Origin of the sequence: Cognatiyoonia koreensis, assembly GCF_900109295.1 — a bacterium.
Taxonomy (GTDB): Bacteria; Pseudomonadota; Alphaproteobacteria; order Rhodobacterales; family Rhodobacteraceae; genus Cognatiyoonia; species Cognatiyoonia koreensis.
Window position 1 is genome coordinate 169833 of sequence record NZ_FOIZ01000002.1, and the last position, 54497, is coordinate 224329.

Consider the following 54497-nt stretch of genomic DNA (forward strand, 5'->3'; position numbering starts at 1 on the left):
CAGGAAATACCAGCACCAGAAGCGCTTGCGTTCTATCGGTCTGCCGGGATGGACCCCGACATTCTGCAGAAACGCAGCACGGAGCGCCCCTTTAACTTCGCGGATTGTGTGGATCCGATCCCGCTGGGGTATCAACGGTTGAAGGATGGCGATTCTATCCAGTTCGGTCAGCGCACATGGGATATCCGCATGGGTGATGGCCATGCCCCTGAACACGCGACTTTCTGGAGCCGCGACGACAACCTTGTCATTGGTGGCGACCAGTTGCTGCTGTCCATCAGCCCCAACCTTGGTGTCTATCCGACAGAACCTGACGCTGATCCGGTGCAGGACTGGATATCGTCATGCGAACACTTCCAGCAGTTCGCCACGTCTGAACAGTTGATACTGGCGGGACATAAACTGCCCTACACCGGGCTGCCGAAACGGTTACACCAAATGATCAGCAATCATCATGAGGCCCTTTCGCGTCTGCTGGCGCATCTTGATACCCCCCGCACTGCCGGGCAGTGTTTTGAGCCGCTTTTCAAGCGCAAGATCGACAACGGAACCTATGGGCTGGCGCTGGTCGAGGCCGTGGCACATCTGAACCACCTTTATCAGGCGGGCCAAGTCAGCCGCGAAACGAACGACAGCGGCGCCTACGCATATCGCGCATTATAGGCCGCCATTGACGGCAAGGCGGTGAGCGCAAGCTGTGTTCGTCAGTGGCGCGTCATGATCCTGTTGTGCAGGCGCGTGAGGATACGGCTTGCCGTTGTTTCGCAAAGGGCAGGAATGAGCGCATGAATGAATGCCGCGCATGCTGCAACGAACAGCCAGAATGCGAAGGCAAAGGCAAAGCGCATATGACCGAAATAGCTTTCATTCACGGTCGCTGGATGATCCAGAAAGACTTTTGCGAACAAGGCGGTAGGCGGTGTGGTGGTCGAGTCTGACATGGAATCCTCCTGATTGCGACATATCTATCCACCCTGGACCGTTCCGTTATCCCAAAAATACTTTCCATCCTGCGATTCTTTGGGATAATTTCCCAATATGAACGACGAAATTGACAAACTCATCCTTACCCTACTGCAGAACGACTGCACGCTGTCCGTTGATGACATCAGTGAACGTGTCCATCTTTCCCGCAACGCGTGCTGGCGGCGCATCAAGGCCATGGAAGCCGCAAAGATCATCACGCGGCGGGTCGCGTTGGTTGATCCCGCGAAAGTTGGCTGTCCCCTGACAGCGATCGTACTTCTGCGTACCAGTCAGCACGACGCGGCGTGGATCACGAAATTTCATCAGGTCCTCGCGTCAATGCCGGAAGTGGTCAGCGCGTCGCGCATGTCAGGTGATCTGGACTACGTTCTGCGGGTGCGGCTGAAGGACGTTCCCGCCTATGATCGGTTTTACAAGGACCTCACATCACGGATTTCTGTTTTAGACATCTCTGCCAGTTTCGTTATGGAGGAGATCAAGGAAACAACAGCGGTGCCCCTATGACCGACGAAATCGCCACATCTGCCGAAGCCATTGAAAACGCGCACCTTCCAAGTATCCGTGAAGTGCATACAAATCCTGACGCGAAATGCGCGTCCGAAGGGGGCATTCCGAAAGCACTGAAAGAACCGACCGGCCGCAAAAGCCCGGCGCAATGGGCGTACGAGCGCATTATTCTTTATATCCAGAACTTCGAAAAGCAGTTGGACAATGATGAAGAGGTGGGCATGGGCTTTGTCGGCGGCGATGCTGGCGTCATCAAGATCGAAGGTCTGGGCTATTATGATCCGGACCTCATCACATTCTACGGCAGCGATGGAACGGGTGCAAAAACCCAACTGATCCAACATGTCAGCCAGTTGAACGTCATGCTGCGCGCCGCACCGAAGCAAGTCGATCAGGCCGAACCCAACCGGATCGGTTTCCGGCTTGCCAAGGAACTGGAACGTGAGGACGATGCGACGGCTTGACCCGTGACATGGTCGATTGAATCAGCTAGAGCGTGCGCAACAGTTAAGAGGACAAGACACATGGCAAAGCATAAGCACGGCGAAATGGACATTTCCGTTCACGAAAAGACATTTGACGGCTTTATCAAAATGGTCACGCGCGGCGCAATCGCTTGCATTGTGCTGCTGATCTTCATCGGCCTCGTCAACGGCTAATCCATTGTATCGTCGCACATTCATTCTGTCCGCGCCGCTGGCCGGTCTGGCAGCCTGTTCTGCCGAACCTGTCTGGGCACCGGATCAGAAGGTTGCGCTTGCCACCGTACCCCAAGTCGGCCCTGCGTCCCTGACCCTTTACACCATGAAGAACAACGGGTCTGGCAACGGCGCGCACACTGGCTTGATGATCAACGCCAGCCAGCGTGTGCTTTGGGATCCGGCGGGAACTTTCAAAGCTGACGCGCTGCCTGAACGCAACGATGTGATCTACGGCGTGACACCCTATGTCGAAGAGCTTTACGCCAGCTTTCATGCGCGAACGACCTATCACGTGATCGGCCAGAAGATCGTGGTGCCTCAGGCGACCGCGGAAATGGCACTTCAAGCTGTAAAGACTTACGGTGCAGTCCCTAAAGCGAACTGCACGCGTGCAACCTCTGCCATTCTGCAAGGACTTCCCGGCTTTGGAAGCATCGGCAGAACCTATTTCCCGAATAATCTGTTTGATGATTTCGCTGAATTGCCCGGCGTCCAGACCTTTGAAATCCGCGAAAATGACGCCGATGACAAATCCGGTGCGGGTGCTGCAATCAACGAGCTGTTGAGCGAAACCTAAATCTGACCGGTCAGGAAAAGCCCGACATAGAGGGTGAGAACGCCTGCCCCGACGGCCCAGATTACGTTTTTTCGCCAAACCCCGACAATCAGCGTGGCAAGCGTTGCCAGCAATCTTATGGCATCCGGCTCTCCTCCGGTGGCCGTCGGCCAAAGGGCAAGTGGCGCGACCATTCCGGGGAGTACAGCCACCGGCGTAAACCGAAGCAGCCGCAACAGAAACGGATGCAGCGGGCGGTCACCTATCAGCCCAAGGAATGAAAAGCGGATCAAATAAGTGCCGATCCCCATCAATGCGATGATGAGCCAGATTTCAGCTTGGGTATAGTTCACGTCCGTTGCTCCAACCATGTCTCGACCAAGGCCCCTGTCAGCATGGCAGCGCCTGCTGCAATCAGCAGGCCGACACCAGACGGCAGCCCGATAAGCAGCAGGGCAACGGTCGCGGACACGAGTGCCGCCAGCACGTGCGCCAAGGATTTCAGCATCGGCGCGACCATGGCGAGGAACATGATCGGAACGATGAAATCCAATGCGTATTCAGGTGGAATTTGCGCCCCGACAAGGGCCCCGACCGCCGTGCTGCACATCCATGCCGGTGCAATCGGGGTCGCCACGCCAAGGAAAAAGAGTGCTTTGTCGCGCACGGACCAGTCCGGCGCTTTTTCGTATTGTGCGATGCTTACGATATAGGATTGGTCAAAGTTCACGTACGCCACCAATGCCCGCTGCCAAAGCGGTGCCGCCCCCAGATGCGGCACGAGCGACGCCGAGTACATCGCCATACGCAGGTTCACTGCCAACGCAGCCATCAGGACCAGCACGATTGCCGCGTTTTCAACCATCAGCTGCAACGCTGCGTACTGCGATGCCCCCGCTATCACCAGAACCGAGAAACCAAGCGTCTGGCCAAGGGTCAAGCCTGCCTCGGTCGCCACGACGCCGAATACCAGTGCAAACGGTATCGCCATCACCAGGAAAGGGCTGCCGTCTCGTATGCCTTTGAGATAAGCAGATTTGGCGGTGGAGGGATGCATGGGAATAACCTAACTTCTGTGGTGATACTGCTATCGCCGCAACGCTGGAATGACAATTGGCCCAACTCGACGATCTTTCGGATTACATCATCACCCCGGATCCGACCGCGCCGCGGCTTACCCGGTCTGTTGTCGGCACCGATCAGACCGGTGCGCCCGTCACCGCGCAAGTGGTCGAAGAACGGCCCCTGACGATCTTTCTGAACCGGCAGGAAATCGTCACCGCCATGACGATCGGTGACTATCCGGCCTATCTTGCGCTTGGATTCTTGAAAAATCAGGGGATGCTTGCCGATAACGAGACGATCACCGGCATCGACTATGATGAGGAACTCGAGACTGTCGTCGTGCGCACGCTTTCGCAAACAACCTATGAAGAGAAGTTGCAGAAAAAGACACGGACGAGTGGCTGCGCCGTCGGGACTGTGTTCGGTGACATGATGGAAGGGCTTTCCGACGTCACGCTGCCCGATACGCCAATCAAGACGTCGCACCTTTATGCACTGGCCGCAAAGATCAATCGCACGCCGTCGCTTTATCTTGAGGCTGGTGCGATACACGGGACGGTTCTGTGCCAAGGGTCGCGCCCGCTTGTCTATATGGAGGACGTCGGCCGGCATAACGCCGTGGACAAGGTGGCAGGCTGGATGCTGTCCGAAAACGTCACAGCGGCAGACAAGATGCTTTATACGACGGGGCGACTGACCTCTGAAATGGTCATCAAGACGGCGTTGATGGGCATCCCCGTGCTTGCGTCGCGGTCCGGCTTTACCGCTTGGGGCGTGGAAATCGCACAGCAAGTCGGGTTGACCTTGATTGGTCGCATGAAGGGCCAACGTTTTACGTGTCTCGCCGGCGAACATCGCTTGATTCGCGATGCTGATCCGGAGCAGATACAGGACGAACCTGAAAAAGCAGCGCGCAAGGGGGCGACATGGCCGACAGGATAACCATTCGCTTTCGCGCGGATTATCCAAGTGCAAGGTCGGCTATGGCTGCGGCAGACCCGATCATGGAAACGTCCGGGATCTGGCTGCTGCGCAAGGTTCAGTTCTGGACACTTTTCGGCCTTGCAGCATTTGGGGCCATGGCCGCACTCAACATGGTTTTTGGTCCGGTGGACGGTATCGGATATCTCTATGTCACTGTTTTGGGCATTCTTGCGGTCGCCGGATTATTCGCAGTGACAGTGCTGATCGAACGGAAAGCCTACGACGCTTTCGTCAAGACCAGTTTTGCCATGACGGGACAGGCCGAAATTGATGCCGATAGCTTTTCATTCGTCACCGCGCACAGCCGCTGGAGAACAGGCTGGGAAGATGTGATCGAAACCTTCAAAACAACAAATGCGGTCGGCATCATCAATCCGACAGGACCCATTTATATCCCCGCGGCAGCCATGGACGATCCTGAAACAGTTTTTCGCCAGATGCGAAAATGGCATCAAACAGCGCGTGGTAAGACGATATGACGACGTACATCGCAGAATTTGAAGGAGACCACAAAGCAGTCCTTCAATCCATGTTCGCGTCCGGCAACGCCATCACGTCGTGGCGCGTCAAGATCGCGGGTTTCATCCAGTATCTTGCAATGGGCTTTATCGCGCCGATCGGTCTTTTGGGTCTCGCCATGTTTTTCTTTCGCGACTTTGTCCGGGACAATACTTTGCTCGTCTCTCTTGTCGCATTTGCCATCGGCTGGGGCATTGCGAGCCTCACCCGCCTGATCTACGCCGAATTGGCCAAGAGCTGCGCATCCAGCCCATTCGGTGCCCACCAACGCGTCGAAATCAGCGAAAACGGGTTCGTTCTGCGCAGTCGCAACAGCCATTGGCAGACGGGCTGGGCCGATATCAGCGCAGTATTGGAAACCAAACGCGCCTTGTGCGTTGTCGCTTCGGGCGTCGCCCTTTACGTGCCAAAAGCGGAACTAGACGACCCGACGCAAACGTTCAGCGATATGCAACGCTGGCACAAGGCATCGGTGTTCGCATGAAACAGCCAGTGGGTGTCATTCTCGCAGGTGGTCAGGCCACGCGCATGGGCGGTGGTGACAAGGGAATGCTGCAACTTGACGATCGGTCGATCCTAGACCATGTCCTCGCGCGTCTGGAACCACAGGTTGCAGCCGTTGCACTGAACGCCAATGGTGATCCAGCGCGGTTTGCGGACCTGAACCTTCCGATCATCCCGGACAGCATCGCAGGCTTTGCGGGTCCGCTTTCCGGTGTCCTTGCCGGACTTGACTGGGCGGCAGAACAGGACGCCACACATATCGTGACAGCGGCAGCGGATAGTCCGTTCCTGCCCTGCGATCTTGTTCCGCAATTGCTGCTGAATGAAAGCAATGGTCTATGTCTTGCCGCGTCACCGTCCGGGCGGCAACCGACCTTCGGACTTTGGCCGGTTGCGTTGCGCAACGACCTGCGCGCCAGCCTGAATGACGGTCTACGCAAGGTCGTTCAATGGACAAGCAAACACGGTGCAGGTACGGCAGAATTTCCCGACGATGCGGCGTTCTTCAACATCAATACACCTGATGATCTTGCGACAGCAAAGGCCATGTTATGAACATCTATGGCGTTGTCGGGTTCAAGAATGCCGGTAAGACGGGATTGATGGAGCGTCTTGTGGCAGAGATCACCGGACGTGGCCTGACCGTTTCCACAATCAAACACGCCCATCACAGTTTCGACGTCGACCAGCCGGGAAAGGACAGTTACCGACATCGAGAAGCCGGGGCAACGCAAACACTGTTGGCATCCAAGACCCGCTGGGCGCTGATGACAGAGCTTCGCGGTGCCGATGAACCACCGCTTGCGATGTTGCTTTCGCATATTGCGCCTGTCGATCTTGTCCTGATTGAAGGTTACAAGCGCGACCGCCATCCCAAAGTTGAAGCGTTTCGCGCGGAAACCGGCAACCCGTTGCTGGCCCTTTCCGATCCGACAGTCAAAGCCGTGGCCACGGACACGCCACAAGAGCTGACACAGCCGCAATTCGACCTGAACGACACGCAAGCCATCGCTGACTTCATTCTGGGTGAACTTGGCCTATGATGTTTGATGCGGTTCTTACTGTTGATTGGTCGGGTGGAAACGATCGTGGCAAATCACCCAAAAGGGACGCGATCTGGACGTGCATTGGGCGCAATGGCGTAGCCGAAAAACCAATCTACCACCGCAACCGGCAGGATGCAGAAATCTACATACTTGATACGCTCAAGAACGAGCGGCACGCCGGGCGGCGCATACTTGCAGCGTTTGACCTTTGCTTTGCTTTTCCGCACGGCTTTGCAGAAAAACTGACAGGTAATCCTGACCCGCTCGCGCTGTGGGACTGGTTTGAAGAACGTGTGGAAGACAGCCCGACCAAAAACAACCGTTTCGATCTTGCCGCCCGCATCAACGCGCAATTTCCGGGTGTCGGTCCATTCTGGGGCAATGGGTTGCAACGCGATATTCCCGACCTGCCTCGCAAGGGCACAAATCGCGCCGATCATGGGTTTCCTGAAAAAAGAAAGACGGATGTTGTCGCAAAGGGCGCGTTTTCGCCTTGGCAGCTTGCGGGCGCGGGTGCTGTGGGGAGCCAGGTCATCATGGGGTTTCCGACGCTCTCACGGATCAGGAATCGCCTTAGCCGGGACGTGACAGTCTGGCCATTCGAAACGCCGGACTCGGATATCGTACTTGCTGAAACGTACTTCTCGCTTTTGCCGCAGGCATTGGCCGGACACACGCATCCGATCAAGGATGCCGCACAGGTCTCACTTTACGCGGCCACTTTTTCCGGTTTGTCCAATGCTGCTTGGGCCGAGCTTCTGGAACATGACGCTGATGACGAAGGCTGGGTTCTTGGTCTTGGCAAAGAACATTTGCTAACCTCAACACTGGCACCGCCGCCGCTGCGCAACGACTGTTTTGCTTTGCCACAAGGCGCGCATTGGACACCCGTTGACGAGGCGCTGGATCACCTGCGCGAAAACCTACAGCCTGTGACCGGAACAGAGACCGTTGCTGTCTACGATGCTGCCCAGCGCGTTCTGGCCGCAGACGCAATCGCGCAGCGATCCCATCCCCCAGCCCCGAATTCTGCTGTTGACGGATACGCCTTATTGGGGCCGTTGCCCCCGGGGTCGCACGCCATCCCGCTTGTCGCGGGACGCGCCGCGGCAGGATTTCCCTTTGAGGGAACTGTTCCAGATGGACATGCGGTCCGCATCCTGACCGGCGCAAACATGCCCGCAGGCACCGATACTGTCATCCTGCAGGAAGATGTCACGGCCACAGATACGCATATCGCACTGCATGGCCCGATCAAATCTGGTGCGAATTCCAGGCGCGCCGGCGAAGATATGCAAGCGGGCCGTGCGATCCTGAAAGCAGGACGCAAGTTGACCGCCGCCGATCTTGGAACCATGACCGCTGTGGGGATTTCCGAGGTCAGCGTGCGCAGCCGACTTCGGGTTGGTGTGTTGTCTACAGGTGATGAGTTGCGCAATCCGCAGGAAGGTGCAGACGCGGGCCAGATTTTTGACGCCAACCGCCCGATGCTATTGGCCAACCTCAAAGCGTGGGGGTTTGACGCTATCGATCTCGGGCGGGCACCGGACAACCGCGCAAAACTGCGCAAGATTCTGACGAAAGGTGCCGCGCGTTGCGATGCGATGCTGACGTCCGGGGGTGCTTCTGCCGGTGACGAAGACCATATGTCAGCGTTGCTGCAGGATACTGGAACGCTTGCACTGTGGCGGGTTGCGATGAAACCCGGGCGCCCACTTGCGCTTGGGATTTGGGACGGGGTGCCTGTTTTCGGACTTCCTGGCAATCCTGTCGCTGCACAGGTCTGCGCCCTTGTCTTTGCTTATCCGGCGCTGCACCTGATCGCCGGCGCGGGCTGGCGCACGCCAACCGGTTATCAACTGCCTGCCGCATTCAGCAAATCAAAGAAGGCGGGTCGTCGCGAATACCTCCGCGCCCGCATCCATGATGGACAGGTCGAAACCTTTGCGTCAGAAGGGTCCGGTCGTATTTCCGGGCTTTCCTGGGCGACGGGGCTTGTTGAATTGCCTGACGCCGCCATCACTGTCGCGCCCGGCGAACTTGTCCACTACATCCCTTTCGCAGGGTTCAACGTATGATCATCAGCTTCGGCATTCCGGAGCATGATCGCGACCGCGTCGCCGACCTATATTGGCAAGCATTCGAGCAGAAGCTTGGCCTTGTGATGGGACCAAGCGACAAGGGCCGGTCATTCGTGCGCCGTGTTCTGATGTCTGATCATGCGCTGTGCGCCCATACCGACGACGGTGCGCTTCTTGGTGTTGCCGGTTTCAAGACACATGCTGGCGCGCTTGTCAGCGGGACGTTCGCAGACCTGCGCCAGATTTACGGACTGTTCGGGGCCAGCTGGCGCGGTTTTCTTTTGAATATGCTTGAACGTGATACGGAAAACCGCCGCTTTCTGATGGACGGTATTTTCGTGGCACCCGAGGCGCGCGGCAGGGGTGTAGGCACTGCCTTGCTCGGTGCGATCACGGACACTGCGCGCGACCGTGGCTACGAAGAAGTTCGTTTGGACGTGATCGACTCCAACGACAGGGCGCGTGCGCTTTATGAACGGGAAGGATTCACCGCCATCAAGACCGCGCGGCTTGGCCCCCTTCGTCACATTTTCGGGTTTCGGTCGGCAACGACGATGGTTCGGGCCGTGCATCAACCTGATCCAATCAACGCCCCTGCCCCGAAGACCAACGCACCGCCCAGCACCACTTGAAAGACCGCCTTTACGAATGGCGTTTCCATATAGCGGTTCTGGATCCAGGCAATTGCCCAGAGTTCGACAAAAACGACGATCAGCGCGACGACAGTTGCGGTCCAGAAATCCGTGATCAGGTATGGTAATGCATGCCCCAAGCCCCCGATTGTGGTCATCACGCCTGCGGACAATCCACGCTTGTAGGGCGATCCGCGCCCTGAAATCTGGCCGTCATCTGAAGCTGCTTCGGTAAAGCCCATCGAAATTCCGGCACCGACGGACGCGGCGAGACCGACAAGAAAGGTGGTCCACGTGTCCTGAGTGGCGAACGCCGTGGCAAAAATGGGCGCAAGCGTCGAAACTGAACCGTCCATCAAGCCTGCAAGACCGGGTTGAACCCATGTCAGCACAAACTGGCGATGGGCGGCACGTGCCTCATCTTCGGCCTCATCGGAATCGGTCACGGCCTCGGTCAGCTTGTCTGCCCGCGTGACATGACCGGCTTCGGCGGCCGCCAGATCACCCAATAGCTTACGCGTCTCTGCGTCTGTCGTTTTTGCAGCTGCAGCGAGATAGAACCGCTCGGCATCGCGTTCCATCTGGGCCGCTTCTTCGCGCATCCGTTCCAAGCCAAGGTTTTCAACGAGCCAAACCGGGCGGCGGGCGAAGTAACCCGACACGTGCTCGCGTCGGATCAATGGGATCACCTCACCAAAGCGACGCTGGTGGAGCTCGATCAACTGGCGGCGATGGCCGTCCTCTTCCTCTGCCATACCTTCAAAGATGGTGGCCGAGGCGGGGAATTCCGCGCGCAAGCGGTCCGCATACATGCGATAAATCTGCGCGTCGTCTTCCTCGGCCGAAATGGCGAGGCCGAGGACTTCGCGCTCGGACAAGTCCTTGAAGCGGCGGCGGTGTGCAAAACGGGAAAGCATAACAAGACCCCAGAGGTTAGAATGATTCTAATCTATGCAATCTGCGCCAAAGGGCAAGCTCTGAGCGCTTGCCGAAACTGAACTGATCAGTTTATATTTGGATTCATCCCTTTGGAGAGCAGAATGCCGGACGGCACGAACGTCGAAATTAAGCGTGGCCGCAAGTTCGCACAGGTTCTTGCCGGTGCGCGCGAAATCTTTCTGCGCGACGGCTTTGAAGGGGCCAGCGTGGACGACATCGCGCGCGCAGCCGGGGTAAGCAAAGCGACGCTTTACAGCTATTTCCCGGACAAGCGGCTTTTGTTCATGGAAATGGCAAAAGTGGAATGTGCGCGGCAGGCCAATCATGTCATGGATACGATTGATCGCAGCGCACCCATGGCAGATATCCTCCGGTCTGTGTCACGCCAGATCATCGACTTGATCATGTCTGACTTTGCACGCAGCATATTTCGCATCTGCGTCGGTGAGAGCACACGATTTCCCGATCTGGGGCGCGAATTCTATACCAGTGGTCCGCAAATGGGTCGCAAGCGCCTGACTGAGCTACTGCGCATTGGCGTCAGCCGCGGCGATTTGAGAATTACCGATCTGGATCTGGCTGCCGAGCAATTTGCCCAACTTTGCAAAGCCGACCTTTTTGACCGCATGGTTTTTAATATGGCTGACACATTCACGGACGTCGAAAAGGAACGGGTCATCCATGGCGCCGTTGATATGTTCATGGCGCGTTACGGCACCTAGTTTTCTTTCTTGCGCACCTGCAAGCCGTTTCCGGACCCCTTTCGCACTTCAAACTGTCCTGTTCGGGTCAAGAGCTCGCTTAGCTTTGTGCTGCCATAGGTGCGCGGGTCGAAGGCGGGATTCTCTCTATTGATCTGCCTGCCAAGCGGGGACAGATTGTACCAATCCGCTTCGTCATCTAGGCTTTGCATGGCCCGCAGAACCATTGGGACGACTTTTGACGGCGGTTGCTTCTTGGGTGACCCCTGTTTTTCAACGTCCTTGTCACCTGTCGACGGAGCCGCGATGTTTTCGAGAAAGACAAAGCGGTTACAGACTTTGACAAGACTGTTCGGTGTCTTTTCTTCGCCGATGCCAATCACCTTCACGCCATTCTCGCGCAGCCGGTTGGCAAGCGCGGTAAAATCGCTGTCAGAACTGACAAGGACGAACCCGTCGAACCGGCCACTATGCAGGATATCCATGGCGCTGATCACCAAACCGATGTCAGTTGCGTTCTTGCCCGTCGTGTTCGCCGTTTCCTGTTTTGCGACCAGTCCCAGCTCTCGCGATGCCTTGCGCCAGCCATTCAGCGCATCGTTTGACCAGTCGCCATAGACCTGCCGCAAGGCCGGTTCGCCATAGCGTTTGACTTCTTCCAGGATCGCTTCGGCGTACTTTGCAGGGATATTGTCGGCGTCGATCAAAACGGCCAAGAGTTCCTGTTCACGCGGCATTCAATTCTCCAATTCTGGAAGTGCGATGGAAATGTATCGGTTTCGTCATCGAGTGGATCACCATTCAATGCGTATGCAAAGGCGATATCCTGTTCTGCATCATAACGAATCCGACCCTTTAACCGTCAGGCCTTAGTGAAACGACCGCCGCGCGATACTGTGACACCTGCAAATGCAAATGACCCGGCCAGCGACCGGGTCAGCGCATTCGGATTCTGCTGCATCAGAACTCGACGACGGCCCGAATGGATTTGCCTTCATGCATCAGATCAAAACCCTTATTGATGTCTTCAAGCGGCATGGTGTGCGTGATCATCGGGTCAATTTCGATTTTGCCGTCCATGTACCAATCTACGATTTTGGGCACATCTGTGCGTCCGCGTGCACCGCCAAAGGCCGTTCCGCGCCAGCTGCGCCCCGTCACCAGCTGGAATGGACGGGTCGAAATTTCAGCACCAGCAGGGGCAACACCGATGATGATGCTTTCACCCCACCCTTTATGCGCCGCCTCAAGTGCTGTGCGCATGACCTGAACATTGCCCGTAGCGTCAAATGTGTAGTCGGCACCGCCCTGCGTCAGTTCGACCAAATGCGCGACCATGTCGCCCTTTACGTCGTTGGGATTGACGAAATCGGTCATCCCGAAACGCTTGGCCATTTCGACCTTTCCAGGGTTGAGATCCACACCGACAATCTGATCGGCACCGGCCAGCCGCAGCCCCTGAATCACATTCAGACCGATGCCGCCCAGACCAAAGACGATCGCGCGGCTTCCGATTTCGACCTTGGCGGTATTGATGACCGCACCGATGCCCGTGGTGACGCCGCAACCGATGTAGCAAATTTTGTCAAACGGCGCGTCCTTTCGGACCTTGGCAAGCGCGATCTCGGGAAGGACGGTGTGATTGGAAAACGTGGAACAACCCATGTAATGCAGGATCGGTGTGCCATCGAGCATCGAAAAGCGCGACGTGCCATCTGGCATAACGCCGGCACCCTGCGTGCTGCGGATTTTCTGGCAAAGGTTGGTCTTTGGGTTCAGACAATATTCGCATTCGCGGCATTCAGGGGTGTAGAGTGGAATAACGTGGTCACCGACTTCCAGACTTGTGACGCCTTCACCAACTTCGACGACAACGCCCGCGCCTTCATGGCCCAGAATTGCTGGGAACATGCCTTCAGGATCCGCGCCTGACAGGGTAAATTCATCGGTGTGGCAAATACCAGTGGCCTTGATTTCGACCAGTACTTCGCCCGCTTTCGGGCCGTCCAGATTGACCTCCATGACTTCAAGCGGTTTTCCTGCCTCTAGGGCGACGGCGGCACGTGTTCGCATGGTGATCCTCCTTCATGGTGTTGCAACACTGTCCTTTGCCGCGCGCGAAGCGTCAAGACGCATCCTGCGACCCTTGCCAAAGGCACAGACGCGGCGGCATGGTGGCAAGAAAAGAGGTTTTTGATGCGGTATCTCATGCCGATTGCCCTTGCTGGACTGACAGCATGCGGTGCCACAGGTCCAACGGCACCAATATCATCCGGTGCACCGACGGGCCCAGTGGCCGGGTCATTCCCTACTGGACTGGACAATACGTGTAATGGTGAGCGCTATGGCACGCTTGTCGGTCAGGATGCGACAGCGCTTGAACGGGTGCTGATCCTTGGACAGGTGCGTGTCATCCGCCCCGGCATGGTTGTCGCACAGGATTATCGGCCAGAACGCATAAATTTCGAGATCGGCGGCGACAATCGGGTAACGCGGATTACCTGCGGGTAATCGAGCGGAAAACGCAAACCGGTGTACGGCCAACGCTGGCCAAAACCGAGTGGCGGCGCACAACTGCAGCTTTTGCAAATGATCAGGAAAACAAGCGAAGTCCCCGAGGCCGCAAACTGGGTGGGGGCTGTTAATTACGTCCCCGGGGTAGCTCTTCGCTATGCCCTTATATTTGCCGTTTGAATGTGTCCGGCGCATGGGTCGTGAAAGGCAAAGCACGGATCATTTTATGGCGAAAGAGGGGCCGGTCCTTGATTTTGGAAACAATCCCCGCAAGTCTGTAGGAATGTTTATGCAATCGCCTCAACCCAACGTCGCGTTTCCGGATCAGGTTGCGTTCCACCGCACTGAACTCGCACCGATTCTTGCCCTTTATGGTCGCATGGTCGCTGCTGGTGAATGGCGGGATTACGGGATTTCATGCCTGCGTGATCAGGCCGTTTTCTCGGTCTTCCAAAGGACTGCGGAGAATCCGCTTTACCGGATCGAGAAGCGGCCAAAACTACGCCTGAGGCAAGGCCAGTATGCCGTCATTGGTGCAAACGGTCAGGTGCTGAAACGCGGCAATGACTTAAGGCAGGTGCTGCGGGTGCTGGAACGCAAACTTATACGGATCGTCGATTAAAGCCGCTTGCGTACCTGAACAGGACCATCGCCCTGCGTTTCAATCCGGAGACATGCTTGGTCGAACGGCTCGTACCGACAGGCCATGTGATGGGCGTTTGCATGTATCAGCGTTTCTGCATCTACCATCATGCCGACATGACCTTTCCAAAAGATCAGATCGCCGCGTTGCAGCTTTGCGTCGTCCGCTAGAGCGGTGCCCAGATCATCGCACTGCATATCGCTGTCCGCCGGGCAGTTTATGCCGCAGGCGGAAAGCGCAGCCTGGATCAGGCCCGAGCAATCAATGCCGAGGGTTGAATTGCCGCCCCACAGATATGGCACGCCGAAATGCATTTGCGCGATCGTCGCGGGGTCTTCGAATGGGCGGTCCATTGGACGAAGATGCTTTTTCGGGACATATCCAACGTCAGTTTCATAGAACTTCTGACGTTCCGCCTGAACGCGCAGACGCGCGCCAAAGGGTAAGTGAAACCGGGTGGTGGATTTGAAGTCTTCGTCCTGAAAGGCGTGCGTTGCCATGGTGGAAACGAAGTGCGTTGTCGCGACGGAATCAGACAGCCCGGTACTGTCGACATATCCGACGTACCCATCAGGGCAGACCACGAACGAACGGCCATCCACGTCTTCCAGCACGTTGACAAGATCGCCCATCAGACGCTGTCTGTCCCTGCTTCCCCGCGCAGCATCGGCAGTGACCTGCAGATCAAGCACAGGCACAGCGACAGATCGCGAGATACCTTGCGTGAACGCCACACCATCGACAGTTCCCCGCAAACTTTCGTGCGCGACGCGCGCATTCGCCGGATGGAGCCGTTGATCGGTCACAGCTTCAGGAGTTCTGGCAATGCATCCAGAATTGCCCGCGCGCCCATGCCGACGCCGCCTTTGGGACGTGCTGGTGCGGGGGCTGGTTGCCAGCCATAAATGTCGAAATGGATGTAGGGTGCCTCGACAAAGCGGCGCAGAAACAAGGCCGCCGTTATACATCCAGCCATCCCACCTTTGGGTGCGTTATCCAGATGCGCGATGCCAGGTTCGATCATTTCTTCATAGGGATCGTGGAACGGCAAACGCCAGACGGGATCAGCGACCTTGGCCGCGCTGGCCGATATTGCCGCGGCATGCGCGTCATCATCCGTGAAGAATGGCGCTAAATCAGGCCCGACGGCGACACGGGCTGCTCCGGTCAGCGTCGCCATCGAAATCACAAGGTCAGGCGTATCCTCATCCGCGAGCGTCAGTGCATCAGCAAGAACAAGGCGGCCTTCGGCGTCCGTGTTGTTGATTTCAACGGTCAATCCCTTGCGGGACGTCAGAATGTCCTGCGGGCGAAAAGCGTTACCATCGATACTGTTTTCTACGGCCGGGATTAGAACCCGCAATCGCAACTGCAAATCAAGCGCCATGATCATATGCGCAAGACCCAAGGTGGTTGCCGCGCCGCCCATGTCTTTTTTCATCAGCCCCATCGATGCGCCCGGTTTGATGTTCAGGCCACCGGTATCAAAGCACACCCCTTTGCCGACGAGTGTCAGCGTCGGTCCACTGTCACCCCAACGTAGGTCAAGCAAACGCGGCGCACGGCTGGACGCGCGACCGACCGTGTGGATCATGGGAAAGTTGGATGTAATCAGATCATCACCGACAATTTCGTTCACCTCTGCGCCATGTTCACGGGCGAGTTGCCTGGTGGCATCGGCCAGTTCTGCGGGCCCCATATCTGAAGCAGGCGTATTGATCAGATCGCGAGTCAGCGTCTCTCCGGCTGCGATAATTTCAATGCGTTTTGCGTCGATGCCGTCTGGTGCCACCAGATGTGCAATATCAGGAGATTCCGAGCGATAGCGGTCAAACGTATAACTGGCAAGCAACCAGCCAAGTGCTGCCTCTTCAAGGGCCTGACCGGTCAGCCCGCTCGCGATCTGGTAGGTTCCCAGCGGCAACGCGCGCGCGGCTTGTGCAAAATGAAAGCGCCCGCGTTTGCGTACCGTCGCAGAGCCATTGCCAACCAGCACCATTGCGATCGCGCCGGTTTTATCCGGGATGATCAGTGTCGTTCCCGGTGCCCCCTTGAAGCCATGCAACTTTGCCCAATCGGTTGCTTCTTTCGGAATCGTATCCAGATGCTCCGCATCAATGACATGAATCGGGATCGCGTCGGCGGTCGCGGCAGCAAAAGTGAGGGACATGCAGGCTCCTGTATTTTTGCGCTAGGGTAGCGGCTGTTACAGGCGCGACAAGTGGCATTCGAAATGTTGGACGTCGGGATGGTTCAAAAGCATTGAGCGGACGTCTGCAAAACGGTCACACGCTGTCCCGAAAGCTCCAGACTTCGCTCATCGCAAGATCGAAACAACGCTCAAGCCGCGATAGCGTCGCCTCTATCGCGACGCCGTCAGCCTGTGTTGCCGCATTTCCCAGATGGGTTGCCGCCAGCGCCACCTCAGTCAGGCCGATCTGCCCGGCAATCGCCGCCACACGCCGCGCGGGAAGCGGAATATCCCCGAACGCGCTTTGACGATGGTGGTCCTGAATCGCGCTAATCCGGTTCGCAAGATTCGCGAGGGTCCGGCATACTGTTTCTTCTGCGACGTCTTCTCCCTGTGCTGCGTAGATTTCAGCCAACGGGTCGGGATCAAGCGCCAAGCGCCCCCTGAACTGGAGGATCGTCACGGTCGAGCCCGCCTGCACAGGCGCGACGGCAAAGAGAGTGTCATGTTTCATGCGCTCAGCCTAGCGAACGCGCGTTCCCAGAAGGTTGAGACAGATGCAAGAAATCCCTCGAAATTCGTGCAAATGCGACGTATTGAAGAAACAGCCAAAAAGACGACCCGGGACGCCCACATGAAATATGCCAAGCCTTTGCCTGACTATCTGGTCAGACGCTATCATGGCTGGAAGGCCACGACTTATCAGGAAAGCAAGGGCTGGTATCGCAGACTTGCCGAAGACGGGCAGCATCCAAGGGCGATGGTGATCTCGTGCTGTGACAGTCGGGTTCATGTCACATCGATTTTCGGGGCCGATCAGGGGGAATTCTTTATCCACCGCAATATCGCGAACCTTGTCCCGCCCCATAACCCTGACGGTCATCATCACGGCACTTCGGCAGCGCTGGAATACGCGGTTCGCGGCTTGAAGGTGAGCCATATCATCGTGCTTGGCCATTCAGGCTGCGGTGGTGTGGAAGGGTGTTATCAAATGTGTTCGGGCGAGGCCCCGGAACTGGATGATCCCAAAAGCTTTGTCGGGCGATGGATGGACATCTTGCGTCCCGGCTTTGAAGAGCTGCCCAAAGGTGACAAGGCAGAGCGGATGCGGACGCTTGAGAAAGCATCCGTCGTGATTTCGCTTAGTAACCTAATGGGCTTTCCTTTTGTGTCGGACGCCGTCAAGGACGGGAATCTTTCGTTGCATGGACTTTGGCACGATATCGGCGAAGGTGCGCTGGAAGCCTATGACGCAGAAACAGACGGGTTCGTTCCATTCTAGTTCGCAGGTGCCGATCAATCTGATCTTGCATTCTCCTGCCCCAACGTTAAGCAACGGCAAACGTTCGGGGGCCTACCATGTCGGAAATTGTCAACCTCGCATTGGCGAACCTGATATCGCCGATCATTCTTAGCTTTGCGCTGGGTTTGGCTGCCGCGCTTGCCCGATCCGATCTGACAATCCCCGAAGCCGTTGCCAAAGGCATGTCGATCTACCTTCTTTTCGCGATCGGCTTCAAAGGCGGGGCCAGCGTCGCCTCACATGGCGTGGATGGCACCCTTCTTGCAGCGGTCGGTGCGGGGATCGTGCTATCGTTTGGCTTGCCCTTTGTCGCCTTTGGGCTTTTGCGCCTGATCACACGGCTGGAGCCGCTGGATGCCGCTGCTGTGGCTGCACATTACGGATCGATCTCGATTGTCACTTTCGTTGCGGGTACGTCCGTCTTGCAAGAACGGATGATTGACTCTGAAGGCTATATGGTTGCTGTCGCGGCCGCGATGGAAGCCCCGGCCATCCTGTCCGCGCTTTGGCTTGTGGCCCGCGGTGGTGGCAACGGCAAGATGGCACCCGGACTGCTGCGGGAAATCATGCTGAATGGGTCAATCGTCTTGCTGGTCGGATCCTTCGTGATTGGCATGGTGACCGGTGAAAAGGGACTTGCCCAGATCGCACCTTTCATCGTGTCGCCCTTTCAAGGCGTCTTGTGCCTGTTCCTGCTTGATATGGGTCTGATCGCGGGACGTGGACTGCGTCAGGCAAAAGGGATCGTGACACTGCCAATGGTGGCGTTCGGCATCCTCATGCCGATGATCGGGTCGCTGACCGGCCTCGCGCTTGGCGTCGTGATCGGCCTGTCCCTCGGCGGGATTGTGATGCTGATGATCCTTGCAGCATCTGCCAGCTATATTGCTGTCCCTGCCGCTATGCGTGTCGCATTGCCAAAGGCCAACCCGGCTATATATCTCACGCTGTCATTGGGGGTCACCTTCCCGTTTAACTTGACGCTTGGTATTCCGATCTATCTTGCCATCGCCCAAACAGTCACCGGAGGCTGACATGGAAATGCACTCAGCAAAGCGCGTATCGATCGTGATCGAAGCCCCGCTTGAAAGCCGCCTGACCGATGCCCTGATGGAAGCGGGTGTGACCGGATATACGATCATGCCAGTCACCGGCGGTTCGGGCCGATCGGGACAATGGACACGTGATGGTCAGTTGGGCCGATCCGGCATGGTCAATGTGATTTGCCTCATCAAACCGGAACGACTGGACGGTTTGCTTAAAGCCGCTTTCACTGTGGTTGAGCCACATATCGGTGTCGTATCTGTCACCGACGCGCAGGTGCTGCGGGCAGAGCGGTTCTAGAGACCTTCGCCGAATTCCGAAATCAGTGACTGAACCACGGCGCGCAATGCTTCGGGTTCGTCGGCCCCGTCCTTCAACGCCGCCTGATATGTCGCAACTTGCCGGTCTGCACTGGTCCCATCGCGCAAGATGTGGCGTGTGTGCTGGACCTCATCAAGACAGCCCAATGCGCCCGCGTGCGGCGTGACCAGTGCGATCAACTCTTCCAGCATGTCCGAAAAGGGAACCACCTCGCCGGCACCGAAATCGATCAGACCTTTTGAGATGCCATACCGCTGTGCCCGCCAGCGGTTTTCCTCAATGAGGAAACGCTCGTACTGCCGCCAGCGCATGTTTTGGCGACCTAGGCTGTGCAGCATCGCCATGATGCTTTGCGTCAGGGCCGTCAGGGCCATGGCATCGTCAATGCGAGGTGAGACGTCGCAAATGCGTGACTCGAGCGTTGGAAACCGCGCCGAGGGTCGCAGATCCCACCAGATTTTGGTCGAGTCCTCGATGATTCCCGTGTCCACGATCGCCTGAACCGAGCGATCGAATTCAGAATAGCTGGCAAATATGGGCGGGATGCCAGTGCGTGGCAAGTTGTCGAAAACGGTCAACCGATAGGACCGCAATCCTGTTTCAGTGCCTTCCCAGAATGGAGAGGACGTCGAAAGTGCCAGCAGATGCGGTAAGAAATACGAGAACTGATTCAAAAGATCGATCCGCAGATCATCATCGTCGATCCCGACGTGAACGTGCATCCCGCAGATGAGCATCCGCCGGGCCACCCCTGCAAGATCCTTTTCAAGCGTCCGATACCGTTCCTTTTCGGTGAAATTCTGTTTGTGCCAATCCGCGAACGGATGGGTGGAGGCCGCAATCGGCGCGAGGCCATAGTGACTGCAGACGTTTTTTACCGTGCGACGCAGATGCGCCAGATCCGCGCGTGCCTCTGCGACCGTTGCGCAAACACCGGTGCCGACTTCGATTTGGCAACGCAGGAACTCTGGGCTGACCTTGTCCCCCAGTTCATCAATGCAGTTCTGCATCAACGCGTCGGGTGCAGCTACAAGGTCCAGCGTTTTTGCATCAACGATCAGGTATTCTTCTTCAACACCCAGCGTGAATGGCGGCGGAGAATGGTCCATCGTCGATCTTCCTTGCACAGCATTTCCGTAAAGCTAACAACTTTGCCGCGAATGTCAGTATTGAATGCCTGACGGTCCCCTTTCGGGGAAAGCCCCCCGTTTCGTCGCAAGATGGATGGCCGGACGATAGCGGTGCTTATTCCAACCTGAACCCGCTGGGCCACGTCAGTGCGTAATCGACGATGATCTGCGTTTCCTCTCCGGCAGCTAGGTCGATTGTCCATTCCAAGACACCGCGCTGCCCGTTGAACTGTGACAGCTCATAATCGGGGTCGGCGGTATACGTGATCTCTAGGTCTGTCTGTTCCGAATAGGGTGCCCCTTCAAAGACCTGGATCTGCCAGTCCTCGGTCGTGAGGTTTTCCAGCGTCAGCGTTACGGTTTCATTGCGTTGGTTTTCCTGCGCGATAATACCGACCGCACCCTGTAACAGGTTTGGTGCATTGCGCTTGGTCAGAAGTCCCTGAATGCCGCCAAAGCCGATCTCGGTCGTTTGACCTGGCTGGATTCGTCGCAGATCATCGAAACCGACAAGAACGCCGTTGGCAAAGTAACGGGCCGGACCGTCCAGCAAAATATCGTCGCCGTTCGTAAACTTGACCATTCGGTAGGCAACGTTTTCCTTTGCCGGCACGGCGCGGGCGCGTTGTGTCGCATCAAAGGTCAGTTCATCCAATGGCAGCCGCAAGTCTTCGACACCGTTGCGGATGCTTACCGGGCGTGGATAGTCATACGACGCAGCGATTCCATCGGGGGATCGGCGCGACAGAGAAACTGTTGCGGGTATATCGGCAACAACGACTGGTGCCTCCAGAACAGCAGGTGCGAGTCCGCCAGAATTCCCGGTGTCCAAGCGCTGACGTGCCAGATATTCCTCTTCGCTGATGATGCTTTTGCGTTCACCGAAGGCACGATAAGGCGTTGCGCGTCCGCTGGGTTCGGCTGTGGACAGGATCAATGCGACATCGACCCAGTCCTGCCCGGTACTTTGGGAAATGACCACGTTGCGTTCGATCAGCAGCGTTGGACTGTCGCCAGTGGTCAGCCGGAGATTATAGTCAGGGGCCCAGGATGCCTCGCCCTCAATGCTTGTGATATCAAAGCCGACACTGGTGGCTTCGGCGACATCAACGGCAAAGGTCAGTGTGGCACGGTCGTCTGACGGCGCGATCAAGGCAGCCAGCGCCTGTTCGGCGGTTGCCAACGCTTTTCTGTCGTCCGCCTGCGCACGTTCCGCTGCAAGAGCTTCTTGTTCGGCTGCAAAGGCGGACCGTCTTAGCACAAGAATTTCCGCGCCTACCATGTCTGCCAGTGCTTGAACCGCGCCTACATCATCCGGGTCTGTGGTTGTTGCAGTAAGCCCACGCAAGAATGCGACCTGTTCTTCTGCTGCAAGCGACCGCAATCTGATTTCGCTGATGGCCACATCACTTTGGCGCAGCACTTCTTGCAACCGGTCGACTTCGGCTTGGGCGGCCAGAACGTTTTCGGATCTGGTGTCAGGCAAAGCGGGCATACGTCCTGTGGCAAGGTTAACGGCCCCGATCGTGATGCCCTGATCTGCAGTGACTTCAACAAACTCTGCACGCAGCTGCGCTGGTAGATTAGGCACGATGATCGTGTGATTTCCCGCGGGCAGGTCGATCGTCGCCTCGCGCAGGACGCTGGCAGCGCTGGGATAAATGGTCACGGCGGTCGGGTCTGCGGTAGCGACAAAGGTCTCGGCTGAAACGATCTGCGCGGTGACTGCGAATGTGGCTGCTGCGATTGGTGTAAGGCGCATGGCGTACTGTCCCTGTATTTTTTGTTTACCATGCCCAGCAGCGTCCGCATTGCCAAGTTAACAATCGCGTCGTCATGAAAGAAACCCTGCCGCGATTGCGACAGGGTTTCCGGGTCGATTAGATCTGTCGTTTCGCCTTCTAGCCTTTCTTAAGGCACTCGCGTCCAAGCAGTTCGGCGATCTGGACGGCGTTCAATGCCGCACCTTTGCGCAGGTTGTCGGACACGCACCACAGGTTCAGGCCGTTGTCGATCGTAGAATCCTGACGGATGCGCGAAATGAAGGTCGCGAAATCGCCGACACATTCGATCGGTGTCACGTAGCCACCGTCTTCGCGCTTGTCGATCACCATGACGCCCGGTGCTTCGCGCAGGATGTCGCGGGCTTCGTCTTCATCAAGGAACTCTTCGAATTCGATGTTGACCGCTTCGGAGTGACCTACGAACACAGGCACGCGGACACATGTCGCCGTGACCTTGATGGATTTATCGACGATCTTCTTTGTCTCCGCGACCATCTTCCATTCTTCCTTGGTCGACCCGTCATCCATGAAAACGTCGATATGCGGAATGACGTTAAACGCGATCTGCTTGGTGAACTTCTTGGGCGGCTTGTCGTCGGTCGGATTGTAGATGGATTTGGTCTGGTCCCACAGTTCATCAATCCCTTCCTTGCCCGCTCCGGACACGGATTGGTAGGTGCTCACGACGACGCGCTTGATCCGCGCGCGATCGTGCAGCGGCTTCAAAGCCACGACCATCTGAGCTGTCGAACAATTCGGATTCGCGATGATATTCTTGTTCTTGTAGCCGTGGATCGCATCCGCGTTCACTTCGGGGACAATTAGCGGCACTTCGGAGTCGTAGCGATAGAGCGACGAGTTATCGATCACGACACATCCGGCCTTTGCAGCCAAAGGCGCATATTTCTTGGTCGCATCGGACCCGACAGCAAACAGCGCCATGTCCCAACCCGTGAAGTCGAACGTATCAAGGTCTTTCGTGGTTAGGGTTCTGTCGCCGAAAGATACTTCGCTCCCCAGCGATTTTCGGCTGGCCAACACTGCAATTTCATCCACAGGGAACTGACGCTCCGCGAGGATATTGAGCATTTCGCGACCCACGTTGCCCGTGGCGCCAACGACGACGATTCTATAACCCATTGATCCTATCCTTGGTTAAACCGCTGCCCCTTTACCGTGCAGGCGCAGCGAAGGGAAGGATTAGTCCGTGCGATCGCGACTGAAGAGGTAGGCAACCAGCCCCAATGCCATCACACTTGCGAAAAAGATGAAGATCAAAACGTAGGGATCATGCGCCTGTTTCCAGTTCGTCACGCCATAGGTGTGAATCGGTCCTGTCGCAAATTGGGCAAGCCCGACCCCGCCAATACTGAATAGGTTCATCAGGGTGACACCACGTCCTGTCAGGTGCGGCGGGACGAAAGCCTTGGCATGGGCGATCAGTACTGCGTATGTCGATCCGCCCAGACCGACAGCCGCCAGAAGCGCGGTTGAAACCCAGAGATCCCGACTCGGCGCGAGAATAAGCCCGATCAGTGCGACAAGCCCGATACTGTTGCCGACAAAGATCACCCATTTTCGTGTTCCAAGAATCCGATCCAATGGCCCATACAGGAAATTGCCCGCGATCATGGCCAGGCCCATAATCAGCGTCACCACACCGATTGTCTGCGCATCTGACAAGAAAACGTCCGCAACGTAAGGACCGGCCCAAAGTCCGCGAATCCCGGCAGCCGGCGCATAATTGACGAAAACCATCGCGATGATCGGCCAGAGCACCGGCATTTTCAGAAGGTCCAGCACCGAACCCTTTTCAGTGCTTTCGACGCGTTCAGGGTCTGTCACCAGAACCCAGATCAGGACGGCAACGATCAGTGATAGGCCGCCCAGCCCCAACATGGTCTCGCGCCAGCCAAGTGCTGCAACAGTCCAGGCCATCGGGGCGGAGCCTGCGATATTTCCAAGCGATCCGATACCAATCATCGCCCCCGCAAGGGTCGCGAACATTCTTGCGGAAAAGCCGCGCGCCAACAGGTAGTATCCGGCCATCAACACAGGCGAACAACCGACGCCAATCAGGGCCATCGCAAGCGTGATATGCAACGGGCTTTGTGCCAGCGCGAACACAAGCGCGCCGCCGCCTGCCCCAAAGGCAAAAAGGGCGGTTGCCGTGCGGCGAGGTCCGATCCGGTCAAGCGCTGATCCCACCGGGATCTGCATCGCTGCAAAAACAAGAAACCAAATCCCGGACGCAAAGCTTAGATCGCTGGGGGCTGCACCGATATCTGCCTGAAGATCGACGGTCAGAACCGGCAGGAAGGCCCGATAGAACTGCGACAGCACATAGGCGAGGATCAGAACAAATAAGCCGCGCTTCACGATTTCGCCTGCGCTACGGTCGCCTGCGCCGCCAGTAAGGGCGACGTCAGTACGGGTATTCCAAGATCTGCCAGCAATGGTGCCGCGCCCTGCATGGAGGCTTGCGCGAGAACTACACTGTTATGGTCATTCACAGCCGTTCGCACTGACGCGGCGACTGCAGTGGCAAAGCCGGTTTTGTCACCATTCTCGAAAAACGGCCATGCCCCGGCGCAACAATGAACCGTCACATCCAATGGCAGACCAAGCCCTTGCGTAGCGGATTCCAGAACGGAGAGTGACGGGCCGCGCGTGCTTTCCAGACAGATGGCCATCAAAACCTTCGGGCCGGTTCTGACCGCCTCTTCCATCATCGGGCGATCCACGCGCAACACGCGCGGGTCTGCAAGCTCATCAACCATCGTGCCAAGTGTGGAACAGGTGCACAGCACTGCATCGCCATCCAGTGCCGACAATGCCGCAAGCGTATCAGCGCGGATGCCGGGGATACCTTCGGTCTGGGCGCGCGCCAACAGATCACCACGAATGACATGCGAAACCTCTGCCTGCGGTGCGATTTCCCTGAATAAGACATCGAACGTCGGGATATGAATGTCCATTGTATGCAGGCAGGTTATTTTCATTCCGGTTTCGTGACATGCGGCCCATGGCTGCACAAGTGTCAATCTGACTGGACACACACCCATGCCCAGCTAGAGTGCCGTCATGAAAGATGCCCTTCCCGACTTTGCCGAGGCACCCGCGCGAACGCTTTGCACTGATTGCGGCGTTTCGCGGATGAAAGATCCATCGGCTTGCGGGGCGGCCTGTCAGTTTATCAAGCCGGATTACGATGGTGCCGAAAGCCGCGTGCATGGGCGCAAAGCTGGTGACGGTGACGAAACATTTTTTGGCGTCACGCAAGCGATGTATCGCGCAGCGCTTACGCCCCCCAAACAAGACGCGCAATGGACAGGAATCACGACGCGACTGGCCGAAAAACTGCTGGAAGATGGTGCCGTTGATGCTGTCCTTACGATGGTTCCCGATGCGCACGATCGCTGGAAACCAGTACCTGCGATCATCACACAAGCGCGGGATATGGCCCGCGCGCGCGGCATGCGCATGGGATACGCACCTTTGCTTGCCCTTCTGGAACCCGCAGCAGAGGCAGGGCACAAGAAGATCGCTGTCATTGGTATCCCGTGTCAGGTCTATGCGCTGCGCGCGCTTGAAGAAAAACTGGGTTTCGAAAGGATCTACGCAATCGGAACACCCTGTTCAGACAACACAACGACCGAGAACTTCCATTCGTTTGTTGACCGACTTACCGATGCGCCTGAAACGGTCACATACCTTGAATTCCGCGCGGACTATCATGTTGAACTTCGGTTTGAGAATGGGCGGAAAGAACTTATTCCATTCCTCAAGCTACCGATTTCGGACCTGCCTGCGGATTTCTTCCCACTCACGTGCAAGACCTGTGTCGATTACACGAACAGGCTTGCCGACATCACTGTCGGTTACATGGCGGGCGAAGGCGATCAATGGCTGATTGTGCGCAATGGACGTGGGGCAGAAATGCTTGCCGGAATCAGGAACGAACTGACCCTTGATGCACCGCGCAGCAAAGGCAACCGGACAGGCGCAGTCAAAGGATTCATCACCAATACGAGGCTTGCGGCAGGTGGCCTGCCCGTCCGACGCATGCCCAATTTCATGCGAGGCGTGATGGGATGGCTTATGCCAAAGATCGGACCGCGCGGGTTGGAGTTTGCAAGAGCACGGCTGGAAATGAAGGCGGCGGAAACGGTTTTGCACTTGGAACGGGAGGCGCCTGCAAAGATGAAAAACATGGTTCCGAAGCATGTCTGGCAGTTGGTCGCACCCTATGGTTTCAAGAAGTCAGAGTCTAGAAATCCACGCGATGACACGCATCAATAGTACACGGATGGACTGATCGTTTCCTGTTTGGCGACAATGGATAAGTTATTAACTTTATTTACAAAAATAGACACTCCGTCAGTTGACACATTATTGACATAATTGCCGAACCCAGCATTAAGTATCTGGACGCCAGCGGTCCTTTGACATGCTTGCTTTTGTTTTCAGTTTTGTTCTGTGGGGGAATGTCATGATTGCTGAAATCGTTTATTTGCCAACAATTCTTTTGATCGCGCTCGGCTTGTTGCTGCTGGATGGTGGGTCGTCCGACAGCGATGATGACAACGACACCGGAGAAGGCACACTTGGCGTCGGAGAGGACGGCAACGGCGAAGGAGAACCGCCAACCGAACCCCAACCTGTCGCGGGAGAGAACGTGCGGCTGGAAGAGCCCGGTGCCTTCGAAGGTAATGCCGGCGACGACCAGATTTTCGGCAGCGACGGAGATGACGACATTTCAGGCGGCGAAGGCGACGACCGTGTGTTTCTGCGAGGCGGTGACGATACCTCTACCCCGTTGTCTGGTGATGCATCTGGCGATGACTTTATTCGTGGAGGCGATGGTGACGACGTAATTATCGACGACTTGGGATCGAACACGATTTTTGGTGATCTTGGTGATGACAGTATCGATACGCAGGACGCCGGATCAGAAGGCACGCCTGATACGGTTCATGGCGGGTTTGGGAATGACCTTATCTTTGCGGACGACGGCGATACTGTTACGGGCGGTGGCAGCCGTGACGAATTCGTCGTAAGCACGTTTGTCGGCGATGAAGACCCCGTGACAATCACTGATTTCACGGAAGACGAACGACTGATTATCGAATTGCCCGCCGGACCAGCCGAAACTGCAACCGCGGCGTTGTCAGATGATGGCGAAAACACTGAAATCACGGTAGCCGGGCACACAGTCGCAATCCTGGCTGGCTTTACCGATATCGATGCCCTCGACATCGTTTTCGTCGAGACGCCTAACATCATTGGCACCGACGATTCTGAAACTTTGGCCGGTACAGAATTTGGCGACTACATCCTTACCGAAGCCGGCGACGATGTGGTCAATGCCGGAGATGGTGATGATTTGATCCTGCTCCGCACCGACTCTGCTGACGGTCTGAGCAATAACAACATTATCAACGCCGGTTTGGGCGACGATACCGTTGAAGGCGACCAAGGCGACGACATCATATACGGCAGCCTTGGCGCAGATAGTCTGACTGGCGGCGGCGGGTCGGACAGTCTTTATGGCGGGTTTGGTGCCGATCGGCTGGAAGCTGTCGAAGGTGACGGGTCGGATGATCCTGATGTCCTTGACGGAGGAGCCGGTGCGGATGTCTTGATCGGGAACGATGGTGATACGATGACGGGCGGCGAGTGGCGCGACACGTTTGTATCGGTCGCGTTCCGTGATGGTGATGACGTCATTACTGTTACCGACTTCGATGTCGCCGAAGACACGATTGAAATCAGCGGCGCTGGCGCATTGACCTATGCTGCGGCAAATGGTGGTGCCGATACGCGGGTGCTGCTTGATGGCGAAGCTGTATTTCTACTGTTGGGCGTAACGCCCGCCGAAATGGCTGCCGCGCAAGTTTCCGTGGTCGACTGACGCCTGCTGATTGAGAGAAAGAGGGGCCGTGCGTTTGGTCGCGCGGCCCTTCTTGCTTTTTCAGACTGCGGCCTTGCGGCTTTCGTCCAGATAGATTTCGCGCAGCCGTGCAGCCACTGGCCCCGGCGTACCGTCGCCTAACGGCATTCCGTCGATTTCGACAACAGGCATGACAAAGGTACTGGCCGAGGTGATGAACGCCTCATCCGCATTCTGCGCCTCTTCAATCGAAAAGCTGCGCTCTTCGACTTGCATCTGGGCTTCGCGGGCGAACCGGAGAACGGCAGCGCGCGTAATTCCGTGCAGGATTTCGTTGCCGAGATGGCGCGTGATAATCGTGTTGCCCTTGACGATGTAAGCGTTGTTCGATGTGCCTTCCGTGACGGCCCCGTCCTCGACCATCCACGCATCATCCGCACCGGCGGCCTTGGCCATCATTTTGCCCATGGATGGATAGAGCAGTTGCACCGTCTTGATATCACGACGGCCCCAGCGCTGATCAGCAATGCTGATCACCTTCATGCCTTTTTGTGCGGCAGGGCTGTTGGCCAGACCGGGCTTGTTCTGCGTAAACAGAACGATCGTCGCGGGCGTATCATTCGGCGGGAAGGCAAAGTCACGGTCCGGCGGCGCACCGCGCGTGATTTGGAGATAAATCATCCCTTCATCGACATTGTTCAATCGCACGAGTTCACGATGCACTTCGAGCAGGTCATCCATCGAAATCGGCGCGGTCATGTCCAGCTCGTTCAACGACCTTTGCAGACGATTGGCGTGACCTGCAAAATCTATCAGTTTGCCATCCAGGACAGAGGTTACCTCGTAGACGCCATCCGCCATCAGAAACCCGCGATCAAAGATCGATACTTTGGCTTCGTTCTCGGGAAGGTATTCCCCGTTCAAGTACACTGTGCGCATGGTCATCCCCATAGTCCTGCCGCAGGCGCATGCACGCCCGCATCATCGAAAAGCAAAGGTTCATCGCGGTCTTCGGCCAGAAGAAGCGGCCCGTCAAGGTCCGTGAATGCCACACCCTGCGCGAGAATCGTTGCCGGTGCCATGGCCAAGGACGATCCTACCATACAGCCGACCATCACATCAAAGCCCGCCGCACGGGCATCTGCCTTAAGTGCCAATGCTTCTGTCAGCCCGCCGGTCTTGTCCAACTTGATGTTGATCATGTCATATTTTCCAACAAGATCCGGCAAGCTGTGACGATCATGACAGGATTCATCAGCGCAGACGGGCAAGGGGCGGGCAATCTCGGCCAGCATTCCGTCCTGCCCCGCTGGCAGTGGTTGTTCCACCATCTGCACGCCAAGCCGCACCAGATGGGGCGCGAGATCGGCATAGACGTCGGCGTTCCACCCTTCGTTCGCGTCGACGATGATCCGCGAGACCGGAGCGCCGCGCCTGACCGCTTCAAGTCGGACCATATCGTCCGGCGTACCTAGCTTTATCTTGAGTAGTGGGCGATGGGCATTCTGCGCCGCCTGCGCCTGCATCTTTTCGGGTGTATCAAGCGATAGGGTGAAGGCGGTGATTTCCGGTTGCGGCTGGGGCAATCCCAGCAAGTCCCAGACGCGCTTTCCTGCCCGTTTTGCGTCCAGATCCCAAAGCGCGCAGTCCATCGCGTTGCGGGCGGCCCCGGCCGGCAGAATGTCCTGGAGCGTTGCGCGGTCAATGTCCGCGGGCAGGCCCCGGATCAAGTCGGCGACACTGTCCAGCGTTTCGTTGTAGCGTGCATAGGGCACGCATTCACCGCGCCCAACATGCGTTCCATCTGCAATGGTCGCTGTCAGAACCTGCGCTTCCGTTCTGGAGCCACGACTGATTGTGAACACGTGTGCCAATCGAAACACGTCACGGTTAACGTCTATCTGCATGGCCACCCGATCCGTCTGATTGCGTTGCTTGGTGTCAGGCGGTGAATCTTTCTGCCCGAGCACTCAAGATCAGAAATCGGCAAGCGCATCAACCAAACGCCCGGCCCCTTGGCGAAACGGGTCCACAGTCGGTAGTCCCATGCGATCTTCGATTTCTCTCAGGTGATCCTCGAAAGTATCCGCACTCAGATGCTGGGTATTTACCGAAACGCCGACGATCTTGACGTTTGGATTAACGATCCGGCCCATGGTCAGGGAAAGATCCCGCAAGGCTTCCAGTGTTGGCAGTTCATAGTCTGGCAAGCCGCGCATATGAGTCCGTGTCGGTTCATGGGCCAGCACGATCGCATCTGGCTGACCACCATGAATCAGTGCCATCGTGACACCCGAATAAGAGGCGTGAAAAAGGCTGCCCTGCCCTTCGATATGGTCCCAATGGTCCGGGTCGTTATCAGGTGTCAAATATTCGACCGCACCTGCCATGAAATCCGCAATAACTGCATCAAGGGGCACACCACCGCCGGTGATCAGGATCCCCGTTTGACCTGTAGGGCGGAAAGTCGACTTCATGCCGCGCTTTTGCATTTCGGCGTCCATCGCGAGACCGGTATACATTTTCCCAACCGAACAATCCGTGCCGAGTGCAAGACACCGCTTGCCTGTCCGTTTCTTGCCGTTCGCGATGGGATAGGCGACCGACGGAATACGGACGTCGAAAAGTGTCCGTCCGTTCACGCGCGCGGCCGCCATCAGCTCTTTCTCATCGCGCAAGAGATTGTGGAGGCCCGAAGCGATATCGTATCCCATGTTCAGCGCACGGACGAGAACCTCTTTCCACGCCGCCGAGATATAGCCGCCCCGGTTTGCGACCCCGACAACAAGGGTCTTCGCACCAGCTGCGATCCCCTCTTCAAGCGTCATATCCACGATGCCAAGATCCGCGCCGCAGCCTTCCATCCGGAATTGCCCAACGGCGTTTTCCGGCCGCCAATCCGTGATCCCCTGCGCTACTTTGGCTGCAAGCTGGTCCGGCGCGTCGCCAAGAAACAAAAGGTAGGGTGTCTGGATCATGATACGTCTTTCTATTCGGGATTCGCATTCGTGTCGAAGGATTGCCCAAGCTCACCACAATGTGCTTCTTGATTCTGCCTCAAGAGTCCGTCGATACGAGAGATTCTTGCAATATTTTAAAGAATGATCGGACGACCTTGCGTGACAGCGAATGCACTCCGCACAAATACGAAACCCGGGCACATTTCTGCGCCCGGGTCAGGGAGTGAACGGCTGAGAGAAAATCAGCCTTTGGAGAACTCCGGATAGGCTTCCATACCCAGTTCAGACGTGTCGAGACCATTGATCTCGGCCTCTTCACTGACACGGATACCCACGACTGCTTTCATGATCACCCAGATCACAAGGCTGGCGACGAAGACAAAGCCCCCGATGATCACGAAGCCAAGGAACTGCGTTACGAAGCTTGTGCCATCGGTGTAGAATGGAACGGCCAGCGTCCCCCAGAGGCCTGCAATCAGGTGAACAGGGATGGCACCGACAACATCGTCAATCTTCATCTTGTCGAGCATCGGGACGGTCAGCACGACGATGACACCACCGACAGCACCAATCCAAAGCGCCCCAAACAACGTCGGATCAAGCGGACCTGCAGTGATGGAAACCAGACCGGCAAGCGCGCCGTTCAAAACCATTGTCAGGTCGACCTTGCCATAGATCAGCTGTGTAAGAACCAATGCAGTGACCGCACCTGCAGCTGCCGCCATGTTCGTATTGGCAAAGATCCGGCCCACATCTGTGATGTCCCCTACTGTGCCAGCCGCCAACTGCGACCCACCGTTGAAGCCAAACCAGCCCAGCCACAGAATGAACGTACCCAGTGTAGCAAGGGTCAGATTCGAGCCAGGCATCGGGATGACGCGGCCTTCCTTGTTGTATTTGCCAAGGCGCGGTCCAAGGATGATGGCACCGGCAAGCGCTGCAAAGCCACCAGCCGCGTGCACAAGTGTGGAGCCTGCAAAGTCAGAGAAGCCCATCGCAGAAACGAAGCCACCGCCCCACTGCCAGGATGCCTCGATCGGGTAGATGATCCCTGTCAGAATGACGACGAAGAACAGGAACGGCCACAGCTTGATGCGTTCAGCAAGCGTGCCCGAAACGATTGACGCAGTCGTCGCACAGAACATCAACTGAAAGAAGAAGTCCGACGAGTCAGATGCATAGCCGAGGTCCACACCTTCTGCACCCACGCCGACCGGCTGCAATACTGCCTGACCAATCGCGCCGAAATAACCGATGACGTTCACAATGGCATTGCCATCATCGTCTACACCCTCGGAGAGCGAATAGATCAGCCAGTTGATCTGGCTTTCATCAACTGCCCCAGCAGGGAACGACATTTCGCCCAGCGGATACATGATGTTGTAGCCGACCAGCCAGTACATGATCGCTGCCAGCGAGAAGAGGGCGATGTTCTTGGTCAGCTGTGTTGTGACGTTCTTTGAACGAACAAGTCCTGCTTCGAGCATCGCAAAGCCGGCTGCCATCCAAAACACGAGAAAGCCGCCCACAAGGAACAGCAACGTGGTCATGATGTAGGGGCCAACTTCGTTGAAGGTCGGTGCGTCCTGCGCCAGCGCGAAGGTCGGCAGGACCATCAGCGCGGCAGAGAGCGTAAGTGATTTCTTGAGTTGCATTGATTTGTTCCTTCTGTCGCGCTTACAGCGCTTCCTCGTTCGTCTCACCGGTGCGCACACGCACGGCACCTTCCACGTCGAGCGTGAAGATCTTGCCATCACCGATTTTGTCGGTCTTCGCGGTCGCTGCGATCGTGCTGACGACCTGTTCGGCCATCGTGTCTGCAACCACGATCTCCAGCTTGACCTTTGGCACGAAATTCACAGCGTATTCCGCGCCACGATAGATTTCGGTGTGTCCGGACTGTGCGCCGAACCCCTTGATTTCAGATACCATCATGCCGCGCACGCCGATGGACGTCAGCGCTTCGCGGACTTCCTCCAACTTGAACGGCTTGATTGTTGCGATGATGAGTTTCACGTGCGTCCCCTCGTTCTTGAACTTCGGCCCTGATTGCGCCGGATGCGGCTACAAGGTGCGGCGTTCGGGCGAATCTCAAGGAAGCGGGGCCTGATTTTGGGAGTGAGTTCAGCCGAATTGCACAATTTTTGCACAAATGGCCGCCTTCGCTTAATTTTTAGTCAGATAGAGAAAGTCCCCATCGGCAAAGGATCGCTCGCGACATTTGCGGATGAGCTGTTTAAGATGCATGAAAACGACAAATACGAATTGAGTGGCAGATGAGCGGAAACGGCAAGAATCGCGTGCCTTTGGTGGCTGAGCGGCGCTATCCAAAGGCGGCGAACGAAAAGGTGAAGACGTCGCCAGCGCCACGACGTGCTGCACCTGCACGCAAATCGAGGGGCATCGTAGGCTGGATCCTGTTTCCCTTCATCTGGACCATCAAACTGATATGGCGCTTTACATGGCGCATTGGTCTGGTGACTGCGGCCATTACCGGTGTAGCTGTCTTTTACTACGCCTCACAAATGTCTCCGATCGAAGATATCGTGGATGGACGGGTACGCGGTTCAGTTACATTAACCGACCGCGAAGGACAGGCGTTTACCGTGCGGGGCGAATCCTTCGGCGGAGCAATCACCGCAAATTCTGTCAGCCCGTATTTGAAAAACGCGGTCATCGCTTCTGAAGACAAACGGTTCTACTGGCATCCAGGCATCGACCCGCGCGGCATTGCATCTGCTGTGCGCATCAATCTGCGTGAAGGACGTGGACCTTTGTCCGGCAACGGCGGTTCCACATTGACACAGCAGACCGCAAAGCTGCTTTGCCTTGGCACACCGTTCGATCCAACACAGTGGGAAAACGAAGCCGCCTACGAGGCCGATTGTCGTCGCGGGACGATCTGGCGCAAGGTCAAAGAGGCCGTCTATGCAATGGCAATGGAAGTTGCGTATTCCAAGGACGAGATCCTGACGATCTACCTCAACCGTGCCTATCTTGGCAGCGGTAGCCGCGGTTTCGAAGCGGCCGCACAACGGTTTTTCGGGAAATCCGCTGCCGAACTGACCCCCGCCGAGGCCGCGATGCTGTCCGGCATCTTGCCTGCCCCTTCGCGACTGGCCCCGACGAACAATCTTGAACGGGCACAGGGCCGCGCAGGTGTCGTGATCGGATTGATGGAAGCCCAAGGCTATATCACGTCTCAGCAAGCGGCAGACGCAAAGGCGAACCCCGCAACCCTCACGCCCAGTGCCACCAAATCCACTGCGAGCTATTTCGCCGACTGGGTCATGGCCAGTGGTCCCGAATTTTTTACAAATAGCACGACCGAAGACGTCATAATTCGTTCAACGCTTGATCGGGAAATTCAGGATCACGCCGAAGCCGCCCTGAAGCACATCTTTGAAACCAAGGTCAGCGCCTCGTCAGAAGCAGAGGCCGCGATTGTCGTGATGTCCGCCGACGGTGCGGTTCGGGCAATGGTCGGTGGCCGCAGTGAGGGATTTTTCAACCGGGCGACCCAGGCACGGCGGCAGACTGGATCGGCCTTCAAGCCTTTCATCTACGCCACGGCACTGGAACTGGGTTTTTCCGGCGATGATCTGATTGATGACAGCCCGATCTCGATCGAAATTCCGGGGCAGCCGCCGTGGGAGCCCGGCAACTATGACAATCAGTTCAAAGGCATCATCACGCTCACGCAAGCACTAGCCGAAAGCCGTAACATCCCGGCCGTGGTTTTGTCTGAAGAAGTGGGGCGCGAGGCCGTCAGCACGGTTGCGCGTGGATTTGGCATCGAAAGCGACCTCGCCACAGGTCCGGCGCTCGCGCTTGGTGTTTCGGAAAGCACGCTGCTTGAAATGACAGGGGCCTATGCCGGCATCCTCAATGGCGGGTCATCGGTGACCCCGTACGGCCTGCTCGACTTGCGGATCAAGGGTGATGACGCGCCGCTAATGACCAATGACGGCACCGGGATCGGCGAACGGGTCATCCGTGAAGCAGGGGCACGCGAGCTGACATGGATGATGTCACGGGTTGTCGAAAGCGGCACCGGCACCCGCGCCCGTATGGATGGTTGGCAGATCGCCGGAAAGACCGGCACGACCAATTCGGCACGCGATGCTTGGTTCATTGCCTTCACAGGTGACTATGTCACCGGTGTCTGGATGGGATATGATGACAACCGTCCCCTGACAGGCGTGACGGGCGGTGGACTGCCTGCAGACATCTGGCGCGAGACGATGTCGCGCGTGACGGCCGGCCAGCAACCGACAGCACTGCCAGCAACACCGCCGCAGGGTGGATCAGGTGCAGGACCGATTCTGGATCAAGGCATCGTCGCCCCGGCTGAAATTCAGAACGTGTTGGACAATATCTTCAATCAGGTGAACAACTAGTCGCAAGCCTGATAGACGAATGCATAGCCGTCCCAAACCATGATGAGGCCATCGGGGTCTTCCGCAGGCTTCATCAGCATGGCGCGATCCGTCCAGACAGAGCCTTCACCCGAACACTGCATGGTGTAGAGTGTCGCCTCCATATCAACCACGTTCACCGGGCGGGTCATACGGCATTCAGTTTCAACGCCGTAGAAGATATTATCCTTGATTTCGAGCGCACCGCCTTCGACCCCGACAAGTGCGCATTCGGCATTTGCCGTCTGCTTGTAGACCCCATCGTAAGGATTTGCCGCGGCAATAGCTGGCAAAACAGCAAGCATAATCGAGAACCGGATCATATCGCATTCATCCTATTAATCAGACCCGCGATACTCCGACCTTCGCGATCCAGCATCGCACCGATTTCGGCGCGTTCAGTCAAGAGCATGTTCACGCCTTCAATAATGAAGTTGAAAAATGCATCGCGCCCTGAACGGTCCGACACGTGCCAGTCCATCCGAAATGGCTGGCGGCTGCGCAGCACGACAGAGGTTTCCACTTCAATCCAGCTCTTGACCGGACTCGCGCCGACCACGACGATCTGCCCGCCAACAAATTCACGGAAGCGTCGCCCGTATTTGGTGGCGATATAATTCCGGAAGGCCGCGGTGTACGCCGCCATTTCGCTAGCTGACGTCGCGCGCGCGTCAGCGCCAAGGCAGTAACGGGCTATGGTGGGGACATCTGAATACTTATCGAAGATTGCAGCAAAGCTTTGAATCATCGAAGCCTCTGATGCGCCGGATGCGATCACTGCGTTCACGTCGGCCACCAACGCAGTGACGAGGCGCTGTCCAGCCTCCGTGGTCGTTGCCCCAGCAATGTCGGGCATGCACGCGGCAGCCGCGGTGCCCGCCAGAAAGGATCGTCGCGTTATGGCCATGTCACTGATCTCCGAATAATTCATCATAAGGATCGACACTTTCAGATTCAGGAGTCGTTCCAAGTTCGAAACGCCTGTTTTGCAGATAGATCAGGCGCTGTTGTGCGTAGCTGTCTGCGCTGTCGCGCAAAACGGAATCGATCGTGTCGCCAAACTGATCCCGCTTGATGGCGCGACCTGCAAGCGTGCTTAGTGTACCGTAGTCCTTTTGCGGCCGCGTTCCCACGCTATCCAGCGGATCGATAATCGCATCAACAATCCGACCTGCAAACGCCCGTTCGGTTGATGGTCCCAGTATCGGCAGTTCAAGATAGGCACCTTCCGGAAAATTCCATACAGCGAGGGTTTCACCGAAATCCGTTTCCTCTTCGGTCAATCCGATTGCGCCCGCAGGATCAAGCAGACCACCGACACCAACAGTTGTATTGATCAGGAATCGCATCGTGTTTGTCGCGGCACCACCGATATCGGCCTGCAGCAAACCGTTCAGGACCATTCCCGGCAGTGCGACATTGTCGGCGAAATTAACCACCGTTTGCTTCAACTCTGGATCGATGCTTTCGCCGGAACCGCCAAGCTGACCGAATACCCTTTCATCAATCGCCTTGTTGAATTCGTGGACACGGCGGTTTTGTTCCTCATATGGATCGTGAACGGTGACACCGTCGGGTGCTGGCGCACAGGCGGATAGCAGGACAAGAACTGTTGGCAGGGCAAGACGTAAAGGCAACTCAGACACTCGCTATCAGGTCGTGATACATTGATGTGACCCCCACGGCAGGAAATTGCAATCCCGCCTGAATAGTGATGAAGTTCAAAGGCATTTTCGTTTAATCACAGCAGCATCAACAAGACGATCGATCAGACAAAGGCAGAAAAACGCGCATGGCAGACGAGATGACCAGAAAAGGCCGTGCAGAATTGCTCGCCGCACGCCGCGAAAGCCGCTCGCTTTACTGGATGGTGGGCATTTTCAGTTTCTTTGTGAACATGCTGATGCTGACGGGTCCGCTTTACATGCTGAACGTCTATGACCGCGTGCTTGGTTCGCGCAGCATTGAAACGCTTATCGCGCTCTCGGTCCTTGTGGGTTTCCTTTACGGCTGTATGGGCATTCTCGACTTTGTGCGCGGGCGCGTGATGGCGCGGGTCGGGGCACGGTTTCAGGCACAGCTTGACCGTCGCGTTTTCGGCGCTGTGCTGAAGGCGACGACGCTATCGCGCGCACCGCGCGAAGCAGCAACCGGTTTGCGCGATCTTGAAGCCGTACAACGCCTTATCACCTCCCCCGCACTCATGGCATTGTTCGATCTGCCTTGGGCACCGCTCTTTTTCTTTGGCATTTTCATTTTTCACCCATTGATGGGAATCCTTGCACTTATCGGCGGCACGATCCTGATCGCAGTGGCCCTATTTAACCAGTTGAGTACGCGTAAGCCGCTAGAACGCGCCAATGCCGCGTCATTCCAGTCTGAACAGATGGGTGCGCAAATCCGGTCGGAAAGCGAGATGGTTCACTCTCTTGGCATGCGCGAGGCCGCGTTTGATCGCTGGCAGATTGCCCGCGGGGAATCGCTTGATGCGACCATCGGAGCAGCAGACGCCGCAGGATCCTTCACCGCCGGAACCAAGGCGTTCCGCCTGTTCCTGCAGTCAGCCATGCTCGGGCTTGGTGCATATCTTGTGCTACAGAACGAACTGACACCGGGGGCGATGATTGCAGGCTCTATCCTGCTTGGTCGGGCGCTCGCCCCGATTGAAATGATCGTCAACCAGTGGGCGGTTTTCCAGAAGGGGCGCGAAGGCTGGGGCAATTTGGCTGTCCTGCTCGGGGCGATCCCTCCCGAAGAAACCCGCACGGCACTCCCCAAGCCGCAAGCGCGGCTTGTTGCGGATCAGGTTACCGTCATTCCGCCCGGCGAACAGCAGGCGTCACTGCGGATGATTTCCTTCAAGGTCGAGCCGGGTCAGGCTGTGGGTGTGATCGGCACATCAGGTGCCGGAAAATCATCGCTAGCGCGTGCGCTAACCGGTCTTTGGCGACCCGCAGGCGGCAAGATCAGATTGGATGGAGCGGCACTCGATCAGTACGATCCTGACGTGCTTGGACAACACATCGGATATCTGCCACAGCGCGTTCAGCTGTTCGAAGGCACGATCAAGGAGAATATCGCGCGGATGTCGATGACACCGGATGATGCCGCAGTTGTCGTTGCCGCCAAGAAAGCCGCGGCACACGAAATGATTTTGCAATTGCCCGACGGATACGACACGCGGGTGAGCGCGAATGGCGGCAGACTGTCAGGCGGGCAAATCCAGCGCGTGGGGCTGGCACGGGCCATGTATGGTGACCCTGTTGTGCTGGTGCTGGACGAACCGAATTCCAACCTCGACAACGACGGTTCGACCGCACTCAATCACGCAATCCGTGCCGCCAAAAAGGAGGGTAAGATCGTCTTTATCATGGCGCACCGCCCTGCTGCGATCCAGGAATGCGACCTTTTGCTGATGATTGAAAACGGTGCGCGACGCGCCTTTGGCCCCAAGGACGATGTTCTGCGAGAGATTGTTAAGAACCACGACCAGATCACGCAGTCCAAAGGCCAAGCCGGAGGCGTATCATGACAAATTCCGACCATAAGAAACGCTGGTCAACGACCCGTCCCATGATCGTCGGCCTGTTGGCACTGCTTATTCTGGTTGGCGGCTTTGGTACCTGGGCGGTCATGGCGCAGATCAATGGCGCGGTCATCGCCTCGGGCCAGATCGAAGTTGATCGCAATCGGCAGGTGATCCAGCATCCGGATGGCGGCGTCGTCGCGGAGATCATCGTCGACGAAGGTGATACGGTTGCCGAGGGCGATCTTCTGATCCGCCTTGATGCTTCGGTGCTGCAATCTGAACTTGCGGTCGTCGAAGGGCAGTTGTTTGAAATCCTTGCGCGCAGGGGCAGACTGGAAGCCGAAAGGGATGGTTCGGATACGATCGTTTTCGACTCGACCCTTCTGGACGGCGGCGACGATGCTGCTGAACTCATGGACGGGCAGATGCGGCTTTTTGTGGCGCGCCTAGAAAGTGTCAGCCGCGCAACCGAACAACTGACACAGCAGCGCGCACAAATCGCAAGCCAACTGAACGGCATTGCCGCGCAGCAAGAGGCCCTGAACCAGCAGCGCGATCTGATCGCCGAGGAACTTACCGATCAGCAGTCACTGCTGGATCGTGGATTGGCACAGGCCAGCCGGGTTCTCGCGCTGCGTCGTGAAGAAGCGAACCTTCTGGGACGCGCCGGCGAACTGACGGCGCAGGCTGCGCAAGCCAGCGAGCGGATGACGGAAATTGAGATCCAGATACTCGGCCTGACGACCACGCGCCGCGAGGAGGCGATTACCCGCCTGCGTGACCTGCAATTCAACGAACTTGAGCTGTCGGAACGGCGGCGCACCCTGCGCCAGCAACTTGACCGGCTCGACATTCGTGCACCTGTCAGCGGAATCGTCTACGGCTTGCAGGTATTTGCGCCCCGCTCTGTCATACGGGCCGCCGATCCTGTGATGTTCCTTGTGCCACAGGACCGGCCTCTAGTGATCGCAACCCAAGTGCAACTGACCGACATTGACCAGATCCATGTCGGGCAGGATGTAACCCTCAGGTTCTCGGCACTGGACCAGCGACGGACCCCCGAACTGCGCGGGCAAGTGACCCTGATTTCCGCTGACGCGTTTCAGGATGAAGGAAGTCCCGTGTCTTACTACCGTGCGGAAGTTCAGATGATGGAAGGCGAAATCGACAGGTTACCCGAGGGCACCACCCTGATCCCCGGCATGCCGGTCGAAGCATTCGTGCGCACGGCCGATCGCAGTCCGATGGACTATCTTATCAAGCCGCTTGCGGACTACTTTGCCAAGGCATTCCGCGAGTCCTGATTGATCCTGTTACGCAGGGCGGGTAGCAAGGTGGAAACACCGGAGATCTGCCATGACATCTGCTATTGAATCGCGGCTTGCTGAATTGGGCGTCACACTGCCAGACGCCCCTGCCCCCGCTGCAAACTATGTGCCCTTCGTTATCACGGGCAATACTGTGTACGTCTCAGGCCAGATCAGCCAATCCGATGGCAGCCTGATTACAGGTCGGCTGGGTGACAGCCTGTCTGCCGAACAGGGTGCAACTGCCGCCCGCGCCTGTGCGATATCCCTGCTTGCACAGCTCAAGGCCGCTTGTGATGGCGATATTGACCGGCTCGTGCGCGTGGTCAAGCTAACCGGGTTCGTCAATTCCACACCGGAATTCACCGATCAGCCGAAAGTCATCAACGGATGTTCGGATTTCATGGTCGAAGCCTTGGGTGACAAGGGCAAGCACGCGCGCTCTGCCGTCAGTGCAGCCGCCCTGCCACTGGGCGTTGCCGTCGAAATCGAAGGCATATTCGAAATTTCATGAGACTACCGTCTTCTTTCCTTGCACGTCCGTTCGCACACCGTGGCCTGCACGATGTGACGGCAGGACGCGCCGAAAACAGCCCCGGCGCTTTCGCAGCAGCGATCGGACACGGCTATGGCATCGAACTTGACCTGCAACTTTCAAAGGACGGACAGGCCATGGTTTTTCACGACTATGATCTGGAACGGCTGGCAGGCATACGCGGGGCTGTCGCACAAAAGACGGCGCTCGAACTTTCTGCGATCGCCCTTTTGCATGATGGCGATGCCATTCCAACCTTGTCAGACGTGCTGGCGCAGGTTTCCGGACAGGTGCCGCTTCTGATCGAGATCAAGGATCAGGATGGTGGTATGGGTCCGAACGTTGGGAAATTGGAAATGGCTACGGCAAACCTTTTGCGTGATTATCAAGGTGACGTTGCCGTGATGTCCTTTAATCCGCATTCCGTGGCCGCGATGCGTGAACTGCTTCCCGATACGCCACGCGGTTTGACGACATGCCGCTACAAGCGCAAGGACTGGCCCACGCTCAAGAAGCTGGTCCGCCACGGCTTGCGCAAAATTCCGAACTTTGCGGATGTTGATGCCTCTTTCATTAGCCATGACCGTAAAGACCTTGACCGTGGCTACGTCCGCCGGGTGAAGAAAGCCGGTTATCCGGTGCTGACATGGACGATCAAATCGCCCGCGCAAGAGGCTGAAGCCCGCAAGATTGCGGATAACATCACTTTTGAAGGCTATCTGGCTTGACCACAGCCGATCCGCTGCCAGTTAGTCTGGCATGACCGAAGCCCTTGAAATCACGACGCATCCGTCAATCCGCGAGATTGGCAAAGGCGATTGGGATGCATGTGCGTGCCCCGAAGCGGGGTCTGCTCGTCCTGCCGATCCCTTCACGACATTCAGGTTTCTTTCGGCATTGGAAGAGTCGGGCTCTGTCGGACGCGGCACTGGCTGGCAGCCACACTATCTTTGCGCAAAGCAAGGCGATCGCGTGATTGCCGTCGCGCCCATGTATGCCAAGACGCACAGTCAGGGTGAGTACATGTTCGATCATAACTGGGCGCATGCATATGAAAACGGCGGTGGGCAGTATTATCCCAAACTCCAGATTGCAGTGCCTTTCACGCCGGCGACAGGGCGCAGGTTCCTCACCCGCCCTGGTTTTGATGTGGTTGGTATGTCCGCGATCCTGCAGGGTGCCATCCAGATCGCCAACGACAACCGACTTTCTTCGGTTCACGCGACGTTTTGCACTGAGGCTGAGTCACTCGCAGGTCAGGAAATGGGCTTGCTGGGGCGCGTTGGCCAGCAATTCCACTGGCTGAACAATGATTATGGCGATTTCGATACCTTCCTTGGCAGCCTATCCAGCCGAAAGAGAAAAAACATCCGCAAGGAACGTGCGACGGCGCAGGGTTTCGGTGGCGAAATCGTCAATTTAACGGGGGATGCGATACGCCCTGAACACTGGGATGCCTTTTGGCAGTTCTATCAGGATACCGGCAACCGTAAATGGGGAACGCCTTATCTGACACGCGACTTTTTCGACATTGCACATGAAACCTTACGCGACGACATCCTGCTTAGCCTCGCTGTGCGCGACGGCACGCCGGTTGCGGGCGCGATGAGCCTTATTGGACGCGAGACTTTGTTTGGGCGATATTGGGGCTGTACCGAACACCATCCCTGCTTGCATTTCGAACTGTGCTATTATCAGGCACTGGACTATGCGATCGCGCACGGCATGAAACGTGTCGAAGCTGGCGCACAGGGCGAGCACAAGCTGGCGCGAGGGTATTTGCCAACCGCGACGCACTCGCTTCATTGGGTCGGAGATGCGGGCTTTCGGGACGCAATTGCCCGTTATCTGAAAGCAGAGAAGAACGCGATCGATCACGAAATCGAAGTGCTGACCAGTTATGGTCCGTTCAGAAAAGAACAACGAGAGGAGCAACAATGACCAAACTTGACGACGACGGGCGCAAGTCGCTGACAGATGCAGGTTGGACCTTGGTCGACGGTCGCGATGCCGTCACCAAAACGTACGAATTCAAGAATTTCATCGAGGCTTTCGGCTTTATGACAAAGGCGGCGATCTGGGCCGAAAAACTGAACCATCACCCCGAGTGGTTCAACGTTTACAAGAAGGTAGAAGTGACGTTGACAACCCATGATGTCGACGGGCTGAGCGAGTTAGACGCCAAGCTTGCCGAAAAAATGGACGCGCTTGCAAAGTAGCACGCGCGCCCGAAATGCTTACATTGCGTCCAGTAGCGTTTCGCCTGCGGATATCTCGCATTCGCCGGGGCTGGCTTCTTCGTTCAGCACTTTCACGACGCCATCTTCAATCAGCATCGTGTAACGCTTTGAACGGCCATAGAAACCAACTGGCGGGGCCGTGAAATCCATGCCGATTGCCTTGGTGAATGCGCCATCGGCATCCGCCAGAACAGTGATTCCAGCATCCTTAGCGCCCGTGCTGTCAGCCCACGCATCGCAAACGAATGGGTCGTTGACCGTCACGCAGATGATTTCGTCCACGCCCTTCGCTGCGAATTGGTCCTTGGTGCGAATAAAACTTGGCATATGTGCTGCAGTGCAGGTTCGCGTATAGGCACCGGGAAGTCCAAAGATGACGACCTTGCGACCATTCAGCCTGTCCGCAAGATTGACTGCTGCAGGGCCGTCGGCCCCGACGTGAAGTAGGTTGGCGTCAGGTAGTGTGTCGCCCGTAGAAATTGCCATGAAATGGACCCCCATTCGGAATTGCGTTGTGATGCAGGACATATAGGGTGACCCACACAAAGCACCACCGAGGACGCAAACGAATGACGCATTTTGTTGTTATAGGTGCCGGGCAAGCCGGATCGTCACTCGTGGCCAAACTTCGGACAGAGGGGTTTGACGGTGACATTACACTTATCGGCGGTGAAAGCGTCCCACCCTATCAGCGGCCGCCATTGTCCAAAGCCTATCTGCTGGGAGAGATGACGAAAGAACGCTTGTTTCTACGGCCAGAGGCATATTATGCGGACCATAACATCACGCTCAAGCTTGGCACACGCGCCGTTGGGATCGATCCGGCCGCACAGGTCGTCACGCTCAACTCGGGCGAGGAATTGCACTACGACGCGCTTGCGCTGACAACAGGGGCGCATCCGCGCGAGCTGCCTGCACGCATTGGCGGTTCGCTTGAGAACGTCTTTACAGTCCGCGATCTAAGCGATGCTGACCGTATGGCGCCCGCCTTCAAGGCGGGGGCCAGGGCGTTGATCGTTGGTGGCGGCTATATTGGCCTTGAAGCGGCGGCGGTCGCGAAAAAGCGTGGCGTGGACGTGACCCTGATCGAGATGTCAGACCGTATTCTTCAACGGGTTGCGGCACCAGAAACCTCTGACTATTTCCGGACCTTGCACGAAAGCCACGGGGTTAAAATCCTGGAAGGCATTGGCTTGGAAGAGTTACTGGGAGACAGTGCAGTGACCCGTGCGCGACTTGACGATGGCACAATCCTTGATCTGGATTTCGTGGTCGTCGGAGTCGGAATCCACCCGGCCACGATTCTTGCTGATGCTGCAGGGCTTGCTATCGACAACGGCATTGCCACGGATACGTTCGGGCGCACGTCAGACCCGCACATCTGGGCCGCTGGTGATTGCGCATCATGCGATTGGAATGGACAGCGCATCCGTATCGAAAGCGTCGGCAACGCGATCGATCAGGCTGAAATCGTTGCCTGCAACATGATGGGTCAGAACAAACCATTTGTGCCAAAACCATGGTTCTGGTCGGACCAATATGACTGCAAGTTGCAGATCGCTGGCCTGAACCTTGGTTATACGGAAGTCATCGTCAAAAAGGGGGATGGCCAGTCGCATTGGTATTACAAGCATAACGAACTGATTGCTGTCGATGCGATGAACGACCCGCGCAATTATATGATTGGCAAGCGACTAATCGAAGCTGGCAAGAGCCCCGACAAGGCTGTCATTGCGGATCCAAACACCGACATGAAAGCGCTATTGAAAGCGTGAGGATTATCGCGGGCACCCATCGCGGCACACAGCTTTCTGCCGTCGGCAAGGGCGACGCGGCAGCACATCTGCGCCCAACCACGGACCGCGTCCGCGAAAGTCTGTTCAACGTACTGCAAAGTGGGCGGTTCGGTGATCCCATCAGCGGTGCACGCGTGCTTGACCTCTTTGCCGGAACCGGTGCGCTGGGGCTCGAAGCCCTTTCACGAGGGGCCGCACATGTCACATTCGTCGATAGCGGGCGCGTGGCCCAAAAACTGATACGCGACAATATCGCCAAACTTCGACGTGAACCGGATTGCACTTTGATTGGCAGCGATGCGCAGAAACTGCCCACAGCCCCCAACCCTTGCGTGTTGGTGTTTATCGACCCACCTTACGGCCAAAACCGCGGCGGCCCGGCACTTGCACACGCAAAGGCCCAGCGCTGGATCGCCTCCGAAGCTCTGATCGTCTGGGAGGAAAGTTCCGCACAGATTGCCCCGCCAGGCTGTACCATTCTGGACCAGCGCCGCTATGGCGACAGCTGGATCACGTTCATGAAAGCCGACACATGACCCTGAAGCTTGTCATTTTCGATTGTGACGGCGTACTGGTCGACAGCGAACCAATCACGTCTGCCGTGATTTCGCAAAACCTTGCAAAATACGGCCTGCCCATCCCGGTGGATGAGGTCGACAGGCTATTCAGCGGCGGCACGATGCAAGGAGTCTTTGAAACTGCAAAAAGCGAAGGGGCACAGTTACCCGACGAATGGCTTGATGAAATCTATGCGCTGATCTTCGCAGAACTGGCCAAAGGCGTCCCGGTTTTTCCCGGGCTCTTCGACCTGCTCGATGAGTTGCGAGCCGCGAACGTGCAATGCGCCGTTGCGTCCAACGGACCGATGCAGAAGATGCAAATCACGCTGACCCCGTCGGGACTTTGGGACCGGTTAGATGGCTGGATTTTTTCACGCGAGCACTTCAGGCCCAAACCCGCACCGGACATGATATTTCACGCCATGAAAGTCGCGGGGGCCCGTGACTCTGAAACCGTATTCATCGACGATACCGTTTCCGGATGCCGTGCCGGTATTGCAGCAGGTGTGAAGACGTATGGTTTCACCCAAGGGCGGAGCACGAAAGAGCTTTCGATGATCGGTGCAATCCCGATCCACAGCATGGCAGATATCGCAACACAGCTGCTCTCAGCGCGCTAGCGCGTCCCGCCATTGCTATTTAAGACTGTGCCAACTGCGTTGCTACTTCGCCGTGTCAGCCGAACGTGTTGAAAAGCCCGCCCGGTGACAGCGTGAAGATATCAGCGCCGTCCGCCGTGATTCCGATGGAATGTTCGTATTGCGCGGACAGGGACTTGTCGCGTGTCACCGCTGTCCAGTCATCGGCCAGCACCTTGGTTTCCGGACGACCCAGATTGATCATCGGTTCGATGGTGAAGAACATGCCTTCTTCCAGAACCGATCCCGTGCCGGGGCGACCATAGTGCAGGACGTTAGGTGGCGCGTGGAACACCCGCCCCAACCCATGACCACAGAAATCCCGGACAACGGAAGTGCGTTGAGATTCGGCATAAGTCTGGATTGCCGCCCCGATATCGCCAAACGTATTCCCGGGTTTTGCTGCCTCGATCCCTTTCATCAACGCATCATGCGTGATCTGCACAAGCCGCTCGGCCTTGCGGGAAATTTTGCCTGCGACGTACATGCGGCTGGTATCCCCAAACCAGCCGTCGACAATGACGGTCACGTCGATGTTCAGGATGTCGCCTTCTTTCAGGACCTTATCGCCGGGAATTCCGTGGCAGACGACATGGTTTACAGAAATGCAGCTTGCGTGCTTGTAACCCTTGTAACCGATCGTGGCAGAGGTCGCGCCCGCATCGGCCACCCATTGCGTAATCAACCGGTCAAGTTCCCCAGTCGTCTGACCTGGAAAGACGTGAGTGCCGATATCGTCAAGAATACGCGCCGCCAACTGTCCAGCAGCATGCATTCCTGCAAAGTCAGCTGCTTCATGAATGCGGATACCGTCTTTGGTCAATCGGCCGGAATTTGTCTGCACGGGTTACACCTTTGGAATTGTCAGAGGCCACATAGGGGATTCTGCAGCCCAAAACCAGCCATCGCCCCCAATTAGCCGAGTTGCCGCCAGATGGTCAAACTGGACGTTGGAAGGTGTTCCTCTGGTGGTCCGCCATCAGTCGATCGAAAATGGCAACGTTCGGCGAAGCGTGATCGCTTCCGGTCCAATCTCACAATCCATCGCCAGCACTTCGACACCGGTGGCGGCGCGGAAAGCGGACAGATAGTTCGGATCCAGATCGCCCGCGATGCTGACACGATCACAGTCTGTGCGCTGCACGAGATAGAACATCATGGCGCGATGCCCTTCCGCGGCCATCTTGGCAAGCTCGCCCAGATGTTTTGCACCACGTGCCGTCACGCTATCAGGAAATTCGGCCAGCCCCCGGTTGCGGGACAAGGTGACGCTTTTCACCTCGACATAGCAATCCGGGCCGTCACCACTGAGCAGGAAATCAATGCGGCTTTTTTCGCCATAGCCCACCTCTGCACGCACCGTGTTGTAGCTTTGCAGCCGCGGTACTTGCCCGGATTCCAGCGCCGCTCGTAGTGCGCGGTTGGGAACAGAAGTGTCAACACCGGTGAAATGGCCATTTTCATGATCGACCAATCGCCATCCGTACTTCAGCTTTTTCTTTGGGTCATCGTTGGGTTCCAGCCAGATCCGTGTACCCGGTGCCGCCAAACCCATCATGCTTCCCGGATTGGCGCAATGCGCGGTAATCTCTGTCCCATCATCCAGCGTCGCGTCTGCCAAAAATCGCTTGTATCGTTTGATCAGGCGGGCGGGCACAAGAGGCGTGGCAAATTTCATAGCCCGCCTATATCAACACCCAGAAAAAAGGAGAAGCCGATGTCAAACCCGAGTGCTGCCATGCTGGTCATTGGCGACGAAATCCTGTCAGGCCGCACGCGGGATGCGAACATGCATTATCTTGCAAACGAACTGACGGGGGTTGGTATTGACCTCAAAGAAGTGCGCATCGTGTCCGATGAACGCGTGGCCATTGTCGATGCCGTCCGTGCGCTGTCGTCGGCGTATGATAACGTATTCACCTCGGGCGGGATCGGTCCGACGCATGATGACATTACTGCTGACTGCATTGCAGCGGCGTTCGATGTTCCAATCGACGTACGAGACGATGCGCGTGCGCTGTTACAGGCCCATTACGATCGATCAGGCCAGGAATTAAATGCACCCCGTCTGCGCATGGCGCGCATTCCCGATGGGGCAACGTTGATCGACAACCCTGTCAGCACGGCCCCCGGATTTACGCTGCGCAATGTGCATGTCATGGCAGGTGTGCCGAAGGTCTTTCAGGCTATGGTTGCAAGTCTTTTGACGAAGCTGACAACCGGAAAACCGCTGTTGTCGCGCACATTGCGGATTGATCGAGGTGAAGGCGATATCGCAGGACCACTAGGCGAATTCGCAGATGAATTTCCGGACTTATCTGTTGGATCCTATCCGTTCCAGCAAAGTACGGGTCAATATGGATCGAATATCGTTGTGCGAGGACAGGATACAAACCAGCTCGATCGTGCCATGATCCGACTGGAGACGCTGTTTGCGTGACCTCGCAAAACTTTACGCCGTGATCGACGCAACATGGCCTGCGGCTGAAATACGCAAGGTCGGTCAGGTGACGATCCGACGAGGTCTTGGCGGCGGAAGTCGGGTGAGCGCTGCGACGGCACCAGGTTCACTTACCCCAAATGAGTTGGCAAATTCCGAACAAGCGATGCGTGCGTGGGACCAGACGCCACGATTCATGATACGTTTCGGCAATACCGCACTCGATACGCAACTGGCAGCGGCTGGGTACGTCCCGCATGACAAAACGCAAATCTATTTGTGTCCGATCACTGAAATCGCGCGAGAAAGGCCCCCTCCGGTATCCACTTTCGTGACTTGGCCACCGTTGGCGGTACAGCAAGAAATCTGGGCGGCGGGAGGCATCGGGCCGGAACGCATCGCGATCATGGAGCGGGCAAAGGGGCAAAAAGCCACGATTCTCGGGCGGGTCGACGACCGGCCAGCAGGAACGCTTTATGTGGCCTGTGAGAACGACATCGCGATGGTTCACGCGGTCGAAGTGCTGCCTGAATACCGGCGCAGAGGGCTAGCCCGATACTTGATGTCGGCGGCAGGTTTTTGGGCAATAGATCGCGGCATGACACATCTTGCCTTGCTAACGACGCAGGCAAACACTGCCGCCAACCCGCTCTACGCTTCCCTCGGGATGGATGTTGTGGGACAGTATCATTATCGCAAACTTCCGGAGTGACGCGCGTGAGCAAACCAACCGCCCTTGATCTGCCGATGGCCGATCCGCTTCCGCCCGAAACGCAGAAATATTTTGATATCTGCGAGGAAAAACTGGGGATGATCCCCAATGTGCTTCAAGCCTATGCATCTGATATTGATAAGCTGAACGCATTTACTGCGATGTATAACGACATGATGCTTGGGCCGTCCGGTCTCAGCAAACTCGAACGTGAGATGATCGCGGTTTGCGTCTCCGCAATCAACAAGTGCTACTATTGCCTAACCGCACATGGCGCAGCGGTGCGCGCCTTGTCCGGTGATCCAATGCTTGGCGAACAGATTGTCATGAATTGGCGTGTCGCATCTCTTGATACGCGTCAGACAGCAATGCTGACATTCGCCGAAAAAATGACGGTCGCAAGTGCGCAGATCGTCGAGTCGGACCGGCAGGCGCTACGCGATGTCGGCTTTACGGATCGGGACATCTGGGACATCGCCAATGTCGCAGGCTTTTATAATATGACCAACCGCGTCGCTTCGGCCACAGATATGCGCCCTAATGACGAGTATCACACACAAGCACGATGATCCGCGCGGCACTTCTTTTGTTTCTTGCCAACGCGGCCAGTGCCGAGGCGCTGCGATTTCCCGGAAACGCGGAGATGAGCGCTGAGATCATCGTATCCGATGCGCAATATGCGCTGCCAACCGGTCCGTGGGACGGATCAATCCCGACTTTGCCGGTCGAGGGCGAAATGGTGCAGCAGGCCTGGCGCATCAATGCCGTTGGCCTGACATCATTGCAACTGCTTCGTCCCCTGCGCGAACAGCTTCTGAACGACGGTTTCGAAATCATCTTTGAATGTGAAACAGATAGTTGTGGTGGGTTCGATTTCCGCTTTGAAACCTTGGCTTTGCCTGCGCCGGCACTGCAGATCAATCTTGCCGATTTCCGGTTTCTGTCCGCGTGGAAAGCTGATGACACAGGATCTGAAGTCGGTATCAGCCTGCTTGCCAGCCAAACCGGCACGGCGGGTTACGTGCAGGTCATTCAGATCGGTGGCAATACCGCCGCCGCTGCGACAGCGACCGGTGCGCCCGCGCGCGCAGACGCGTCGTCAGCCAGCCGATCCGTTGACGCAGCCCTTGAAACAGAAGGCTATGCGATCCTCGATGGGCTGACTTTTGCGACCGGATCAGCGCAACTGAATGAGGGTGAGAACGCCGCCCTTGCCGCTTTGGCGGATTTTCTCAGCGACAATCCCGATGTGCAGGTGGCCCTCGTCGGTCATACCGACGCTGAGGGATCGCTGGAGGGTAATATCGCCCTGTCAAAGCGCCGCGCCGGATCTGTTCTGGAGCGGCTTGTCAGCGACTACGGCGTCCCGCGCAGGCAACTTGACGCCCAAGGCATGGGGTATCTGTCACCTGTCGGCAATAATCTGACACAAGAAGGCCGTGACGCAAACCGGAGGGTCGAAGTCATCGTAACGTCGACTGGAGACTAACCGGACGTGCAATATGGGTCCCGGTTAGGCTAGAAAGCGCGGTCCGCCGTTCCCGCTGAACAAAAAAAGCGCGACCCGAAGGGCCGCGCTAGAGTGAGATGCGGAGAGCATCAAGTGAAGCTTACCAGATGTCTGGGCCCTTTTCGGCAAAGGCGTGGACTAGAAAATCAATGAAAGCGCGGACTTTGGGCTGCGTGAAACGACCCGGCGGATAGACCGCGTAAATGCCTTGCGTTTCAACAGGCAAATCAGGGATGGCCTCTTCGACAAGGCCTTTCTTCATCGCATCGGCGTAAAGGAAGCTGGGCAGGTAGGCGATTCCAAGCCCGCCGACGCAGGCGTTCAAAAGGGATTGCCCATCGTTGACTGTCAGCCAGCCAGCGGTACGGACCTGACGCCGCTCACCAGAGGGTGCGGTTAGTTTCCAGACGGCGGAATTGGCTTGATTGGAATAGTGTAGCAGCTTGTGTTCGTTCAGATCGTCGATCTTTTCCGGGCGACCATATTCCTCAAAATAGGCAGGGGATGCGATCATGCGCCGGGTCGTTTCGGTGAGTTTACGGGCTCGCAGAGTACTGTCCTCGAGTTCACCGATCCGCACCGCCATATCGAAGCCTTCAGAAATCAATTCGACGTAACGGTTGTTGAGCACCATGTTGACCGTGATATCCGGAAATTCGGTCAGAAATTCGCCGAGCACTGGCGACAGATGGTTCACGCCAAAATCGGTTGCCACCGAAATGCGCAAAAGTCCTGACGGCGCGGATTGCATGGATGTTACCAGCGCGTCAGCTTCACCTGCGTCGTTCAGCACACGACGGGCGCGGTCGTAGTATGCCAAACCGATTTCTGTCGGGCTAACACGGCGTGTCGTCCGGTTCAAAAGGCGGGCCCCCAGGCGCGCTTCGAGGGAGGATACGTGCTTGGAAACGGCGGATTTTGAAATCCCCATCTTCTTGGCCGCATCTGTGAAGCCGCCTTGGTCAACGACCGTAGCGAAGGCTTCCATTTCGGTGAGGCGATCCATGCCCGTTCCTCTGCGTTAGTGCTCTTACGAGGACGATGTTTGCAGGTCAAATCGGGCAGGAATGGGACGAATGCCTGACAATACCGCGATTTTGAAAGGGACTGTTGCCCCTATCGAAACCAATTGGTGCTGTTTGTTTACAGGTTATTTATAGTGTTCGCGCCGGGAACCGAATGTCCTGACCCGCTTGCGCCAGGCTTTGTAGCTGCCCGGTTTGAGGTTTTCGCGCATCAATTCTTTGACCTGTTTTTCCGACAGGCCGTGCTGTTTTTTGATATCAGCAAAGGCGATGTGATCTGAAAGCGCCATCTCGATCACTTCGCTTTTCGCGGCCTCACTCAGGTCCGGAAGCTTGCTCATCAAAGTGTCGCCGCTAGGCGTGTGCCCTGATCGATAGCCCGTTTTGCATCCAGTTCAGCGGCGACATCCGCACCACCGATGATGTGCACTTTTCGCCCATCAGCGATCATTTCGTCGGCAAGGGATCGTTCGGGCAGCTGGCCCGCACAAAGTACAACCGTATCAACTGCAATGACTTTTGGGTCATTGCGATCAACCCCGAACGAGACATGTAGGCCATCACTGTCAATCTTCTCGTAATTGACCCCGCCTATCATTTCGACGTTCTTCATCTGAAGACCTGCACGGTGGATCCAGCCCGTTGTCTTGCCAAGATTCTTGCCAAGCTTTTGTGCCTTGCGCTGCAACAATGTGACCTGTCGCACGGGTTTGTCAGGTTGCGGCCCTTCGGGGCGCAAACCGCCACGCACCTCGGCAGGATCGCCCACGCCCCATTCTTCGCGCCACGCGTCCAGATCCTCCGTCGGGCTTTCGTCGGTGACAAGAAATTCAGCAACATCAAAGCCGATTCCACCAGCCCCGATTATCGCCACACGGTCGCCGACAGGTTTCTTCCCACGCAGGACATCAATGTATGAGAGGACGTTCTCGCCGTCCTGACCGGGAATTTCGGGATCACGCGGCAGGACACCCGTTGCGATGATGACTTCGTCGAAATCTGCCAACAAAGCCGCCGTTGCGGTCATGCCGAGTTGCAGCGTGATCCCGGCCTTGGCGACCATCGTCTGGTAATAGTCAACCAGTCCCCAGAATTCTTCTTTGCCCGGCACCTGTTTTGCCATGTTAAGTTGACCGCCGATTTCTTGCGACTGATCGAAGAGCGTCACCTTGTGGCCGCGTTCAGCCGCTGTGATCGCCGCAGAAAGCCCTGCAGGTCCGGCCCCAACGACGGCAACTGTTTTGACCTCGGATGCAGGTTCGATCGTCAGTACGGTTTCGTGGCAGGCGCGCGGATTGACCAAGCAGGAGGAAAGCTTGCCCGAAAACGTGTGATCTAGGCAGGCTTGGTTGCAGGCGATGCACGGCGCGATTTCCGCAGCCTTGCCTGCCTTTGCTTTTGCGACAAACTCTGGATCGGCAAGAAATGGGCGCGCCATACTGACCATGTCAGCGCAGCCGTCGGCGAGCACGTTTTCAGCGACATCCGGCATGTTGATCCGGTTCGAAGTAATGACCGGAATAGAGACCTCGCCCATCAGTTTCTTCGTCACCCAGCTGAAGGCGCGACGCGGAACAGACGTGGCAATCGTCGGTATCCGTGCTTCGTGCCAGCCGATGCCTGTATTCAGAATCGTCGCACCAGCCTGCTCAATCGCTTTCGCCAGCATGACGACTTCGTCCCAGGTTGAACCATTCGGAATCAGATCGATCATCGACAGACGATAGATCACGATAAACTCTTCGCCGACCGCTTCGCGTACACGACGCACAACTTCGACGGGCAGACGCATGCGGTTTTCGTACGAACCGCCCCATGCATCGGTGCGCTTGTTGGTATGCGTGACAAGGAACTGGTTGAGGAAGTATCCTTCGGATCCCATCACCTCGACACCGTCATAGCCGGCCTCTTGCGCACGTAAAGCTGCTGTCACAATGTCCGCGATCTGCTTTTCGATGCCTTCCGCGTCAAGCTCTCGCGGAGGAAATGGAGAAATCGGTGATTTGATAGCAGAGGGGCCGACACAATTCGCGCTGTAGGCATACCGCCCGGCATGGAGAATCTGCATCGCGATCTTGCCGTCCGCTGCATGCACGCGGTCCGTCACGATCTTGTGGTTTGCGATGTCTTCCTTGGTGTAGAGGCCAGCCGCACCGGGAAAAACGCCGCCTTCCGGGTTCGGGGCCATACCACCGGTCACCATCAACGCCACATCGCCGCGCGCGCGTTCCGCGTAGAATTCCGCGACGCGGTTCCAGTCCTTCGTCTCTTCCAGCCCCGTATGCATTGATCCCATCAGCACGCGGTTCTTCAGCGTCGTGAAACCTAGATCAAGCGGTGCAAGCAGATGCGGATAGTCGGCCATTCATATTCCTCCCGAGACTTGGGATGTAGCATGAATAATCGAGAGGCAAACGTCACCTGCAACGTGGGGTCAAACCTGTTTCCCGCAGAAGATCAGCGACCGAAACTACATCGTCTCAACGCAATGACGACGGAACGCCCGTTTGAGCATATCAAGTTCGGCGCGCAGAAGATCAATTTCACTCCGAATGTCGTCAGTCAGCGCAGAACCGGACAGCAGCGCAAAACTGGCAAGCGTTTCACCCGACTCCGCCTCGGCGATGATGAAGGTCTGCACGCCATCCGCGATCCGGTCGGTAGGAATCGCCACCCTGACGAACCATTGATCCGCCTCTTTGCTGATGTCTGGCCCCTCTAACGTTTCGTTCAGGTGGCTCAGCGTCAGCGTAGGAGGCTCTTCACCTTTCACCCCTGTCAG

At 56.8% G+C, this 54497-nt stretch carries 63 protein-coding genes (2 of these 63 cut by a window edge); 34 read left to right on the plus strand and 29 right to left on the minus strand.

What is annotated here, in order from left to right:
* Nucleotides 1-663: the 3' portion of an MBL fold metallo-hydrolase gene (locus BMY44_RS12535; RefSeq protein WP_089995354.1), read on the plus strand. It extends 360 nt beyond the left edge of the window; only the last 663 of its 1023 coding nucleotides appear in the window; its start codon lies beyond the left edge, outside the window; its stop codon occupies nucleotides 661-663.
* A gap of 41 nt (nucleotides 664-704) precedes the next feature.
* Here BMY44_RS12535 and BMY44_RS12540 read toward each other — a convergent pair whose 3' ends face one another.
* Complete coding sequence (locus BMY44_RS12540) at nucleotides 705-941, minus strand: DUF6356 family protein (RefSeq protein ID WP_089995358.1); 237 nt, start codon at nucleotides 939-941, stop codon at nucleotides 705-707.
* 97 nt (nucleotides 942-1038) lie between these two features.
* On the opposite strand from BMY44_RS12540, the gene BMY44_RS12545 reads away from it, so the two are divergent.
* From BMY44_RS12545 to BMY44_RS12560, 4 genes are read left to right on the plus strand one after another with little or no spacing between them, the layout of a single operon-like run.
* Nucleotides 1039-1491, plus strand: a complete 453-nt coding sequence (locus BMY44_RS12545; RefSeq protein ID WP_089995361.1) for an Lrp/AsnC family transcriptional regulator — start codon at nucleotides 1039-1041, stop codon at nucleotides 1489-1491.
* A complete protein-coding gene (locus BMY44_RS12550; protein ID WP_089995364.1) occupies nucleotides 1488-1958 on the plus strand; it encodes a DUF6173 family protein in 471 nt (156 codons plus the stop codon). Before BMY44_RS12545 ends, BMY44_RS12550 begins: the two co-directional genes overlap by 4 nt.
* Nucleotides 1959-2018: 60 nt before the next feature.
* Complete coding sequence (locus BMY44_RS12555; protein WP_089995367.1) at nucleotides 2019-2153, plus strand: aa3-type cytochrome c oxidase subunit IV; 135 nt, start codon at nucleotides 2019-2021, stop codon at nucleotides 2151-2153.
* Nucleotides 2154-2157: 4 nt separating this feature from the next.
* On the plus strand, nucleotides 2158-2772 hold the full coding sequence (locus BMY44_RS12560) for a hypothetical protein (protein WP_089995368.1): 615 nt from the start codon (nucleotides 2158-2160) through the stop codon (nucleotides 2770-2772).
* Here the strand turns inward: BMY44_RS12560 and BMY44_RS12565 are convergent.
* Nucleotides 2769-3104: an AzlD domain-containing protein gene (locus BMY44_RS12565; protein WP_089997152.1), complete on the minus strand. Its 336-nt coding sequence runs from the start codon at nucleotides 3102-3104 to the stop codon at nucleotides 2769-2771. The genes BMY44_RS12560 and BMY44_RS12565 overlap by 4 nt on opposite strands.
* A complete protein-coding gene (locus BMY44_RS12570; RefSeq protein ID WP_089995371.1) occupies nucleotides 3101-3808 on the minus strand; it encodes an AzlC family ABC transporter permease in 708 nt (235 codons plus the stop codon). Before BMY44_RS12570 ends, BMY44_RS12565 begins: the two co-directional genes overlap by 4 nt.
* A gap of 56 nt (nucleotides 3809-3864) precedes the next feature.
* On the opposite strand from BMY44_RS12570, the gene BMY44_RS12575 reads away from it, so the two are divergent.
* From BMY44_RS12575 to BMY44_RS12605, 7 genes are read left to right on the plus strand one after another with little or no spacing between them, the layout of a single operon-like run.
* Entirely contained in the window at nucleotides 3865-4758 is an 894-nt protein-coding gene (locus BMY44_RS12575) for a formate dehydrogenase accessory sulfurtransferase FdhD (protein ID WP_089995373.1), read from the plus strand.
* Nucleotides 4743-5279 carry a hypothetical protein gene (locus BMY44_RS12580; protein WP_131801606.1) on the plus strand — a complete coding sequence of 179 codons (537 nt, stop codon included), beginning with the start codon at nucleotides 4743-4745 and terminating at the stop codon, nucleotides 5277-5279. Before BMY44_RS12575 ends, BMY44_RS12580 begins: the two co-directional genes overlap by 16 nt.
* A complete protein-coding gene (locus tag BMY44_RS12585) occupies nucleotides 5276-5803 on the plus strand; it encodes a YcxB family protein (protein ID WP_089995379.1) in 528 nt (175 codons plus the stop codon). The genes BMY44_RS12580 and BMY44_RS12585 overlap by 4 nt, the downstream gene beginning before the upstream one ends.
* The gene (mobA, locus tag BMY44_RS12590; protein ID WP_089995383.1) at nucleotides 5800-6378 is read left to right on the plus strand and encodes a molybdenum cofactor guanylyltransferase MobA; all 579 of its coding nucleotides are present in this window, start codon (nucleotides 5800-5802) and stop codon (nucleotides 6376-6378) included. The genes BMY44_RS12585 and mobA overlap by 4 nt, the downstream gene beginning before the upstream one ends.
* Nucleotides 6375-6866 (plus strand): molybdopterin-guanine dinucleotide biosynthesis protein B, encoded by a 492-nt coding sequence (mobB, locus tag BMY44_RS12595; protein WP_089995385.1) that lies wholly within the window; start codon nucleotides 6375-6377, stop codon nucleotides 6864-6866. Before mobA ends, mobB begins: the two co-directional genes overlap by 4 nt.
* Nucleotides 6863-8947, plus strand: a complete 2085-nt coding sequence (locus tag BMY44_RS12600; protein ID WP_089995388.1) for a molybdenum cofactor synthesis domain-containing protein — start codon at nucleotides 6863-6865, stop codon at nucleotides 8945-8947. The genes mobB and BMY44_RS12600 overlap by 4 nt, the downstream gene beginning before the upstream one ends.
* A complete protein-coding gene (locus BMY44_RS12605; protein ID WP_089995390.1) occupies nucleotides 8944-9582 on the plus strand; it encodes a GNAT family N-acetyltransferase in 639 nt (212 codons plus the stop codon). Before BMY44_RS12600 ends, BMY44_RS12605 begins: the two co-directional genes overlap by 4 nt.
* Here the strand turns inward: BMY44_RS12605 and mbfA are convergent.
* Nucleotides 9522-10499: an iron exporter MbfA gene (gene mbfA, locus BMY44_RS12610; RefSeq protein WP_089995393.1), complete on the minus strand. Its 978-nt coding sequence runs from the start codon at nucleotides 10497-10499 to the stop codon at nucleotides 9522-9524. The two genes, BMY44_RS12605 and mbfA, sit on opposite strands and share 61 nt — an antisense overlap.
* A gap of 123 nt (nucleotides 10500-10622) precedes the next feature.
* Here mbfA and BMY44_RS12615 point away from each other — a divergent pair, with 123 nt between their 5' ends.
* Nucleotides 10623-11243, plus strand: a complete 621-nt coding sequence (locus BMY44_RS12615; protein WP_089995396.1) for a TetR/AcrR family transcriptional regulator — start codon at nucleotides 10623-10625, stop codon at nucleotides 11241-11243.
* Here the strand turns inward: BMY44_RS12615 and BMY44_RS12620 are convergent.
* Nucleotides 11240-11959, minus strand: a complete 720-nt coding sequence (locus tag BMY44_RS12620; protein WP_089995398.1) for an NYN domain-containing protein — start codon at nucleotides 11957-11959, stop codon at nucleotides 11240-11242. The genes BMY44_RS12615 and BMY44_RS12620 overlap by 4 nt on opposite strands.
* Before the next feature lie 223 nt (nucleotides 11960-12182).
* Nucleotides 12183-13295, minus strand: coding sequence for an S-(hydroxymethyl)glutathione dehydrogenase/class III alcohol dehydrogenase (locus tag BMY44_RS12625; RefSeq protein ID WP_089995402.1), 1113 nt, complete (start codon nucleotides 13293-13295; stop codon nucleotides 12183-12185).
* A 123-nt stretch (nucleotides 13296-13418) separates the two neighbouring features.
* Between BMY44_RS12625 and BMY44_RS12630 the strand changes: the two genes are divergently transcribed.
* On the plus strand, nucleotides 13419-13733 hold the full coding sequence (locus BMY44_RS12630; RefSeq protein ID WP_089995406.1) for an I78 family peptidase inhibitor: 315 nt from the start codon (nucleotides 13419-13421) through the stop codon (nucleotides 13731-13733).
* A gap of 286 nt (nucleotides 13734-14019) precedes the next feature.
* The gene (locus BMY44_RS12635) at nucleotides 14020-14358 is read left to right on the plus strand and encodes a DUF2794 domain-containing protein (RefSeq protein ID WP_089997153.1); all 339 of its coding nucleotides are present in this window, start codon (nucleotides 14020-14022) and stop codon (nucleotides 14356-14358) included.
* On the opposite strand, the gene BMY44_RS12640 is transcribed toward BMY44_RS12635, so the two are convergent.
* From BMY44_RS12640 to BMY44_RS12650, 3 genes are all read right to left on the minus strand, one after another.
* Nucleotides 14355-15185 carry a C40 family peptidase gene (locus BMY44_RS12640; protein ID WP_089995409.1) on the minus strand — a complete coding sequence of 277 codons (831 nt, stop codon included), beginning with the start codon at nucleotides 15183-15185 and terminating at the stop codon, nucleotides 14355-14357. The genes BMY44_RS12635 and BMY44_RS12640 overlap by 4 nt on opposite strands.
* Nucleotides 15182-16549, minus strand: a complete 1368-nt coding sequence (locus BMY44_RS12645; RefSeq protein WP_089995412.1) for a leucyl aminopeptidase family protein — start codon at nucleotides 16547-16549, stop codon at nucleotides 15182-15184. The genes BMY44_RS12640 and BMY44_RS12645 overlap by 4 nt, the downstream gene beginning before the upstream one ends.
* Nucleotides 16550-16664: 115 nt before the next feature.
* Nucleotides 16665-17084: a hypothetical protein gene (locus BMY44_RS12650; RefSeq protein WP_089995415.1), complete on the minus strand. Its 420-nt coding sequence runs from the start codon at nucleotides 17082-17084 to the stop codon at nucleotides 16665-16667.
* Between the two features lie 120 nt (nucleotides 17085-17204).
* Here BMY44_RS12650 and BMY44_RS12655 point away from each other — a divergent pair, with 120 nt between their 5' ends.
* From BMY44_RS12655 to BMY44_RS12665, 3 genes are all read left to right on the plus strand, one after another.
* Complete coding sequence (locus BMY44_RS12655) at nucleotides 17205-17852, plus strand: carbonic anhydrase (RefSeq protein WP_089997154.1); 648 nt, start codon at nucleotides 17205-17207, stop codon at nucleotides 17850-17852.
* Between the two features lie 77 nt (nucleotides 17853-17929).
* Nucleotides 17930-18907 carry a sodium-dependent bicarbonate transport family permease gene (locus tag BMY44_RS12660; protein ID WP_089995418.1) on the plus strand — a complete coding sequence of 326 codons (978 nt, stop codon included), beginning with the start codon at nucleotides 17930-17932 and terminating at the stop codon, nucleotides 18905-18907.
* Nucleotide 18908: 1 nt separating this feature from the next.
* A complete protein-coding gene (locus BMY44_RS12665; RefSeq protein ID WP_089995422.1) occupies nucleotides 18909-19217 on the plus strand; it encodes a P-II family nitrogen regulator in 309 nt (102 codons plus the stop codon).
* Here the strand turns inward: BMY44_RS12665 and BMY44_RS12670 are convergent.
* The 5 genes from BMY44_RS12670 to BMY44_RS12690 form a co-directional block, all read right to left on the minus strand.
* The gene (locus BMY44_RS12670; protein ID WP_089995425.1) at nucleotides 19214-20347 is read right to left on the minus strand and encodes a carboxylate-amine ligase; all 1134 of its coding nucleotides are present in this window, start codon (nucleotides 20345-20347) and stop codon (nucleotides 19214-19216) included. The two genes, BMY44_RS12665 and BMY44_RS12670, sit on opposite strands and share 4 nt — an antisense overlap.
* Before the next feature lie 136 nt (nucleotides 20348-20483).
* Entirely contained in the window at nucleotides 20484-22130 is a 1647-nt protein-coding gene (locus BMY44_RS12675) for a DUF4139 domain-containing protein (protein ID WP_089995427.1), read from the minus strand.
* 139 nt (nucleotides 22131-22269) lie between these two features.
* Nucleotides 22270-23292, minus strand: a complete 1023-nt coding sequence (locus BMY44_RS12680; protein ID WP_089995431.1) for an aspartate-semialdehyde dehydrogenase — start codon at nucleotides 23290-23292, stop codon at nucleotides 22270-22272.
* A gap of 60 nt (nucleotides 23293-23352) precedes the next feature.
* A complete protein-coding gene (locus BMY44_RS12685; protein WP_089995434.1) occupies nucleotides 23353-24531 on the minus strand; it encodes an MFS transporter in 1179 nt (392 codons plus the stop codon).
* Nucleotides 24528-25154, minus strand: coding sequence for a hypothetical protein (locus BMY44_RS12690; RefSeq protein ID WP_089995436.1), 627 nt, complete (start codon nucleotides 25152-25154; stop codon nucleotides 24528-24530). The genes BMY44_RS12685 and BMY44_RS12690 overlap by 4 nt, the downstream gene beginning before the upstream one ends.
* Before the next feature lie 82 nt (nucleotides 25155-25236).
* On the opposite strand from BMY44_RS12690, the gene BMY44_RS12695 reads away from it, so the two are divergent.
* Both BMY44_RS12695 and BMY44_RS12700 read left to right on the plus strand, forming a co-directional pair.
* Nucleotides 25237-26454, plus strand: coding sequence for a Coenzyme F420 hydrogenase/dehydrogenase, beta subunit C-terminal domain (locus BMY44_RS12695; RefSeq protein ID WP_089995440.1), 1218 nt, complete (start codon nucleotides 25237-25239; stop codon nucleotides 26452-26454).
* 190 nt (nucleotides 26455-26644) lie between these two features.
* Nucleotides 26645-28066: a calcium-binding protein gene (locus BMY44_RS12700; protein WP_165611842.1), complete on the plus strand. Its 1422-nt coding sequence runs from the start codon at nucleotides 26645-26647 to the stop codon at nucleotides 28064-28066.
* 60 nt (nucleotides 28067-28126) lie between these two features.
* Here the strand turns inward: BMY44_RS12700 and BMY44_RS12705 are convergent, their stop codons facing one another.
* The 5 genes from BMY44_RS12705 to BMY44_RS12725 form a co-directional block, all read right to left on the minus strand.
* The gene (locus BMY44_RS12705) at nucleotides 28127-28990 is read right to left on the minus strand and encodes a D-amino-acid transaminase (protein ID WP_089997155.1); all 864 of its coding nucleotides are present in this window, start codon (nucleotides 28988-28990) and stop codon (nucleotides 28127-28129) included.
* Nucleotides 28987-29952, minus strand: a complete 966-nt coding sequence (gene dgcA / locus BMY44_RS12710) for an N-acetyl-D-Glu racemase DgcA (RefSeq protein ID WP_089997156.1) — start codon at nucleotides 29950-29952, stop codon at nucleotides 28987-28989. Before dgcA ends, BMY44_RS12705 begins: the two co-directional genes overlap by 4 nt.
* Before the next feature lie 69 nt (nucleotides 29953-30021).
* A complete protein-coding gene (gene dgcN, locus BMY44_RS12715; RefSeq protein ID WP_089995445.1) occupies nucleotides 30022-31023 on the minus strand; it encodes an N-acetyltransferase DgcN in 1002 nt (333 codons plus the stop codon).
* A 224-nt stretch (nucleotides 31024-31247) separates the two neighbouring features.
* Nucleotides 31248-32660 (minus strand): ammonium transporter family protein, encoded by a 1413-nt coding sequence (locus BMY44_RS12720; protein ID WP_089995448.1) that lies wholly within the window; start codon nucleotides 32658-32660, stop codon nucleotides 31248-31250.
* 22 nt (nucleotides 32661-32682) lie between these two features.
* Nucleotides 32683-33021, minus strand: a complete 339-nt coding sequence (locus BMY44_RS12725) for a P-II family nitrogen regulator (RefSeq protein WP_089995451.1) — start codon at nucleotides 33019-33021, stop codon at nucleotides 32683-32685.
* Nucleotides 33022-33281: 260 nt separating this feature from the next.
* Here BMY44_RS12725 and BMY44_RS12735 point away from each other — a divergent pair, with 260 nt between their 5' ends.
* Nucleotides 33282-35405, plus strand: a complete 2124-nt coding sequence (locus BMY44_RS12735; RefSeq protein WP_089995454.1) for a transglycosylase domain-containing protein — start codon at nucleotides 33282-33284, stop codon at nucleotides 35403-35405.
* Here BMY44_RS12735 and BMY44_RS12740 read toward each other — a convergent pair.
* From BMY44_RS12740 to BMY44_RS12750, 3 genes are read right to left on the minus strand one after another with little or no spacing between them, the layout of a single operon-like run.
* Nucleotides 35402-35746 carry a hypothetical protein gene (locus tag BMY44_RS12740; RefSeq protein ID WP_089995456.1) on the minus strand — a complete coding sequence of 115 codons (345 nt, stop codon included), beginning with the start codon at nucleotides 35744-35746 and terminating at the stop codon, nucleotides 35402-35404. The two genes, BMY44_RS12735 and BMY44_RS12740, sit on opposite strands and share 4 nt — an antisense overlap.
* Complete coding sequence (locus BMY44_RS12745; RefSeq protein ID WP_089997157.1) at nucleotides 35743-36330, minus strand: MlaC/ttg2D family ABC transporter substrate-binding protein; 588 nt, start codon at nucleotides 36328-36330, stop codon at nucleotides 35743-35745. Before BMY44_RS12745 ends, BMY44_RS12740 begins: the two co-directional genes overlap by 4 nt.
* Nucleotide 36331: 1 nt before the next feature.
* Complete coding sequence (locus BMY44_RS12750) at nucleotides 36332-37069, minus strand: MlaA family lipoprotein (protein ID WP_089995457.1); 738 nt, start codon at nucleotides 37067-37069, stop codon at nucleotides 36332-36334.
* Nucleotides 37070-37215: 146 nt separating this feature from the next.
* On the opposite strand from BMY44_RS12750, the gene BMY44_RS12755 reads away from it, so the two are divergent.
* The 6 genes from BMY44_RS12755 to BMY44_RS12780 are packed head-to-tail and all read left to right on the plus strand — an operon-like array spanning nucleotide 37216 to nucleotide 43013.
* Nucleotides 37216-38955: a type I secretion system permease/ATPase gene (locus BMY44_RS12755; RefSeq protein ID WP_089995460.1), complete on the plus strand. Its 1740-nt coding sequence runs from the start codon at nucleotides 37216-37218 to the stop codon at nucleotides 38953-38955.
* The gene (locus BMY44_RS12760) at nucleotides 38952-40256 is read left to right on the plus strand and encodes an HlyD family type I secretion periplasmic adaptor subunit (protein ID WP_089995463.1); all 1305 of its coding nucleotides are present in this window, start codon (nucleotides 38952-38954) and stop codon (nucleotides 40254-40256) included. Before BMY44_RS12755 ends, BMY44_RS12760 begins: the two co-directional genes overlap by 4 nt.
* A 52-nt stretch (nucleotides 40257-40308) precedes the next feature.
* Nucleotides 40309-40773, plus strand: coding sequence for a RidA family protein (locus BMY44_RS12765; protein ID WP_089995466.1), 465 nt, complete (start codon nucleotides 40309-40311; stop codon nucleotides 40771-40773).
* The gene (locus BMY44_RS12770; RefSeq protein ID WP_089995470.1) at nucleotides 40770-41522 is read left to right on the plus strand and encodes a glycerophosphodiester phosphodiesterase family protein; all 753 of its coding nucleotides are present in this window, start codon (nucleotides 40770-40772) and stop codon (nucleotides 41520-41522) included. Before BMY44_RS12765 ends, BMY44_RS12770 begins: the two co-directional genes overlap by 4 nt.
* A gap of 31 nt (nucleotides 41523-41553) precedes the next feature.
* Nucleotides 41554-42735, plus strand: coding sequence for a GNAT family N-acetyltransferase (locus tag BMY44_RS12775; protein WP_089995473.1), 1182 nt, complete (start codon nucleotides 41554-41556; stop codon nucleotides 42733-42735).
* Nucleotides 42732-43013 (plus strand): 4a-hydroxytetrahydrobiopterin dehydratase, encoded by a 282-nt coding sequence (locus BMY44_RS12780; protein WP_089995476.1) that lies wholly within the window; start codon nucleotides 42732-42734, stop codon nucleotides 43011-43013. The genes BMY44_RS12775 and BMY44_RS12780 overlap by 4 nt, the downstream gene beginning before the upstream one ends.
* A gap of 18 nt (nucleotides 43014-43031) precedes the next feature.
* On the opposite strand, the gene BMY44_RS12785 is transcribed toward BMY44_RS12780, so the two are convergent.
* On the minus strand, nucleotides 43032-43520 hold the full coding sequence (locus BMY44_RS12785; RefSeq protein ID WP_089997158.1) for a peroxiredoxin: 489 nt from the start codon (nucleotides 43518-43520) through the stop codon (nucleotides 43032-43034).
* A gap of 83 nt (nucleotides 43521-43603) precedes the next feature.
* Here BMY44_RS12785 and BMY44_RS12790 point away from each other — a divergent pair, with 83 nt between their 5' ends.
* From BMY44_RS12790 to BMY44_RS12800, 3 genes are read left to right on the plus strand one after another with little or no spacing between them, the layout of a single operon-like run.
* Nucleotides 43604-44809, plus strand: a complete 1206-nt coding sequence (locus tag BMY44_RS12790) for an NAD(P)/FAD-dependent oxidoreductase (RefSeq protein ID WP_089995479.1) — start codon at nucleotides 43604-43606, stop codon at nucleotides 44807-44809.
* Entirely contained in the window at nucleotides 44806-45366 is a 561-nt protein-coding gene (gene rsmD / locus BMY44_RS12795) for a 16S rRNA (guanine(966)-N(2))-methyltransferase RsmD (RefSeq protein WP_089995482.1), read from the plus strand. Before BMY44_RS12790 ends, rsmD begins: the two co-directional genes overlap by 4 nt.
* The gene (locus BMY44_RS12800) at nucleotides 45363-46010 is read left to right on the plus strand and encodes an HAD family hydrolase (protein ID WP_089995485.1); all 648 of its coding nucleotides are present in this window, start codon (nucleotides 45363-45365) and stop codon (nucleotides 46008-46010) included. Before rsmD ends, BMY44_RS12800 begins: the two co-directional genes overlap by 4 nt.
* A 55-nt stretch (nucleotides 46011-46065) precedes the next feature.
* Here the strand turns inward: BMY44_RS12800 and map are convergent, their stop codons facing one another.
* Complete coding sequence (gene map / locus BMY44_RS12805; protein ID WP_089995488.1) at nucleotides 46066-46872, minus strand: type I methionyl aminopeptidase; 807 nt, start codon at nucleotides 46870-46872, stop codon at nucleotides 46066-46068.
* 135 nt (nucleotides 46873-47007) lie between these two features.
* Nucleotides 47008-47706 (minus strand): DNA/RNA nuclease SfsA, encoded by a 699-nt coding sequence (sfsA, locus tag BMY44_RS12810; protein WP_089995490.1) that lies wholly within the window; start codon nucleotides 47704-47706, stop codon nucleotides 47008-47010.
* A gap of 39 nt (nucleotides 47707-47745) precedes the next feature.
* Here sfsA and BMY44_RS12815 point away from each other — a divergent pair, with 39 nt between their 5' ends.
* The 4 genes from BMY44_RS12815 to BMY44_RS12830 are packed head-to-tail and all read left to right on the plus strand — an operon-like array spanning nucleotide 47746 to nucleotide 50669.
* A complete protein-coding gene (locus tag BMY44_RS12815) occupies nucleotides 47746-48468 on the plus strand; it encodes a competence/damage-inducible protein A (RefSeq protein WP_089995492.1) in 723 nt (240 codons plus the stop codon).
* Nucleotides 48461-49180, plus strand: coding sequence for a GNAT family N-acetyltransferase (locus BMY44_RS12820; RefSeq protein ID WP_089995495.1), 720 nt, complete (start codon nucleotides 48461-48463; stop codon nucleotides 49178-49180). Before BMY44_RS12815 ends, BMY44_RS12820 begins: the two co-directional genes overlap by 8 nt.
* Nucleotides 49181-49185: 5 nt before the next feature.
* Entirely contained in the window at nucleotides 49186-49749 is a 564-nt protein-coding gene (locus BMY44_RS12825; RefSeq protein ID WP_423219752.1) for a peroxidase-related enzyme, read from the plus strand.
* Nucleotides 49746-50669, plus strand: coding sequence for an OmpA family protein (locus BMY44_RS12830; protein WP_089995501.1), 924 nt, complete (start codon nucleotides 49746-49748; stop codon nucleotides 50667-50669). Before BMY44_RS12825 ends, BMY44_RS12830 begins: the two co-directional genes overlap by 4 nt.
* 121 nt (nucleotides 50670-50790) lie before the next feature.
* On the opposite strand, the gene BMY44_RS12835 is transcribed toward BMY44_RS12830, so the two are convergent.
* The 4 genes from BMY44_RS12835 to BMY44_RS12850 all read right to left on the minus strand — a co-directional run.
* Nucleotides 50791-51696: a LysR family transcriptional regulator gene (locus BMY44_RS12835; protein ID WP_089995503.1), complete on the minus strand. Its 906-nt coding sequence runs from the start codon at nucleotides 51694-51696 to the stop codon at nucleotides 50791-50793.
* A gap of 144 nt (nucleotides 51697-51840) precedes the next feature.
* Nucleotides 51841-52056 carry a TIGR03643 family protein gene (locus BMY44_RS12840; RefSeq protein ID WP_089995506.1) on the minus strand — a complete coding sequence of 72 codons (216 nt, stop codon included), beginning with the start codon at nucleotides 52054-52056 and terminating at the stop codon, nucleotides 51841-51843.
* Nucleotides 52056-54080, minus strand: a complete 2025-nt coding sequence (locus BMY44_RS12845; RefSeq protein ID WP_089995509.1) for an NADPH-dependent 2,4-dienoyl-CoA reductase — start codon at nucleotides 54078-54080, stop codon at nucleotides 52056-52058. Before BMY44_RS12845 ends, BMY44_RS12840 begins: the two co-directional genes overlap by 1 nt.
* 105 nt (nucleotides 54081-54185) lie before the next feature.
* Nucleotides 54186-54497: the 3' portion of a hypothetical protein gene (locus tag BMY44_RS12850; protein WP_089995512.1), read on the minus strand. The gene runs 57 nt beyond the window's last position; only the last 312 of its 369 coding nucleotides appear in the window; its start codon lies off the right edge, out of view — the gene reads right to left on this strand; the stop codon is at nucleotides 54186-54188.

What these genes read in the sequence shown, in the direction of transcription:
- BMY44_RS12540 (WP_089995358.1), bottom strand. Translation starts at nt 941, where the DNA reads ATGTCAGACTCGACCACCACACCGCCTACCGCCTTGTTCGCAAAAGTC.
- BMY44_RS12545 (WP_089995361.1), top strand. Translation starts at nt 1,039, where the DNA reads ATGAACGACGAAATTGACAAACTCATCCTTACCCTACTGCAGAACGAC.
- BMY44_RS12550 (WP_089995364.1), top strand. Translation starts at nt 1,488, where the DNA reads ATGACCGACGAAATCGCCACATCTGCCGAAGCCATTGAAAACGCGCAC.
- BMY44_RS12555 (WP_089995367.1), top strand. Translation starts at nt 2,019, where the DNA reads ATGGCAAAGCATAAGCACGGCGAAATGGACATTTCCGTTCACGAAAAG.
- BMY44_RS12570 (WP_089995371.1), bottom strand. Translation starts at nt 3,808, where the DNA reads ATGCATCCCTCCACCGCCAAATCTGCTTATCTCAAAGGCATACGAGAC.
- BMY44_RS12580 (WP_131801606.1), top strand. Translation starts at nt 4,743, where the DNA reads ATGGCCGACAGGATAACCATTCGCTTTCGCGCGGATTATCCAAGTGCA.
- BMY44_RS12585 (WP_089995379.1), top strand. Translation starts at nt 5,276, where the DNA reads ATGACGACGTACATCGCAGAATTTGAAGGAGACCACAAAGCAGTCCTT.
- mobA (WP_089995383.1), top strand. Translation starts at nt 5,800, where the DNA reads ATGAAACAGCCAGTGGGTGTCATTCTCGCAGGTGGTCAGGCCACGCGC.
- mobB (WP_089995385.1), top strand. Translation starts at nt 6,375, where the DNA reads ATGAACATCTATGGCGTTGTCGGGTTCAAGAATGCCGGTAAGACGGGA.
- BMY44_RS12600 (WP_089995388.1), top strand. Translation starts at nt 6,863, where the DNA reads ATGATGTTTGATGCGGTTCTTACTGTTGATTGGTCGGGTGGAAACGAT.
- BMY44_RS12605 (WP_089995390.1), top strand. Translation starts at nt 8,944, where the DNA reads ATGATCATCAGCTTCGGCATTCCGGAGCATGATCGCGACCGCGTCGCC.
- mbfA (WP_089995393.1), bottom strand. Translation starts at nt 10,499, where the DNA reads ATGCTTTCCCGTTTTGCACACCGCCGCCGCTTCAAGGACTTGTCCGAG.
- BMY44_RS12615 (WP_089995396.1), top strand. Translation starts at nt 10,623, where the DNA reads ATGCCGGACGGCACGAACGTCGAAATTAAGCGTGGCCGCAAGTTCGCA.
- BMY44_RS12620 (WP_089995398.1), bottom strand. Translation starts at nt 11,959, where the DNA reads ATGCCGCGTGAACAGGAACTCTTGGCCGTTTTGATCGACGCCGACAAT.
- BMY44_RS12625 (WP_089995402.1), bottom strand. Translation starts at nt 13,295, where the DNA reads ATGCGAACACGTGCCGCCGTCGCCCTAGAGGCAGGAAAACCGCTTGAA.
- BMY44_RS12630 (WP_089995406.1), top strand. Translation starts at nt 13,419, where the DNA reads ATGCGGTATCTCATGCCGATTGCCCTTGCTGGACTGACAGCATGCGGT.
- BMY44_RS12635 (WP_089997153.1), top strand. Translation starts at nt 14,020, where the DNA reads ATGTTTATGCAATCGCCTCAACCCAACGTCGCGTTTCCGGATCAGGTT.
- BMY44_RS12645 (WP_089995412.1), bottom strand. Translation starts at nt 16,549, where the DNA reads ATGTCCCTCACTTTTGCTGCCGCGACCGCCGACGCGATCCCGATTCAT.
- BMY44_RS12650 (WP_089995415.1), bottom strand. Translation starts at nt 17,084, where the DNA reads ATGAAACATGACACTCTCTTTGCCGTCGCGCCTGTGCAGGCGGGCTCG.
- BMY44_RS12655 (WP_089997154.1), top strand. Translation starts at nt 17,205, where the DNA reads ATGAAATATGCCAAGCCTTTGCCTGACTATCTGGTCAGACGCTATCAT.
- BMY44_RS12660 (WP_089995418.1), top strand. Translation starts at nt 17,930, where the DNA reads ATGTCGGAAATTGTCAACCTCGCATTGGCGAACCTGATATCGCCGATC.
- BMY44_RS12665 (WP_089995422.1), top strand. Translation starts at nt 18,909, where the DNA reads ATGGAAATGCACTCAGCAAAGCGCGTATCGATCGTGATCGAAGCCCCG.
- BMY44_RS12670 (WP_089995425.1), bottom strand. Translation starts at nt 20,347, where the DNA reads ATGGACCATTCTCCGCCGCCATTCACGCTGGGTGTTGAAGAAGAATAC.
- BMY44_RS12675 (WP_089995427.1), bottom strand. Translation starts at nt 22,130, where the DNA reads ATGCGCCTTACACCAATCGCAGCAGCCACATTCGCAGTCACCGCGCAG.
- BMY44_RS12680 (WP_089995431.1), bottom strand. Translation starts at nt 23,292, where the DNA reads ATGGGTTATAGAATCGTCGTCGTTGGCGCCACGGGCAACGTGGGTCGC.
- BMY44_RS12690 (WP_089995436.1), bottom strand. Translation starts at nt 25,154, where the DNA reads ATGAAAATAACCTGCCTGCATACAATGGACATTCATATCCCGACGTTC.
- BMY44_RS12695 (WP_089995440.1), top strand. Translation starts at nt 25,237, where the DNA reads ATGAAAGATGCCCTTCCCGACTTTGCCGAGGCACCCGCGCGAACGCTT.
- BMY44_RS12700 (WP_165611842.1), top strand. Translation starts at nt 26,645, where the DNA reads ATGATTGCTGAAATCGTTTATTTGCCAACAATTCTTTTGATCGCGCTC.
- BMY44_RS12705 (WP_089997155.1), bottom strand. Translation starts at nt 28,990, where the DNA reads ATGACCATGCGCACAGTGTACTTGAACGGGGAATACCTTCCCGAGAAC.
- dgcA (WP_089997156.1), bottom strand. Translation starts at nt 29,952, where the DNA reads ATGCAGATAGACGTTAACCGTGACGTGTTTCGATTGGCACACGTGTTC.
- dgcN (WP_089995445.1), bottom strand. Translation starts at nt 31,023, where the DNA reads ATGATCCAGACACCCTACCTTTTGTTTCTTGGCGACGCGCCGGACCAG.
- BMY44_RS12720 (WP_089995448.1), bottom strand. Translation starts at nt 32,660, where the DNA reads ATGCAACTCAAGAAATCACTTACGCTCTCTGCCGCGCTGATGGTCCTG.
- BMY44_RS12735 (WP_089995454.1), top strand. Translation starts at nt 33,282, where the DNA reads ATGAGCGGAAACGGCAAGAATCGCGTGCCTTTGGTGGCTGAGCGGCGC.
- BMY44_RS12740 (WP_089995456.1), bottom strand. Translation starts at nt 35,746, where the DNA reads ATGATCCGGTTCTCGATTATGCTTGCTGTTTTGCCAGCTATTGCCGCG.
- BMY44_RS12745 (WP_089997157.1), bottom strand. Translation starts at nt 36,330, where the DNA reads ATGGCCATAACGCGACGATCCTTTCTGGCGGGCACCGCGGCTGCCGCG.
- BMY44_RS12755 (WP_089995460.1), top strand. Translation starts at nt 37,216, where the DNA reads ATGGCAGACGAGATGACCAGAAAAGGCCGTGCAGAATTGCTCGCCGCA.
- BMY44_RS12760 (WP_089995463.1), top strand. Translation starts at nt 38,952, where the DNA reads ATGACAAATTCCGACCATAAGAAACGCTGGTCAACGACCCGTCCCATG.
- BMY44_RS12765 (WP_089995466.1), top strand. Translation starts at nt 40,309, where the DNA reads ATGACATCTGCTATTGAATCGCGGCTTGCTGAATTGGGCGTCACACTG.
- BMY44_RS12770 (WP_089995470.1), top strand. Translation starts at nt 40,770, where the DNA reads ATGAGACTACCGTCTTCTTTCCTTGCACGTCCGTTCGCACACCGTGGC.
- BMY44_RS12775 (WP_089995473.1), top strand. Translation starts at nt 41,554, where the DNA reads ATGACCGAAGCCCTTGAAATCACGACGCATCCGTCAATCCGCGAGATT.
- BMY44_RS12780 (WP_089995476.1), top strand. Translation starts at nt 42,732, where the DNA reads ATGACCAAACTTGACGACGACGGGCGCAAGTCGCTGACAGATGCAGGT.
- BMY44_RS12785 (WP_089997158.1), bottom strand. Translation starts at nt 43,520, where the DNA reads ATGGCAATTTCTACGGGCGACACACTACCTGACGCCAACCTACTTCAC.
- BMY44_RS12790 (WP_089995479.1), top strand. Translation starts at nt 43,604, where the DNA reads ATGACGCATTTTGTTGTTATAGGTGCCGGGCAAGCCGGATCGTCACTC.
- BMY44_RS12800 (WP_089995485.1), top strand. Translation starts at nt 45,363, where the DNA reads ATGACCCTGAAGCTTGTCATTTTCGATTGTGACGGCGTACTGGTCGAC.
- sfsA (WP_089995490.1), bottom strand. Translation starts at nt 47,706, where the DNA reads ATGAAATTTGCCACGCCTCTTGTGCCCGCCCGCCTGATCAAACGATAC.
- BMY44_RS12815 (WP_089995492.1), top strand. Translation starts at nt 47,746, where the DNA reads ATGTCAAACCCGAGTGCTGCCATGCTGGTCATTGGCGACGAAATCCTG.
- BMY44_RS12830 (WP_089995501.1), top strand. Translation starts at nt 49,746, where the DNA reads ATGATCCGCGCGGCACTTCTTTTGTTTCTTGCCAACGCGGCCAGTGCC.
- BMY44_RS12835 (WP_089995503.1), bottom strand. Translation starts at nt 51,696, where the DNA reads ATGGATCGCCTCACCGAAATGGAAGCCTTCGCTACGGTCGTTGACCAA.
- BMY44_RS12840 (WP_089995506.1), bottom strand. Translation starts at nt 52,056, where the DNA reads ATGAGCAAGCTTCCGGACCTGAGTGAGGCCGCGAAAAGCGAAGTGATC.
- BMY44_RS12845 (WP_089995509.1), bottom strand. Translation starts at nt 54,080, where the DNA reads ATGGCCGACTATCCGCATCTGCTTGCACCGCTTGATCTAGGTTTCACG.